41 protein-coding genes are annotated in these 57,671 nt (G+C 37.3%); 23 read left to right on the top strand and 18 right to left on the bottom strand.

Annotation, left to right across the window (positions count from 1 at the left end; genetic code table 11):
- Positions 1 to 213 precede the first annotated feature (213 nt).
- On the top strand, positions 214 to 1,164 hold the full coding sequence (speB, locus tag H4J39_RS12935; RefSeq protein ID WP_259368836.1) for an agmatinase: 951 nt from the start codon (positions 214 to 216) through the stop codon (positions 1,162 to 1,164).
- Positions 1,165 to 1,238: 74 nt separating this feature from the next.
- Here the strand turns inward: speB and nhaD are convergent, their stop codons facing one another.
- Positions 1,239 to 2,660, bottom strand: coding sequence for a sodium:proton antiporter NhaD (nhaD, locus tag H4J39_RS12930; protein WP_310649754.1), 1,422 nt, complete (start codon positions 2,658 to 2,660; stop codon positions 1,239 to 1,241).
- 867 nt (positions 2,661 to 3,527) lie between these two features.
- On the opposite strand from nhaD, the gene H4J39_RS12925 reads away from it, so the two are divergent.
- Positions 3,528 to 4,994 carry a methyl-accepting chemotaxis protein gene (locus tag H4J39_RS12925; protein ID WP_182228839.1) on the top strand — a complete coding sequence of 489 codons (1,467 nt, stop codon included), beginning with the start codon at positions 3,528 to 3,530 and terminating at the stop codon, positions 4,992 to 4,994.
- A 4-nt stretch (positions 4,995 to 4,998) separates the two neighbouring features.
- Positions 4,999 to 5,505, top strand: a complete 507-nt coding sequence (locus tag H4J39_RS12920) for a DUF6436 domain-containing protein (RefSeq protein WP_182228838.1) — start codon at positions 4,999 to 5,001, stop codon at positions 5,503 to 5,505.
- Between the two features lie 292 nt (positions 5,506 to 5,797).
- Here H4J39_RS12920 and H4J39_RS12915 read toward each other — a convergent pair whose 3' ends face one another.
- The 3 genes from H4J39_RS12915 to H4J39_RS12905 form a co-directional block, all read right to left on the bottom strand.
- Positions 5,798 to 8,935: an efflux RND transporter permease subunit gene (locus H4J39_RS12915; protein WP_182228837.1), complete on the bottom strand. Its 3,138-nt coding sequence runs from the start codon at positions 8,933 to 8,935 to the stop codon at positions 5,798 to 5,800.
- Positions 8,936 to 8,944: 9 nt separating this feature from the next.
- Positions 8,945 to 10,357 (bottom strand): efflux RND transporter periplasmic adaptor subunit, encoded by a 1,413-nt coding sequence (locus H4J39_RS12910; protein WP_182228836.1) that lies wholly within the window; start codon positions 10,355 to 10,357, stop codon positions 8,945 to 8,947.
- 248 nt (positions 10,358 to 10,605) lie between these two features.
- Positions 10,606 to 11,457: a DUF6279 family lipoprotein gene (locus tag H4J39_RS12905; RefSeq protein ID WP_182228835.1), complete on the bottom strand. Its 852-nt coding sequence runs from the start codon at positions 11,455 to 11,457 to the stop codon at positions 10,606 to 10,608.
- Positions 11,458 to 11,892: 435 nt separating this feature from the next.
- Between H4J39_RS12905 and H4J39_RS12900 the strand changes: the two genes are divergently transcribed.
- From H4J39_RS12900 to H4J39_RS12890, 3 genes are read left to right on the top strand one after another with little or no spacing between them, the layout of a single operon-like run.
- A complete protein-coding gene (locus tag H4J39_RS12900; protein ID WP_182228834.1) occupies positions 11,893 to 12,768 on the top strand; it encodes a PEP-CTERM sorting domain-containing protein in 876 nt (291 codons plus the stop codon).
- A gap of 29 nt (positions 12,769 to 12,797) precedes the next feature.
- On the top strand, positions 12,798 to 13,505 hold the full coding sequence (locus H4J39_RS12895) for a phage tail protein (RefSeq protein WP_220462193.1): 708 nt from the start codon (positions 12,798 to 12,800) through the stop codon (positions 13,503 to 13,505).
- Between the two features lies 1 nt (position 13,506).
- The gene (locus H4J39_RS12890) at positions 13,507 to 14,496 is read left to right on the top strand and encodes a tetratricopeptide repeat protein (RefSeq protein ID WP_182228833.1); all 990 of its coding nucleotides are present in this window, start codon (positions 13,507 to 13,509) and stop codon (positions 14,494 to 14,496) included.
- 187 nt (positions 14,497 to 14,683) lie between these two features.
- Here H4J39_RS12890 and H4J39_RS12885 read toward each other — a convergent pair whose 3' ends face one another.
- The 3 genes from H4J39_RS12885 to H4J39_RS12875 all read right to left on the bottom strand — a co-directional run bounded on the left by H4J39_RS12885 (position 14,684) and on the right by H4J39_RS12875 (position 16,690).
- Entirely contained in the window at positions 14,684 to 15,226 is a 543-nt protein-coding gene (locus H4J39_RS12885) for a TetR/AcrR family transcriptional regulator (protein WP_182228832.1), read from the bottom strand.
- Positions 15,227 to 15,313: 87 nt separating this feature from the next.
- Positions 15,314 to 15,565 (bottom strand): glutathione S-transferase N-terminal domain-containing protein, encoded by a 252-nt coding sequence (locus tag H4J39_RS12880; protein WP_182228831.1) that lies wholly within the window; start codon positions 15,563 to 15,565, stop codon positions 15,314 to 15,316.
- 12 nt (positions 15,566 to 15,577) lie between these two features.
- Positions 15,578 to 16,690, bottom strand: coding sequence for an FAD-dependent oxidoreductase (locus H4J39_RS12875; RefSeq protein ID WP_182228830.1), 1,113 nt, complete (start codon positions 16,688 to 16,690; stop codon positions 15,578 to 15,580).
- A gap of 178 nt (positions 16,691 to 16,868) precedes the next feature.
- Here H4J39_RS12875 and H4J39_RS12870 point away from each other — a divergent pair, with 178 nt between their 5' ends.
- Both H4J39_RS12870 and H4J39_RS12865 read left to right on the top strand, forming a co-directional pair.
- On the top strand, positions 16,869 to 17,486 hold the full coding sequence (locus H4J39_RS12870; protein WP_182228829.1) for a glutathione S-transferase family protein: 618 nt from the start codon (positions 16,869 to 16,871) through the stop codon (positions 17,484 to 17,486).
- A gap of 87 nt (positions 17,487 to 17,573) precedes the next feature.
- A complete protein-coding gene (locus H4J39_RS12865; RefSeq protein WP_182228828.1) occupies positions 17,574 to 18,278 on the top strand; it encodes a cupin domain-containing protein in 705 nt (234 codons plus the stop codon).
- 19 nt (positions 18,279 to 18,297) lie between these two features.
- On the opposite strand, the gene H4J39_RS12860 is transcribed toward H4J39_RS12865, so the two are convergent.
- Positions 18,298 to 19,236 (bottom strand): LysR family transcriptional regulator, encoded by a 939-nt coding sequence (locus H4J39_RS12860; protein WP_182228827.1) that lies wholly within the window; start codon positions 19,234 to 19,236, stop codon positions 18,298 to 18,300.
- Between the two features lie 119 nt (positions 19,237 to 19,355).
- Here H4J39_RS12860 and H4J39_RS12855 point away from each other — a divergent pair, with 119 nt between their 5' ends.
- The 8 genes from H4J39_RS12855 (at position 19,356) to H4J39_RS12820 (ending at position 31,887) form a co-directional block, all read left to right on the top strand.
- A complete protein-coding gene (locus H4J39_RS12855; RefSeq protein WP_182228826.1) occupies positions 19,356 to 20,537 on the top strand; it encodes an efflux RND transporter periplasmic adaptor subunit in 1,182 nt (393 codons plus the stop codon).
- Between the two features lie 9 nt (positions 20,538 to 20,546).
- Positions 20,547 to 23,690, top strand: coding sequence for an efflux RND transporter permease subunit (locus H4J39_RS12850; protein ID WP_182228825.1), 3,144 nt, complete (start codon positions 20,547 to 20,549; stop codon positions 23,688 to 23,690).
- A 3-nt stretch (positions 23,691 to 23,693) separates the two neighbouring features.
- Positions 23,694 to 25,115: a TolC family protein gene (locus H4J39_RS12845; protein WP_182228824.1), complete on the top strand. Its 1,422-nt coding sequence runs from the start codon at positions 23,694 to 23,696 to the stop codon at positions 25,113 to 25,115.
- A gap of 14 nt (positions 25,116 to 25,129) precedes the next feature.
- Positions 25,130 to 26,167, top strand: coding sequence for a zinc-binding dehydrogenase (locus tag H4J39_RS12840; RefSeq protein WP_182228823.1), 1,038 nt, complete (start codon positions 25,130 to 25,132; stop codon positions 26,165 to 26,167).
- Between the two features lie 304 nt (positions 26,168 to 26,471).
- Complete coding sequence (locus tag H4J39_RS12835; protein ID WP_182228822.1) at positions 26,472 to 29,360, top strand: EAL domain-containing protein; 2,889 nt, start codon at positions 26,472 to 26,474, stop codon at positions 29,358 to 29,360.
- A gap of 455 nt (positions 29,361 to 29,815) precedes the next feature.
- Positions 29,816 to 30,691, top strand: coding sequence for a LytTR family DNA-binding domain-containing protein (locus H4J39_RS12830; protein ID WP_182228821.1), 876 nt, complete (start codon positions 29,816 to 29,818; stop codon positions 30,689 to 30,691).
- A 118-nt stretch (positions 30,692 to 30,809) separates the two neighbouring features.
- Positions 30,810 to 31,628 (top strand): CPBP family intramembrane glutamic endopeptidase, encoded by an 819-nt coding sequence (locus H4J39_RS12825; protein ID WP_182228820.1) that lies wholly within the window; start codon positions 30,810 to 30,812, stop codon positions 31,626 to 31,628.
- A gap of 10 nt (positions 31,629 to 31,638) precedes the next feature.
- Positions 31,639 to 31,887: a hypothetical protein gene (locus H4J39_RS12820; protein ID WP_182228819.1), complete on the top strand. Its 249-nt coding sequence runs from the start codon at positions 31,639 to 31,641 to the stop codon at positions 31,885 to 31,887.
- A 324-nt stretch (positions 31,888 to 32,211) separates the two neighbouring features.
- On the opposite strand, the gene rimO is transcribed toward H4J39_RS12820, so the two are convergent.
- Complete coding sequence (gene rimO / locus H4J39_RS12815) at positions 32,212 to 33,666, bottom strand: 30S ribosomal protein S12 methylthiotransferase RimO (protein ID WP_182228818.1); 1,455 nt, start codon at positions 33,664 to 33,666, stop codon at positions 32,212 to 32,214.
- 530 nt (positions 33,667 to 34,196) lie between these two features.
- Here rimO and H4J39_RS12810 point away from each other — a divergent pair.
- Both H4J39_RS12810 and H4J39_RS12805 read left to right on the top strand, forming a co-directional pair.
- Positions 34,197 to 35,918, top strand: a complete 1,722-nt coding sequence (locus H4J39_RS12810) for a hypothetical protein (protein WP_182228817.1) — start codon at positions 34,197 to 34,199, stop codon at positions 35,916 to 35,918.
- A 668-nt stretch (positions 35,919 to 36,586) separates the two neighbouring features.
- The gene (locus tag H4J39_RS12805) at positions 36,587 to 38,548 is read left to right on the top strand and encodes a methyl-accepting chemotaxis protein (protein WP_182228816.1); all 1,962 of its coding nucleotides are present in this window, start codon (positions 36,587 to 36,589) and stop codon (positions 38,546 to 38,548) included.
- 741 nt (positions 38,549 to 39,289) lie between these two features.
- Here the strand turns inward: H4J39_RS12805 and H4J39_RS12800 are convergent.
- Entirely contained in the window at positions 39,290 to 39,988 is a 699-nt protein-coding gene (locus tag H4J39_RS12800) for a hypothetical protein (protein ID WP_182228815.1), read from the bottom strand.
- A gap of 745 nt (positions 39,989 to 40,733) precedes the next feature.
- Here H4J39_RS12800 and H4J39_RS12795 point away from each other — a divergent pair.
- Together H4J39_RS12795 and H4J39_RS12790 are read left to right on the top strand one after the other, a co-directional pair.
- Positions 40,734 to 41,255 carry a gamma carbonic anhydrase family protein gene (locus H4J39_RS12795; protein WP_182228814.1) on the top strand — a complete coding sequence of 174 codons (522 nt, stop codon included), beginning with the start codon at positions 40,734 to 40,736 and terminating at the stop codon, positions 41,253 to 41,255.
- A 94-nt stretch (positions 41,256 to 41,349) separates the two neighbouring features.
- Positions 41,350 to 43,125: a tetratricopeptide repeat-containing diguanylate cyclase gene (locus H4J39_RS12790; RefSeq protein ID WP_182228813.1), complete on the top strand. Its 1,776-nt coding sequence runs from the start codon at positions 41,350 to 41,352 to the stop codon at positions 43,123 to 43,125.
- Between the two features lie 86 nt (positions 43,126 to 43,211).
- Here H4J39_RS12790 and H4J39_RS12785 read toward each other — a convergent pair whose 3' ends face one another.
- Positions 43,212 to 46,943: a translocation/assembly module TamB domain-containing protein gene (locus tag H4J39_RS12785; RefSeq protein WP_182228812.1), complete on the bottom strand. Its 3,732-nt coding sequence runs from the start codon at positions 46,941 to 46,943 to the stop codon at positions 43,212 to 43,214.
- The gene (locus H4J39_RS12780) at positions 46,940 to 48,736 is read right to left on the bottom strand and encodes an autotransporter assembly complex family protein (RefSeq protein WP_182228811.1); all 1,797 of its coding nucleotides are present in this window, start codon (positions 48,734 to 48,736) and stop codon (positions 46,940 to 46,942) included. The genes H4J39_RS12785 and H4J39_RS12780 overlap by 4 nt, the downstream gene beginning before the upstream one ends.
- 158 nt (positions 48,737 to 48,894) lie before the next feature.
- On the opposite strand from H4J39_RS12780, the gene H4J39_RS12775 reads away from it, so the two are divergent.
- Positions 48,895 to 49,749 (top strand): universal stress protein, encoded by an 855-nt coding sequence (locus H4J39_RS12775; RefSeq protein ID WP_182228810.1) that lies wholly within the window; start codon positions 48,895 to 48,897, stop codon positions 49,747 to 49,749.
- A 67-nt stretch (positions 49,750 to 49,816) separates the two neighbouring features.
- Here the strand turns inward: H4J39_RS12775 and H4J39_RS12770 are convergent, their stop codons facing one another.
- The 4 genes from H4J39_RS12770 to H4J39_RS12755 are packed head-to-tail and all read right to left on the bottom strand — an operon-like array spanning position 49,817 to position 52,992.
- Complete coding sequence (locus H4J39_RS12770) at positions 49,817 to 50,686, bottom strand: mechanosensitive ion channel family protein (protein ID WP_182228809.1); 870 nt, start codon at positions 50,684 to 50,686, stop codon at positions 49,817 to 49,819.
- A 37-nt stretch (positions 50,687 to 50,723) separates the two neighbouring features.
- Positions 50,724 to 51,512, bottom strand: a complete 789-nt coding sequence (locus tag H4J39_RS12765; protein ID WP_182228808.1) for a hypothetical protein — start codon at positions 51,510 to 51,512, stop codon at positions 50,724 to 50,726.
- A 24-nt stretch (positions 51,513 to 51,536) separates the two neighbouring features.
- Positions 51,537 to 52,001 carry a hypothetical protein gene (locus H4J39_RS12760; RefSeq protein ID WP_182228807.1) on the bottom strand — a complete coding sequence of 155 codons (465 nt, stop codon included), beginning with the start codon at positions 51,999 to 52,001 and terminating at the stop codon, positions 51,537 to 51,539.
- Positions 52,002 to 52,020: 19 nt separating this feature from the next.
- Positions 52,021 to 52,992: a magnesium transporter CorA family protein gene (locus tag H4J39_RS12755; protein ID WP_182228806.1), complete on the bottom strand. Its 972-nt coding sequence runs from the start codon at positions 52,990 to 52,992 to the stop codon at positions 52,021 to 52,023.
- A 213-nt stretch (positions 52,993 to 53,205) separates the two neighbouring features.
- On the opposite strand from H4J39_RS12755, the gene H4J39_RS12750 reads away from it, so the two are divergent.
- Complete coding sequence (locus H4J39_RS12750; protein ID WP_182228805.1) at positions 53,206 to 54,234, top strand: DUF21 domain-containing protein; 1,029 nt, start codon at positions 53,206 to 53,208, stop codon at positions 54,232 to 54,234.
- A gap of 35 nt (positions 54,235 to 54,269) precedes the next feature.
- A complete protein-coding gene (locus tag H4J39_RS12745) occupies positions 54,270 to 55,103 on the top strand; it encodes a mechanosensitive ion channel family protein (protein ID WP_182228804.1) in 834 nt (277 codons plus the stop codon).
- A 147-nt stretch (positions 55,104 to 55,250) separates the two neighbouring features.
- Here H4J39_RS12745 and H4J39_RS12740 read toward each other — a convergent pair whose 3' ends face one another.
- A complete protein-coding gene (locus H4J39_RS12740) occupies positions 55,251 to 57,080 on the bottom strand; it encodes an SLC13 family permease (RefSeq protein ID WP_182228803.1) in 1,830 nt (609 codons plus the stop codon).
- Between the two features lie 476 nt (positions 57,081 to 57,556).
- Positions 57,557 to 57,671 (bottom strand): RimK/LysX family protein (locus H4J39_RS12735; RefSeq protein ID WP_182228802.1); only part of this gene is annotated, 115 nt, incomplete at its 5' end.

Genomic DNA, 57,671 nt, shown 5'->3' with positions numbered 1-57,671 from the left:
CCCCTCAGTAAAAAAATAGTGCGCCATTTTACAAATTTTATAATTTTTATCAATAAAATAATGGTGCTAACATTGATATAATAAACAATAAAGCTATGAACAATAGCGTGATTTGGTTTGGAAGACTTTCTTTTATAAAAAAATAACTATACTTTTAGCTGTTTTTTTGGATAATCATTCAAAATAATTGTCATTAGGTCTCGCTGCTAAATAATGAAAATGGTTAAAGAAATTAATGTTGATTTAATGCCTGCCCTGATACCTTTTGAAGGGGCTGAAAATAAGCAAGGTATATTTCAAAACACAACACACATTCTCGGTTTTGAGTTCGATGGTACCGCCTGTTTTAGAAAAGGAACAAAAGCCGGACCTAACGCACTTCGCTATGTTTCTGATGGCATTGAATCGTATTCTCCCTATTTAGACGCCGATGTCGACGATATTTCATTTGTTGACCTAGGCAACTTACCCATTGACTTATCAATCGATGAACAAAGTGCAAAGGCTGATATTGAAAGTGCTTATAATAAAACGAATAAGGCATTCACGACGTTATTTGATGATGTTGCCTTAAAAGAAAATAACATTCGCCTGTTAACGTTAGGCGGTGAGCATTCAATTTCGTACGCGCCAATCAAGAAGTATTTATCCGAATTTCCTAATTTAGTGATTTTACATCTCGATGCACATGCTGATTTGCGTGATGGTTACTTAGGGTATCATTATTCGCATGCTTCGATAATTCGTCGTATTACCGACCATTTTGGTGAGCAGAATCAATTGATACAATATGGTATTCGCTCCGGTACTCGCGAAGAATATCAATGGATGAACACCCATAATACCCTTAAAAAAAATCGAGCTGAATTTTTCGCCAGTGTTGAAGCGATACCGAAAGACATTCCTATTTATTTAACTCTAGATTTAGACTATTTTGATCCCAGCTTTTTCCCTGGTACAGGTACTCCTGAGCCAGGAGGGGAAGATTTTCATTCATTTATTAGTTTATGTAAAATATTACGCACTAAATATTTTGTCGGTTGCGACGTAGTAGAGTTATCACCGGCTATTGACAGCACAGGAAATAGTGATGTTTTTGCTGCTAAGGTGGTGCGTGAATTGCTGCTTTGTTTAGAGAAAAGCTTTCTACCTGTTGTTCCATAATCAAACAGACCTTAAGTTAACACCTTTAATATAACGTCAATAAATTAAAGGTGTTTTTAAGTATGTTGAGCCGATTAACCATTTATTAAAAAATGAACGTAAATACTAGCACCGTACCCTAACGCGATCGCCCAACTCCATTTTAAATGTCCTACAAATGAATATTTACCTTTAGTTTGTCCCATTAGAGCGACACCTGCCGCTGAACCAACAGAAAGTAAACTTCCCCCTACCCCAGCGGTCATTGTGACTAATAACCATTGTTGAAGATCCATAACGGGGTTCATGCTCAATACTGCAAAAACAACCGGAATATTATCAATAATGGCTGAAAGTACGCCGACGGCAATATTGGCATAAGTAGGATCCCAGTTGGTATACAATAACTCTGAAACTAAACCTAAATAGCCCATAAAGCCAAGCCCACCAACACACATAACTACGCCATAAAAGAACAGTAAAGTGTCCCATTCGGCACGGGCTATTTTTTCAAAAATGTCAAAAGGAACTATATTGCCTAGACGCTTTAACGCTTTTTCATCATGACTTATGGTTGCCAACGTTCGTTTTTTATTCAATGAGCGAGGTAAGCTTCTGCGTAAATAAAACCCTAAGAATTTTAAATAGCCTAAACCCATCATCATCCCCAATACCGGTGGCATGTTAACCACACTGTGAGTAGCAACCGCAGTAGCAATAGTAAGTATAAATAAAAATATAATTCGCTTAGCACCACGCTTTAATATGAAATCATCATCAGTTATTGGTGTTGATTTTTCATTAGAGATAAAGAAACTCATAATAACAGCAGGTATTAAAAAGTTTACCAGTGACGGTATAAAGAGGACAAAAAACTGTTCAAACTTAACTAATTCTGCCTGCCATATCATTAACGTCGTTATATCACCAAACGGACTAAAAACCCCGCCTGCGTTAGACGCTACTACAATATTGATACAGGCAATATTAATGAACTTAATATCTTTAGGGGCCACTTTAAGTACGATGGCACACATTAACATTGCGGTGGTTAAATTATTCGCAAATGAAGAGATAGCAAATGCCATTAAGCCTGTTACCCAAAATAAGCTGCGTAAACTTAAGCCCTTAGAAATCATCCAAATACGTAAGCTATCAAAAACACCTCGCTCTTCCATCGCATTGATATAAGTCATCGCGACTAATAAAAAGAGTAGTAATTGAGCATATTCAAGTAAATTATGATTAAAAGCCTCTTCGGCTGCTTCTGGAATACCATGTTGTGTATAGATCCAACCAATAATTAACCAAATAATACCTGCCGCAACTAATACCGGTTTTGACTTTCTAAGATGTATAAATTCTTCACCGATCACCAGTAAGTAAGCAATGATAAAAATGGTTAATGCAGTCAAACCTGCTATTGAATTCGTTAGATCTATTTCACCTGCTCCAGCAGCAAAAGCAGGCGTTGCAAGTAGAAATAGTAAGACAGTCGTTATAAGTTTTTTCACAATATTTCTCTGAGGGTTAATTTAAAATTTGTTACAAAAACGTTTTATCTCTCGTGTAAAACTGCATGACTACTTCTTTAAAAATGACAAAATAAGAGTATACAAAGCAAAATTTACCGTTAAAAATAAGCTTAGCGCTAACGTTTAAAAGGCAGACACTTATAAATTAAGGTCTGCCAAAAATAAAGTGTGGGGATTTTACTTGCGTGAACGACCAGCTAAAAAATAATTCAATAACGTATTATTTATTTTAGCCGTGCGCTAACCTTGTAATCACATCAAAGTATTAGCCTAAGTAAAGTATGTGTTTTTGAATATTCATCAATAAATACACACATTTATGCTTAATCGTTATACAGCCCCCAACGAGATGACAATTATATTCCAATTAAAAGACAATACAATTCTAATTAAATGATAATCAAAATAACATGTCGCTATAGAAACATTAAAAATGGAAAAAACAACCGTCATACGTGCCGTATTAATTAGCCCAGAAAAGGAGATTTTTTGAGAAACTGGATGCGTTAGATATTGTTAATGCTTCGCAAAACGTTCGACAAACGTTCGACAAATGTTCAGCAGATATATTGGCGATAAACTAGGAGATGATTGGCAAGATGGTGTATTTAAGTCATAAATTAAATGACAGGTAACCTTCTATAAATAACCGTTCTTTAACTATTAACAATATCGGTTTATTGATTTGTTTAGGCTACTCAACTAATGTTATATAAAATACGTTACTTTAAGTAATGACTTACAAGCACTTACAAAGTTAATTTTTGTAAACCCCCTATTAAAGTTCATATATCAATGTTGAGTTTGTATAAAAAACCGATAATAATTACACTTAAAAATGGATAAAAAATGAATAAAAACAATAAATTATTTACATATCTTTTTAGCGTATTGTTTGCTGAAAGTTTACTGTTAGGTTTTATCTATGATTCATACTTATCTGCATTTGTCATAGGTTTACCTGCTTTACTTGTGCCGATATATTTTTATAAGACCGCGGCAAATAAAGCTATTGCTGGCCATATATCAGCACTTTCAGCAATGATATTTGCTGCTTTGCACATTCATCAGGCAAACGGTTTAATTGAAGTTCATTTTGAAATTTTCATTTTATTGGCTTTTTTAATCATTTTTCAGGATTGGCGAGTATTTATTACCGCTATCCTTGTGGTCGCAATACATCATGTTTCTTTTTACTTCCTTCAGGTAAATGATACAGGGGTATTTATATTTGATGAGGAAAGGCTTTTATTTACAACGGTAATCATTCATGCGGTGTACGCAATTGCTGAGTCGATTATTGCCGGTTACATAGCACATTCTATGAAAGTAGAGAGTGAAGCCGGTAAAGAATTATCTTTAGTTGCCACCACATTAACTGCGGATGTGAACGCAATTGACTTAAACATCAAAACAACAGCAAATAATAATAGCACTTTACTGTCATTTAATGAGTTGCTGGGGCTATTAGCAAGCGTAATTCAGGGTGTAAAAGAGCAAGTTATCGAATTAAATACTAATTCATTAAACTTAAATAAGACGAAAACAGAACTCGAAAGTTCTACAGCACAGCGTCAACAGGAAACTGAAGTTATTGCTGCCTCTGCAGAAGAAATGGCGGTAACCGTTGCATCCATAGCGGAAGAAACTAACCAGTTAAGTGATCAGATGCAAGAAGCAACCAATTACACTAAATCGTCTAACGAAGAAATAATGAGTATTAATGAGCAAAACAAAAACTTAACATCTGCATTAGAAAAAACCAGTGAACAGGTAAACGACCTAGCAAACTCTACTGAAGCGATCTCAAAAGTATTATCTGAGATTAGTGGAATTGCAGAGCAAACAAATTTATTAGCATTAAATGCTGCAATAGAAGCTGCTCGAGCAGGAGAACAAGGCAGAGGTTTTGCTGTTGTCGCCGATGAAGTACGAGCATTAGCCACTCGAACAAAAGAAAGTACAGACAAAATAGGTCAAACACTGTCTCTTTTGAAAAATTATTCTAAGTTAACTACAGACTCTATGACTCATAGTATAGCCATTGTGCAATCCGTGATTGAAAGTGCTGATAATGCCCAAAAACAAATATCTCAAGCATCAATACTCGTTGAACATGCCAGTGCTATATCAATGAATGTAGCGGCTGCGATTGAACAACAATCGGTAACCACAGCAGATATAGCAAAAAGTGCAGAAACCTTGAGGGACACAGCTTTAATAGATAGAGAACGAGTTGAAGCATTGGCTCAAGAAGCGAATAGTGTTACTAATACATCGAGTGCTATGGCGCTTAATATTGCTCGTTTTAAATAACTTTATGACAAAGTTCCAAATTGGAGTACTCACCGTGTGGATAGTTTTTACGCTATCTGCATTTGGTTACTTTACCAAAGGTAGGCTTGTTGATTTTGATGAGAGTAATAAGTTAGCAGGTATTGAATATCAAGAGCTTTCTGGTTACTTTACCCGCTATACTCATCAAGAAAATAAAATAGGTCGCAATACCATATTACATTTCTCTACACCCAGTTGTGATTGTCAAAACTTCAGTGAAAAACATATTCAAGATCTCAATAAATTAGCTGACGTTAATAATTTCATTGTTAAAAATGTTGTCGTTAAGCAGCACAATGTAATCCCTTCCACTCCATCTGTTGCACTGATAGATGAGTCAGGAAAAGTTGTCTATTTCGGTCCTTATGGGCAGGGTTTGGCTTGCTCAAAAACTACAGGTTATGCTCAAACCATGTTGAATAACTACCTAAAAGGATATAACGCAAATATTGTGGTTAAAGAAGCGAAAGGCTGTTATTGCAATGTTTAAAAATCAGTCTACTAATGACTGTGACCCAGAAAAAAAATCATTATTAGATAAAATATTTATCCCTACATCTATCCGCTAGTAACCGCTCACAATTGTTAGTAAAAAGTTCAATACGCAATTTAAGCTCAACCCGTACATTTAAAAAATACTGAGTTTATCTATTCAACTATTCAAATAAGTTTAATTATCTATTAAAGACAAAAATAAAGGCAAAAAAATTACCAATCCCATTAAGCGATTGGTAATTTAAACATCTCATAAACCTAAAACCCTAACGACTTAACGTTAAGTATTACGACGGTTTAATTTTATTAACACCTTTACGTAGTAACCAAGCCATGTCATTTTTATAACGAATGCTGTAGCGCTTAATGTCTTCCATAATTAGGTAGTTAATTGGCACTAAAAATAGCGTAATTATCGTTGCAAACAAAATGCCAAAGCCCAAGCTTACTGCCATTGGAATCAAGAATTGTGCTTGCGTGCTTTTTTCAAATAAAAGTGGCATTAAACCGGCAAATGTTGTCAGCGACGTAAGTAATACTGGCCTAAAGCGTCGACCGCCAGCCGCATAAACAGCATCGAATACTGCGACACCTTCTGAACGCTTTTTATTGATATAGTCAACAAGCACCAAGGAATCGTTAACGACAACACCTGATAAAGCTAATACTCCCATCAAACTTAGTAGGGTTAAATCCATCCCCATTATCCAGTGACCTATTACGGCGCCAACCATACCAAATGGGATTACCATCATGACAACTAATGGCTGAGAATAACTTTTAAAAGGAATGGCGAGTAAAATATATATCACCAATAACAAACCATACATGCCAAACTTTAATTCTTGAGAAGACTCTTTTTGATCTCTCGCCTCTCCCGCCATTTCATAGCTAAGACCGGGGTAGCCGCTAATAGCTTGCTGCAAAAACTCGCTTAACTCTTCTTGTACAGCCGATAAGTTACCTTGCTCTTTATTAAAATCAGCCGTTACAGAAAGCGTGCGTTGGCGATCAATACGTAAAATACTTGAAGGGCTTAACCCTGGCACAATGTCAGCAATTTGCCATAGAGGCACTTCTTGACGCTCCCCTACTCTTATCATCATCTGTTCTAATGTTTCAATCGACTGCCTGGCTGCAATAGGGTATCGCACCATCACTCGAACTTCTTCTCGCCCACGCTGAATACGCTGAACTTCGAAGCCATATACGGCCTGGCGCACTTGCCTAGCAACCATATTCAAGTTAAGTCCAAGCAAAGTCGCCTCTGGCTTGAGTTTTAATTGTAATTCTTCTTTACCATCAGACATTGAATCTTCAACATCAGAAACCGCAGAAAACTCGCTTAATTTACCTTTGAACTCTTCACCTAACGCAGCTAAATCGTCGGCATTTTTCCCTCGCAATTCAATATTAATTGCTGGCCTGCTCCAACCTATTTCAGCACGATAATTTAATTGCTCAGCACCCGCAACTTGTCCAACCATTTTTCGCCACTCAGCAACCAGCTGTTGTGTACCAATTTCTAAACTGCGGTCTTCTGGCGGAATAGTTTCTACGCGGACCCGACCGGTACTTGAGTTACGTCCACCACTGATAGAATAAATATTCTTAATAATCGATTCACCCAATTCAGGGTCAATATATTTAGCTTGTAATAATTGCGCTTGTTTTGTCATGTGAGCCACAATACGGTCAGTACTTTCAAAAGCAGTACCTGCTGGCATTGTCAGCGTTGCTGTTGCAACTTCACTTTGTACTCGAGGGAAAAATACAAACTTAGTTTGACCACTAGCAAGCGCGCCAATAATAATAAATAATGACGACAGCATAATAGCGAGCGTCGCGTAACGCCAACGTAGCGCTAATGCCAGTAAGGGTTGGTAAAAATTGGCGATAAAAGTCTCTAACGATTTTGATATCGCCATTTGAATACGGGTTAACCGAGATGGCGCGCCTGTGCGTGGTTTAATATGTTTAAGATGCGCAGGTAACACTAATTTAGATTCTATCAATGAAAAAAGTAAAACAGGCACAATGACATAAGGAATGCTTTGATACCAACTGCCCCGACCTTCTAATAAAGCAAGCGGAATAAAAGCAGCAACGGTGGTTAAAATACCAAAAGTCACTGGTACAGCAACTTCTTGCGTACCTTTAATAGCAGCAGTAAGAGGATCTGTGCCCCGCTGCATATGTTCATAAACATTCTCACCGGTAACAATCGCATCGTCAACTACGATCCCCAGCACTAAAATAAAAGCAAACAAACTCATTAGGTTAAGTGATATACCAAAGACAGGCATCAAAATAAACGCCCCCATAAAAGACATAGGAATGCCAATACACACCCACAAGGCAACGGCAGGTCTTAAAAATAAAGCTAACAATAAAATAACTAATAGTGCGCCTTGCCATGCACTTTTAGTGAGTGTCGCCAATCGTGCTTTTATCGACTTACTGCGATCTCGCCAGTAGGTCATCGTTAAACCTTCAGGTAACGCTTCTTGCTTACTTAAAATATAATTTTTAACCGCATCAGTTACATCAATAATGCTTTGGTCACCGACACGAAACACTTCTACTTCTATCGCAGGTATACCGTTAAATCTTGTTCTTAAAGAGGTTTCTTCAAACTCATCACGTAGCACGGCAATATCACCTAAGCGAATTAACGTACCATCTTTATCGGTTAAAATAGGTAATTGGCTAAAATCACTTGCTCTGTAAGCTTGACCAATACTGCGAATAAAAATATCCCCGCCTGCTGTTTTTAAATTACCTGCAGAAACATCTGTAGAATTGCGCCTTAAGGCATCAGCAACTTGTTCTAATGTCAGATCGTATTTTCTTAAAGACCACTCGGGTATTTCAATCGATATTTCAAAACGCAGTGAATTGTCAACACTAACTTGTGACACTTCAGGCAACGCAGCTAGTTCGTCTCGAACATCTTCAGCCAAACGACGTAACGTTAAACTGTCATAATCACCATACATCACAACACCAATGGCATCGCGTTTTCGCTGTGGCATTGTAACAAGTGGTCGCTCAGCTTCGACAGGAAAGTTATTGATTGCGTCAACTCGACTTTTCATCTCATCAAGCATTTCTCTTACGTCGAAACCGTCTTCAACTTCAACCGTGACACTTGAACTTCCTTCATTAGAACGTGAAGTCATTACACGAATGCCAGGGATATCTTGAATAGCTTCCTCAATCTTTATTGTTAACCCTTCTTCCACTTCTTGTGGCGAAGCTCCCGGCAATACTGTACTAACTTGCACGGTATTAATTTCAAATTCAGGAAACAGGTCGACAGGAATTTTATTTGATAAGCTATAAAGTCCAGCAACCACAATAACTAACATTAAAAGGTTAGCTGCAACATCGTTGCGAGCAAACCAAGCGATTAATCCATGCATAATAAGCTCCTAGTTTTGCGTCGGTGTGGATGAGTTAGCGGCCGCTTTATTTACTGCGGGTAAAGTTACTGGGCTATTATCGCTTGGCTTGGTATCTTTTTTAACGGGAAATATTAAAGACTTATTGGTGGCTAACTGTTCGTTAACGTTCACATCATTCAATGACTTTACACGTGTACCAGCAGCCAAATTGGCGGTTGGCGTTAAAATAAGTTGGTCAGTGGAATTAATCAGTTTGTCATAATTGTTAATGGTATCTGCTTGTGGCGACGCAGAAATAACTACCGAATCTTTATCTGTCCACAAAGGAGTAATTAGTCGCTTTTGTAATACTCCCTCTTCAGCGACCGCAACCATATTACTCTGACTTACCGCTCGTCTTGGAATCGCATAAACATTCATCAATTGTGTGCCTTCAATTTTCGCTCTTAAAAATTGCCCTACGCGTAATGCTGGCAATTGCTCTGAGCTAACAAATGGATTGTCGAGCTTGGCAACGACATAAAGCATTCGAGTAGATGAATCAAATGCGCCTTCGCTGCGAACTAATTTACCTTCCCAAGTATAAGTTTTACCGCCTAGTTCCCCTTCAAAAAGCACAATAGGTAAGTTTGCTTGGTTATTTATAGGAGTGTTTCCTGGGGTATGATAATCATCTGGTAATTGAATATGTGCTAAGTCTTGTGCTTTTACCGGCAGCCTGACTTCAATAAAATCGGTTGAGTATATTTCAGCAATTGTTTGAGAAGGGTTAACCACTTGTCCTAAATCAACCATTTGCTTTAAAATCTTCCCATCAAATGGTGCTTTTACTTGTGTCCTTTCGAGATTCAGTTTAGCTTTCGCTAAACGTGCTTTTGATGCATCAAAAGACGCTAACGCTGCAGCAACTTGTGGTTTTCTAAGTGCTAAATCACGTCCTGCATCACTACCTGGCTGTATATTCCAGTCTTGTTCCGCGACATCAGCTTGCGCCAACTCTTCTTTATATTTAACCCATGCATCAGCAACCGTTGATTTAGCAACATCGACTTCTATTTGGTAATCACGGGGATCTATAGAGAGTAAAACATCACCGGCCTTAAAAGATGCACCCGCACGAATATTATTAGCTACTTCGATAACACGACCATTTACCTCTGCAACTAGTTGTGTTTGCGTTAATGGCTCAGCAGAGCCATAAGACTCAATCCAAACAGGATAATTAGACGCTGTTAATTTTACTGTTTCTACACCAACTGAAGCCGGTGGTCCTCCACCCCACTTTTTCACACTAGGTTTACTGGCAAACATTGCGGCAATGATTGAGAAAGCAATAATAAATATAATAATGGTCACAATTAAGTGAACCCCCCAAACGACAGGCTTTTTACTGACTTCCAAGGCTTCCACCGATTTTTTGGGTGAATTTATATCGCTCATCTAACACTCTCTCAAATTTTTTATAGGATAATTACATGTAAATAGCGCCTTGTATTAACGGCACGTTTAAATTTTAATAACTATACGGAATAAGTCATGCTTTAGTTTACTTTATGTTTTAAAAATTGTAATTACCTTAATAGGCATTAAAAGAAATTATAATCATAAATTAAAACGATATCGGTGAGTTACAAAAAAACTGACTTAATGTCATTTATTAAATCGTATATTCCGAACCGTTTTTTTCGCTAAAAATCCATTTCAAGCGTTGTTAAATCTTCAATGAAATCATCTAATTTATCATTGAATTTTTTACGTTGTTTATCAGTTAAATGATTCATCAAGTAATGGAATACTCTTACGGATGTTTCCATATTATTTTTAGACAGCATTCTATATTCTTCAGACTTTAACGTGTCAGGGTTTGAGATAAGTTCCGTGAACATAACTTCATATTGTTGCTTATTTAAATCAATTGATAACACTTGTTTTAAACCTGAATGCCACTTTGTTCGGTAGTCCATTCTATGATTAAATGTGGGTAAGAACGCTTGCATAAGCTTACACACTTCTGACTTTTGAGCAGGTGTTAACTTCCCTACCCACTTTTTAAGCTGTTCTTGTTGCTCTTTACATTGTTCTTTAAACCACTGCTCTTTGGTGAGTTGTTCTTGGTCATCATCACGCTCTTTATTTTTACTGGCAATTTCATCAATAACTTGTTTTCTTTGAATACTATCTAAAGTGGAAACTAATTCTATAAGTTTAGGCTTTGCTTTTTCTCGTACCGTGATCCAATGATTTTTAACATGCACTAAATGCTCACTGACCTCAATATCGGTAATACCTCGGTTAACTTGTTCTTTAAGCGTTATAAGTTGAAGTGTGTACTCTCTGAGTTGTGTTTGTCTGTGCCAAAAATGAAGTTCGTTAAATGCAGTATCAAATAACTGTTGCTGCTCTTGGTTTAGTGTAACGTAATCATCAAGGTACCAATTACTCCACCAATCCAAGTGGTTATAAATAAAACTAAAGCTACATGCAGTTAAAAAAAATGAACTAAAAATCACCAAAAAACCATTTTTAATTATTCGTGGCATACATAAACCCCATTTGTTTTATTTAGCTTTAAAAAACTATTAATGTTCACAGCTGTTATTCCTGAGTGCTTTTAGCCCATTCCATATCGAGTCGTCAGGCTAAAATATTGGTTCAACATTACGATAAAGCGATACTTTCTCAACTCTCAGCCAAAAGTTAAGTACACAACATTATGGACTTTTTATCATAGAAAAATGTCATTAAATACGTTTGAAATTCAAAGAAGGTTCAGAAGATACTTATTCTATTGGTTAATATTTTCAAAGAGAATTTAGAAATAATAAATATGTCAGTATAAATAATGTCAGTAATTTTTACATTTTATCTTTTTGTCATTTCACTACACATTACAAACTGTTGTTTTTATAACCAATTAATAAAAGGGTTTAAACCTTGCATATGACTCATCAACCACTTTAAAAAGGATTACACGGATGCGTAAAGTTCTCAGGTTTTGTTCTATTCTATGTGCTTTTACTTTAATTGCACCAACAGTTACTGCGGGGTTAATTCCGCTAGATATCTCTATTACCGGTAACGCTGAACTCGATACCACTAATTCAGCTTCTCCCACAGGTAACGCCAGTCAAAATGCCGATATGTCACTTGTTATTGGTGGCGGCACGACACTTACCTCTATTGCTAATCTCACGCCAACAGGTGCAAACCCTTTAACAGGGACATTGACTGATTTTGGAGATGGCGTTGGCGTTAGTGCTATTGGCTCTTCGACTTCGGGTGCAATAAGTAAAGTTCCTGATTTTTTCTTTGATATCGATTTTTCATTACTCAATAGCTCGGCAACAGATACTTATCAAATATTTTTTGAATTAGCCTATTCAGTCTCTGCCCATGCACAGGGTAATGGTACTTTTATTGATAACGGCTCTGATGCTTTTGTTAATGCAGAAGTTAATCTCTTTGATGGCCCACTCGTTGACTCACCCGATGAAATATTCGCTTCTGATTTAACCTCAGATCGTCGTTTTGGTGATGAAATAGGTGATGTACTAGGTAGCACATTTCCCGGCACCAATGGAGCTTCGTTATCAGATAGTGGTACCTTTCTTTTTGATATTACGTTGGCGGCAGGAGCTTCAAATAACTTCTCAGCGTTGGTAAGAATGGATGGAGGGGCATTTAGCAATGATGCTTTTTTTAATGGGCGCAGTAGCGCGTTTATCAGTATTTTATCTGCTGATAATTTAACTGCGGTACAGCCACCATCACAAGTGCCAGAGCCTAGTACATTTATACTGTTTTTTATTGCGATGGCACTATTACAAGTAAAGCGCAAAATAAATAATTAATGGTTTTTTACAAATTAAGGATAATAGAAATGAATATTGTAAAAGTAATAAAATTAAGCTGCATTTTAGGATTTAGTATCACGGCTATCACGATGCCGATGAAAGCATCGGCCTGCTCTTCTCAACCATATTTAGGGGGAATGTGCGCTTTTGGTGGTAATTTTACTATTCGAAGTTGGGCAAAAGCTGAAGGGCAATTACTGGCTATTTCAAGTAATACCGCGTTATTTTCCATTCTTGGCACAACCTTTGGGGGCGATGGTCGTTCAACTTTTGGCTTACCCGATTTACGTGGCCGCTCTCCTATTGGTCAGGGACAAGGACCCGGACTTGGTAATTACCGTTTAGGACAAAGAGGTGGGTCAGAAACCCATACCTTAAATGTTTTACAAATGCCAGCTCATAATCATACTGCAACAACCACAACGAGCAATGTTGTCGACACCAGTGCTACCACAATAGCGTTACGTGCATTAGCATCAAGTAGTACAACTAATTCACCTACGAATGCGGTTTTAGCCAATAGCCCGAATCGGGAAAATATTTATAGTAGTGGTGCTCCTAATGTCGATATGAGAGCTGATGCGATTGCATTAAGTTTAGGTGTTGAGGTAAGTTCCACATCCAATACCGTGGTTAATAATAATGGGAGTAGTCAAGCCTTTAATATTCGCGGCCCTTACCTTTCGCTCACTTGGTTAATTGCCTTACAAGGTATTTTCCCGTCGCGTAATTAATATGACTAAATCATGTAAAGGTCAAATAATTCAAGGTCGATTAACTACCGGCCTTGTTGTTTTTATTCTACTAATACTCTTGAAACCACCTGTTTTTGCCAACAATATTGATGATTGGGCAGGCCCATTAAGTAATGCTCAAGCATTACTGGCAAAGCAGCAATATAAAGCCGCATTAATAGCCTTTAAAGAACAAGCCAATTTAGAAAATGGTCTTGCGCAATTTACTGTCGCGTTATTTTACGATCTAGGCTGGGGGATCATCCCCAACCGTTCAACCGCCTGTCAGTGGTATCAAAAAGCAGCAAAAAATAATATGCCAGGCGCTATGCAATCATTGGGGCAATGCTTTTTTGAAGGACAAGGAGTTAAGCAAAACAAAAAATTGGCTTACCATTGGTTTATAAAAGCGTTTGAACAAGGAATACCGTCAGGAGCATGTCAGGCTGGCGAATTATTACTTTCCGGTGATGGCTTTAAAGTTGATTTAATGGCTGGGCAACGGCTTTGCCTTGATGCCGCTCAGCAAGGCTCGATTAGTGCACAAAACAAGCTTGCTCAGTGGTATTTTTATGGTCAATATTTCCCGCAAGATTATCAACAAGCTTTTAACTGGCTACAGCATGTTGCGAGTGAAAAATCGCCCAGTTCAGCTTATCTTTTAGCACAATTTTATGATCAAGGAATTGGCATGAATGTCGACGAAAAAGAGGCTTTGCACTGGTATGAAATCGCGGCATTAGGAAAATACAAAAAAGCTTATATGCCAACCGCTTTATTGTATTGGCAAGTGTTTACCAAAGCACAAATCAATAAAGATAGGCTTTTAGCAAAAAGCTATTTATGGGCAACAATATTGTCACACTCATCAGAGCAATTAGAAGATAAAGCAGTGGCTAAGCAATTATTAGTGCGAATTATGGAGAAAATGCCAGAAACGTGGCAAGAAAGTTTAGATGAAAAGAGTGTTAATCATTTGGCAGTCCCTTAGCCGTTGTTACCACGATAAAAAGAGTGTTGTAAGAATGTCTCTATATTTAATGGCATTTTTTATATTTTTAAGGACCTCCTTAACTATGCTCTACTACTTAGCCTCACTATTTTTCTGCACTTTGAAGTAAAGAAATGATCAGCTAAATATGATGAGTGGCAAGTAACACTATCATCAATAGACTCGATTAAATGTCCTCATTGATATAATCATTAAGGCTGTCAAAAGCCGTTGTATCGTCTAACACTTTTGCTAAGATCATCATACCTTCTAAAGTGGCTAATAACTGAATAGCTTTAGTTTTAGCAATGTCTACTGCTAAACCTTTTTCGTCTATATACACTGTTTGTAACCAGTATATATTTAATTCAAAAAAGCGTTTTATTTCTATTTTGACTTGCTCTGGCAGTGCATCAGATTGTGCGCCTAACAAGCCACATAAACACATTTGATTGTCTTTTTCTAATGCCGCTTTAAAAGCATTAATATAGAGATTAATCGCACTACGGCCCTTTAACTTTGCTTTTTCAGCATTTAATAACGCTAAAAACTCATCTACGTACTGGTGTGCTAGTGCGGCACCTAAATCAGCTTTTGTACGAAAATAGTAATGAACACTTGAGCTTTTAATGCCAATTTCATCAGCCAGTTCCCTAAAGCTAAAGTTACCATAGCCACCAGATCTTACTTTATTTTCAGCTAATTTGAGTATTTGAGATTTTTTATTCATAAATAAATGCTATTCGAAGGGTTACGTAAATAATATAGTTTTTTACTGCTATTACGACTAATCAGTAGTTTCATCTATTATCAATGACTACGTTATTTTATTCAAATACTTAATAATATCTCCAGACTCATACAGCCAAGATTCTTGCCCATTTTCAATGATTTTTAAACAAGGTACCTGTTTCTTTCCCCCTTTTTGAATTAATTCCTTGTTAAAGGCAACCACTTTGTCCGTGTCACGTAATTCAATATTTATATTTTTAGCTTTCATTGACGCTATGACTTGCTGGCAATATGGACAATGAACCTTGTAATATAAAGCATAAGAACTTTCACTCATTTTATTTTCTCTCTAGTTAATATAATCAAATTCTTTTTTTAGTGAGCCTATCGCTATATCGGCAGCACAAATAGCCCCTTCAAGGTAGCCTGCGTCTTGCTGAGCAAATTCACTACCTGCTAGATATAAATTCAATGATGATAGCTCATCAGAAAAACCCAATATGTTAAAGTCAGGATGTGCAGGAGGATCTGTTCTATCTTGCTCTATAGCAACGTAATCATCATTGCCCCAACTTTTTAAATAACACTGATCGTATTGTTGTGCTTCGTCGCCAAACAATAGCCTGAGTTGCTCAATACAAAGGGCTTTTAACTGCTCTGTTGATATACTTTTGATAGCTTGAGGTGAAAGTCCAATAAAACCAAATAAAGCAAACCCCTGTTGATTTTTTGCTGATGCGTCATGAATTTCAACCATCGGTCCAGTTCGACTAAAGGCCTGCCCTGCTAACCCCTTATTTCGCCAAAAAGGTTTTTGATAAGTCGCTACAAATTTGGCTTGACCTGCCATCCAGGTTGGTACGGAAACTAATGCCTGGGTAAGCCTTTTACTCGCCCAATTTTCAGGTGTTAAGTATCGGCAAATAATTCTAGGTGGTAGCGCTAAGATTAAGTGGTCTGCTTGGTGCACGACGGTTGAAGTATCTTTTCTATTTTTTACTGTTACCTGCCAAATACCATTTATTTTTTCTACGTTATTAACAGAGCTACCAAGTTGATAGTTGTATATTGATAACTTGGCTTGTAGCGCTAAAATAAGCTTGTATAAGCCCCCAGTTAAACGATGTAATAATTGTCCTTGGCCATTTTCAATAATTTGTGGTTGAGTATTTACATTTTCCTGATAAACAACCGCTCCTTCAATGTGCTGCTGAAAAAGTTGCTGGTCTAAATTTGCCACTAATGTTTTCATACGGTGGTGATGAGGAAATATCCATGTTGGACCAAGATCATACCATAGCGTTTTATCGTCATTCACTTCAGGTTGTTCACTGTATATTCGACCACCAAAAATATCTTTCGCTTCAATGAGCAGATAAGGAATATTCAATTGTTCCAATTGAAAGGCTGTATATAAACCAGCCAACCCGCCACCAACAATAATTACACGTTTATTATTCATATACTCAAAAAAATCTACCTACCGATAGATAAATGATAACCAGCAATATATTTTAAAGCAACTTAAATCTTCAGTAAAAACTCATCATAAATAAAATTTGACAATATAAATAAAACCCACCAAACTACCTACCAGTAGATAGCCAAATAATACAAAACAAATTAATTAGAGATAAAATATGAAAATATATGATGTTGAAGGTTTTCCCAATCCATTGCGTGTACGTATCGCATTAGCAGAAAAAAATGCAGTTGATAAAGTTGATTTTATTGCTATTGATGTTATGAACGGTGAACACAGAGGTGACCCTTTTATTGCTAAAAACCCAGCAGCAAGCGTACCGGTATTAGAACTTGATGATGGCACCTGTATAGCTGAATGTTCTGCTATTATTGAATATATCGATCACACGTTTGATGGCATATCGTTAACAGGAAGATCAGCAAAAGAGCGTGCGGTTATCAGTATGATGCAACGCAGAGCTGAATCGATGGTACTTGATGCTGTCGCCACTTATTTCCACCATGCCACAGAAGGCTTAGGACCAGATTTAGAAACATATCAAAATAAAGAGTGGGGAAATAAACAAGGCGAAAAAGCCCTTGCCGGTTTTAAATATTTCAATGATATTTTAAGTACTAACGCTTATGTCGCAGGGGAAACGTTTACCGTGGCTGACATTACCTTGTTTGCTGGTCTTGGTTTTGCTGATTTTGCAAAAATAGCCATACCCAATGAATATACACATTTAATCACGTGGCGCGCTAAAGTGGCTGACCGCCCTAGCGTAAAGTAAAAGTAACGACGGTTATATTAAGTGATGTATCTAGCATCACTTAATAGTGATTAACTTCATATATCATGGTTTTAAATAGGATTAATTATGGAAATTCTAGCTGATTTTGAGAAAAGAGCTATCGTTCACAGCACGGCATTAGCATGGCTAACTTCGCCTATGCCAGGCGTAGACAGAAGACCATTAGACCGAGTGGGCGGTGAAGTAGCAAGAGCAACTTCAATTGTGCGATACGCAAAAGGGAGTAAATTCTCTCCTCATGTTCATACCGGTGGTGAAGAATTTATTGTGCTTGATGGGGTATTTCAAGATGAGCATGATGATTATCCTGCTGGTTCTTATGTTCGAAATCCTCCGCAATCGAGTCATACTCCCCGATCCGACCAAGGTTGTATTATCTTTGTTAAACTGTGGCAATTTCAACCTGAAGATAGAACACAGGTAAGTCTTATGATGGATAATATACCCACGATTCCTTCTCAAGCAGCGGGTGTATCTATTACCCCTTTATACAAAGACGAAATAGAAGAAGTGTCAGTTTTTAATTTTGAATCGAATGCAAAAATGAATTTTTTAGCACCCGATGGAGCAGAATTTCTTGTACTAAACGGTGAAATACAAGCAGGAGATGACTTATTACAACAGCATAGTTGGATGCGTTTACCTTTAGGTGATTCATTAATAGTCACAGCAAAAAGTCATGGTGCAAAAGTTTGGATTAAAACAGGAAACTTAGCTGATGTAAGTAATCAAATAAAACGAGTTCAAGCAGCTAGCCCCTCTAAGAAATAGCAACATAAAATATAAACGACTAATATAATTGCTCAAAATTGGGAATGGCACGTTCCCAAATAGGGATATCTTTTCCTAAATATTCGCGCACAGCATCAAAAAAGAGTCGCGTTCTAACAGGAAGGTCACGATGAGGATATACTGCATAAATAGCACCGTATTCCATTAATTTAACATCGGTTAATAACGGAACTAAACGGCCATCTTTGACTTCATTATCGAGAACAAAAGCAGGTGCGACAAAAAATGCGGTATCTGACAGTATTTTCATTAACAAAACTTCTGCATCGTTTGCTCTGTAGATACTGTTCAGCTTCTGCTCCTTAGCTTCACCATTTTGATCATAGTAACGTACCCCTTCCACCTTAAAAGATGTACTCGCATAACTCGCTGCAGGTAATTGAGTTAAATCTTCAATAGTTTTAGGCATACCATAATTTTCGACAAACGCCGGTGTAGCCAAAATTAACAAGCGGTTGCGGGCAATTTTTCGCGCGATTAATGATGAATCTTTTGGCTCTCCGATACGAAACGCTAAATCAAAGCCTTCTGAAACTATATCGATAACACGATCATCTAAGCGCAGCTCAACTTCAACTTGAGGAAAACGCATTTGAAAGTCGTTAATCACCGGCTGCAAGTAGCGTTTACCAAATAAGGTTGAAGAGGTTATTTTAAGGACACCTTGCGGCTCTAAATGATAATTTTCAGCCATACGGACTGTTTCGCCCAGTAACTCTCTTAGCTCAGCTGCTTTTTTAACCATCTCTGCGCCAGCCGCTGTTAAAGAGAATGACCGAGTTGTGCGGTTAAGCAGCCTAACCCCTAATTGTTCTTCTAGGCGACTCAGTTGTTTAGAAATAACGGAACGGTCGATATTGCGAACTTCTGCTGCTTTAATAAAAGAGCCCTGTTCAACAACTTCAAGTAACATTAATAACCGACTGGTTGTATCCATATTTCTTCAACTTAATATTTTTATTGGTGCCATTTTGGCACTAATTAAATGCAAAATCTATGGTTTTTATCAACAGGTTTATTCCGTAAAATTGCGACCAAATTAAAAGAGGTCTCATCATGAATAAACATTTAATCGCAGTAGCTATTACTCTGGCCAGCTTAACCTTATTAGGTTGCTCAGAAGAGCCTAGTCAAAATACACAGCAACAACAACTGCAGTCAATTGATGTAGCAGAAGTTCTGGTGAAGTCTGTACAAAATTGGCATACCTATACCACACGCTTAGAAGCGCCACAGCAAGTCGCATTAAAACCTCGTGTTTCTGGCGTAATTGATCATATTGCCTTTAATGAAGGTGAGCAGATAAAAACGGGTGATCTTCTTTTTAAACTAGATGACCGTCCATTTCTAGCAATAGTCGCGAGTTTGGCTGCACAAATTAACAGTGCAAAAGCAGCATTAGATCAAGCGCAGAGTGAAGAAAAACGTGCTATTCGGTTAACTGAGCGAAAAGCAATATCAACTGAACAGGCGGAATCACGCACCTCTACATTACGTCAACGCGAGGCACAGCTTGCTGCTTTACAGGCACAATTAACAGCGGCACAACTAGATTTAGAGTTTACCTCTATCCGTTCACCTATCGACGGCATAATCTCTCGCGCCAATATTACTAAAGGTAATAACATTCTAGCAGGACAAAGTGTGCTAACCACGATTGTTTCTAACCAAGCGATGTTTGCATATTTTGACATTGATGAACGCACGTGGAATAGCGATTTTGCCAATATTAGTGCTACTGACCAACAACAAGTTGTTATGCAAAAAGTAGGACAAAGTGAATTTGCTTATAAAGGTTACATTGATTTTATTGACAACCAAATAAACTCGTCTACTGGCACATTGCGCGTTAGGGCCGTATTTAATGAAGACAAAAACCAATTGCGCGCAGGTTCTTTTGCACGTATTAAGTTAGCGGCGAATGCCGTCACCGAAAAAATTATCGTACCTGCTCGTGCAATTGGTACCGACTTAAAAAATAATTTTGTCTTAACCGTCGGTGAAAACAATATTTTGCAATATAAGCTTGTTCAGTTAGGTGAGCGTTACGGTAGCTTGCAGGCGATTACTTCTGGGTTACAAGCCACCGATATTATCGCGGTTAATGGTCCGGCCCGAGTTGGACCTGGCATGCCTATCGCACCTAATAACGTAAAAATTGATAGTGCAGGTATTGCCTTTACTTTGTCACCCGATGCTGATGCCAGTTTAACGGCAAAACTAACGTCAAAAGAATAAGAGTTAATCATGAAATTTTCCCACTTTTTTATACAGCGACCTATATTTGCCGCGGTCTTGTCATTGATAATTTTACTAGCTGGCGGGCTTTCACTTTTTCAACTACCCGTCAGTGAATACCCAGAAGTCGTTCCGCCAACAGTCGTTGTTACGGCAAATTACCCCGGCGCAAACCCTTCAGTTATCGCACAGACGGTGGCAACGCCACTTGAACAAGAAATAAACGGTACTGAAAACATGTTATATATGTTTTCTCAAGCCACTGGCGATGGTCGCATGACCTTGACCGTTACTTTTGCTTTAGGCACCGATCTAGACCGTGCACAAGTGCAAGTACAAAATAGCGTTAACAGTGCATTATCTCGCTTACCCGAAGAAGTACAACGCCTAGGTGTGGTCGCAGAGAAGTCATCTCCTGACTTGGCGATGGTTGTACATTTATACTCACCAGAAGAAACTCACGACACTGCATACCTATCAAACTATGCGGATCTCTATGTTAAAGATCAAATTACCCGCTTAGCTGGTGTTGGTGACGTAAAATTATTTGGTGGTGGCCAATACTCAATGCGCGTGTGGCTTAATCCAGATGCATTAGCTGCGCGTGATCTCACCGCGACTGATGTTATTCAAGCACTACGAGCGCAAAACCAGCAAGTTGCCGCTGGTAGTTTAGGGTCTCAACCTGCTGCTAACGATAGCCAATTTCAAGTCTTACTTAATGTTAAAGGTCGACTTGATAACATTGAAGAATTTGAACAAGTTATTATTAAAGTTGGCGAGCAAGGCCAACTGACTCGATTAAAAGATGTCGCGCGTGTTGACTTAGGGCAAAATACTTATGCATTGCGTGCTATGTTAGACGGCCAGCCCGCACTCGCTATGCCTATTTTTCAACGCCCTGGCTCTAATGCTATTGAATTATCAGATCAAGTACGTGCAACTATGGCCGTATTATCTGAAGATTTTCCTGCTGGTGTTGAGTATGACATTGTTTACGACCCTACTATTTTCGTACGTGATTCCATTGACGCAGTAATAACCACCTTAATTGAAGCAATTGTTTTGGTCGTTATCGTTGTAGTGCTATTTTTACAAACGTGGCGCGCTTCAATCATTCCTTTAATTGCTGTGCCAATTTCATTAATTGGTACCTTTGCCGTAATGCAATTACTTGGCGTATCAATTAATACCTTATCTTTATTTGGCTTAGTGCTCGCCATAGGTATTGTCGTTGATGACGCTATTGTGGTGGTTGAAAATGTCGAACGTAACATTGAAAAAGGCTTAACACCTTTAGAAGCGACAAAAGTTGCGATGACCGAAGTAACAGGGCCTATTATCGCTATTGCATTAGTCTTAAGTGCTGTGTTTATTCCTACGGCATTTATCAGTGGTGTATCAGGTCAATTTTATAAACAATTTGCCTTAACCATTACCATATCAACCATCATTTCAGCCTTTAACTCATTAACGTTGTCGCCAGCATTAGCAGCATTATTATTAAAATCACACGACAGTAAGCCAGACCGATTAACACGTCTACTTAATAAGCTTTTTGGCCGTTGGTTATTCGCCCCTTTTAACCGAGTTTTTGACCGTGGCAGTAATGGTTACCAAAAGTTAGTTAAAAAATTAATGCGTATGAGTGTGGTCGTTATTGTTGCTTATATTGCGCTACTGGGCGGAACAGTTCAGCTATTTAATACAGTCCCTGGTGGCTTCATTCCTGCACAAGACAAGCAATACCTTATTGCGATAGCACAATTACCTGATGCAGCAAGCCTTGACCGCACGCACGCCGTTGTCAGAGATATGGAAAAGATAGCACTGCAAATACCCGGCGTTGCTCATACCGTATCTTTCCCTGGATTGTCAGTGAATGGCTTTACTAATAGCCCGAACAGCGGCATTGTCTTTGTTCCACTCGATGCCTTTGCGCTTCGTACTGATCCTAGCCGTTCAGCGATGGCAATTGCAGCACAATTAAACCAGCGTTTTACTGCTATCGATGAAGCCTTTGTGGCTGTTTTTCCACCACCACCGATCCAAGGTTTAGGCACTACAGGTGGCTTTAAATTACAAATTGAAGACCGTGGTAATAAAGGTTTTGAAACATTATTTAATAGCCTACAAGCCGTTATTAACAAAGCAAGAAAAGACCCCGCATTGGTCGGGCTTTTTTCAAGTTTTAGAATTCAAGTACCCCAAATGGATATAGACATTGACCGTGAACAAGCGCTCATCCAAGGGATCCCTCTTGATGAAGTTTTTAATGCTTTGCAAGTATATTTAGGCTCGGTATATGTTAATGACTTCAATATGTTTGGCCGTACCTACCAAGTCAAAGCTCAGGCAGAAGCTGAGTTTCGCCAAGACCCTGATCAAATATTAAACCTCAAAGTACGTAATCGCCAAGGCAACATGGTGCCGTTAGGTTCTGTTTTAACCGTAACGCCAACAACAGGGCCTGATAGAGTGATGCATTACAATGGCTACCCTAGTGCTGAGCTCAATGGCAGCCCGGCTCCTGGATATAGTTCAGACCAAGCACAGACTGCGATAGAAAATATTTTGGCTGATACGCTACCCAAAGGTATTACTTACGAATGGACCGAGGTGACTTACCAGCAAATATTGGCAGGAAATACCATGGTTTATGTTTTTCCGTTAGTCGTACTATTAGTCTTTATGGTGTTAGCCGCGCAATATGAAAGTTTGCGGTTACCCTTAGCCATTATCCTTATTGTACCTATGACTATATTTTCCGCGCTGTTAGGTGTTTGGTTTGTTGGCTCAGACAACAATATTTTCACCCAGATTGCGTTAATTGTACTCGTCGCCCTGGCCTCGAAAAATGCCATATTAATGGTGGAGTTTGCTAAAGATCAAAACCAGAATGGCTTGTCTCATTTTGACGCCATTATTGAGTCGTGTAAGCTGCGTTTACGTCCGATACTCATGACTTCAATTGCATTTACAGCAGGTGTGCTACCGTTAGTTTTTGCTACGGGTGCAGGAGCTGAAATGCGCCATGCCATGGGCAATGCCGTATTTTCAGGCATGATAGGTGTTACTGTGTTTGGCCTATTATTTACGCCAGTATTTTATATATTAGTGACCAAGACTCAACCAAAAAATAATGAGGAATAGCAGATGATTAACTTACTTATCAAGCGATTTAAAGACAAGCAGCTAAAAACAAAGTTAACCATTAGCGCCGTTTTAGTGGCGACCTTCTTGTCAGGTTGTGCTAATAAAATTGATGAAAAACAGCATCAACAACTAATGCAAAAATTTATTGCGGACGCAGAAATAGCCACGCAATTGACAGGTAAAGACGAAATAAACTGGTGGCAACAACTTAGCTCAACGCAATTGAATCAATTGGTCAAAGATGCGCTGGCTAACAATTACAACTTACAAACGAGTCAGCTCGAATTACAGAGTGCACTTGCCCGATTAAGCGCACAAGAAGCCGATTTTTTACCCCAAGGTGGGCTAGAAATTGGTGCGCAGCGAACAAGTGTAGCAGACAACATCAGTCGTCAATCCAATGCTAATTTGGCAATGAATTGGCAACTCGATTTGTTTGGGCGCATTAGTGCGTTAGTCGATGCGGCCAACGCATCCGCCATGAGTCAAGCCGAGCAATTACGTGCTTTACAAACTCAAGTGGTTGCATCGGTCGTTAAAGGCTACATTAGCTATCAGGGCAATAAGCAAAAACAGCATATTGTGAACATGCAAATTACCGCGCTTGAACAAAGCATCGAAGTACTTGAGGCACGTGTTCAAGAAGGTATTGCTAATGAACTGGACTTAAACCGCACTCGTGCACAGCTAAGCCGCCAGCAAGCATTACTTCCTGAAACCATTTATGCTCAATACCGCGACTTATCAACACTTGCATTACTCAGTGGTCGTTTAAGTGGTGATTTAGTGCTAAAAGATGAACAAGGGGTATTTGACTTACCTTTTGAGGTAGCTTTAGCTCAACCGAATGAGTCAATAGCCTTACGTCCTGACATTAGCCAAGCCTTATATGAGTTTAGCCAAGCAAATTCTCTAAGCATCGCAGCAAGTAAAGCCTTACTGCCTGACATTAGTTTACATGCTTTTGCAGGTGTATTAAGTCTAGGTAATAATCAACTCAATAATACGCAACAACAATGGCAAGTTGCTCCACAAATAAAATGGTCTCTGTTAAGTTATCCTGCGTTATTAGCACAACGTGATGCTCAGCAATATTTGAGTGAAGCGGCTTATAGTCAGTATCAGCAGGTCGTGCTTAGTGCCATCAATGAAAGTGAGCTTTCATTGCGGTTGCTAACAAAACAACTTGAACAAAAAGGGTTTGCAGATAAACGTTTTACCTATGCTAATAAAGCTTTTATTCAGGCCAATGCTATGTACCAAGAGGGGCAGATCCCTTACTTAGAGTTGTTAGATGCGCGGCAGGATGTTTTAATAGCCCAAGAAAATGCAGTTAACGCGACAATTTCATCATCGTTAGCCAAAGTAACCGCTTATCAAGCGTTTAACGGCCGATGGAGTTATGGTTTAATCACCTTGTAAAATTTGAGTTTTTTATGCTAGATATTGACATATTACCCAACATTGACTTACCTCAATCGATGCGAGCCATTGAGCTAGCAGAGCCAGGCGAACAGATTAGTTTATCTGACGTGCGCTTGCCTGTGCCTGAATGTAGCGAACACGAACTGTTAGTCAAGGTTGAATATGTTGGCCTCAATCCTATTGATGCTCACTTTGCTAAATCTGGATTTTCTAAATGGCAATATCCACATATACTCGGTTTAGATGCAGTTGGCACGGTAGTTCAAGCTAAAAAAGGCTTATTTCCAAATATAGGTGACCGTGTAATGTGGCATGCCAATATTGGAGAGCAAGGTGTACTTAGTGATTATGCCAAAGTGCCAAATTTTGCCGTTTCTGTTGTGCCTGAAAATGTCACAGCAAGTGAAGCGGCAACATTACCTTGTGCCGGAATGACCGCTTTAATCGCATTAGAGAAATTACAAATAGTACAAGGAGATACTATTTTAATTGAGGCTGGCGCGGGAGCCGTTGGGCAATTTGCTATTCAATTTGCAAAACAGCGCGGTGCTGATGTATTTACAACCGCTTCTAAGCATAATCACAAGTTAGTGAAAAAACTTGGAGCGGATGCCATATTTGATTACCACGACAAAAAACTCTGTGAGAAAATTCGCCGAGAATTAGGGCCTCAAGGTTTTGATGCGGTACTTGACTCTATTGGTGGTGATTCAACAATACGTAATATTGAACTGATGCGTTTCTGTGGTCGTATTGCCTGCTTAAGACCCTTACCTAATTTTGAGCAAGAACTGATGTTTAGAAAAGCGCCAAATATTGGCATTGTTTCTTTAGCAGGAGCTTGGTTAGCTAATAGCTTGTGTGCGCAACAAAAAATGAGTTTTATGAGTAATCAATTACTTGAAGGTCTGTCAAAAGGTACGCTTAGTGTGCCTAATGTGACCCTGATTGAATTTACTGCTCAGGATGTTTCTCGTGCTTTACATACACAGATAAAAGGTACTTTTACAGGAAAACAAGTCGTAAAAATAAGTGAACCTACACGTTAAAGCGTTAATATTACAACACGCCACCTTACTAAAATTAACGTTATCAGTCGCTCCTTACTATTAATAACTATGTACAAACTTACCCATCGCTAAAAATGAGACTTAACGTAAATTGTTAAGTCTTTTTTACGTAAATCAATCGACTTCTCAGTAGCTATATCACACGTCAAATCCTTCTTCGGCCCTTGCGATGAAACTAACAATAAATATCGAAAAAACAACTCATTCTGAAGATATCATGGTTAAATAAACATTCCCCAATGTAGATTTTGTGTATAAGAGCACATTAGGCTATATTCGTTAAATGATAAAAATACATTCAAATTACCAAAAACAAATAAAGCGCGCTATAAAGACGATATTGTTCTTTGTTATTATTTTTGTCCTAAGCTTATTTTCTTCCATATTCTATGAAATGAAAGGCATTGTTGGTTATCTCCCCCTTCATACACTTTTTGAATTTTTATCAATCATTATATCGGCAATGATTTTTGGCACCGCTTGGGTTCATATTGCTGACAATAAAAACCTGCGTAATTATATTATCCTTGCCTGTTCTTTTCTTGGTGTAGCGATACTTGATTTCTTTCATGTGTTCTCTTTTCCTAATATGCCTGCGTTAATTACGCCAAGTGGTCCAGAGAAAACCATTAATTTTTGGCTAATGGCTCGCTACTTTTCAGCCTTCAGCTTATTACTTGTTTCGTTACTTTCATGGCGAAATATTGCAACAAGGTTAATGCATTGGTCGATATTAGGTTGTACTTTATCGCTAGTCGTCATCCTCGTGATTGTTGGGTTATTTTTTCCATCATTAATTCCCAGCACCTATATTGAAGGACAAGGACTTACCCCCTTCAAAGTCATGAGTGAATATACTATTTTCGGACTTTATTTAACGGTTGGTCTCCGCCTTTTGTATTTAATGCGAACTAACCAGCCTTATGATGTTGTTAATTTATTTACCGCCGTGTGTTTAATGGCAATGAGTGAGCTCTTTTTCACACTTTATACTGACGTGACTGATGTATTTAATTTTTTAGGGCATAATTATAAAATTGTTGCTTACTTTTATATCTACAAAAGTATCTTTATCGCAAGTATTGTAAGGCCTTATGAGGAATTGTCGAAGTCGCGAAATTTATTAAGTACTATTATTGAAGCTATCCCAACAAGAATTTTTTGGAAAGATAAAAACTCTCGTTATCTCGGCTGTAATACAAAATTCGCACGCGATGCCGGAATGAATACCCCCGATGAAATAATTAATAAATCTGATGATGAGCTTGCTTGGCGTGACCTCGCGGCAAAATATCAATCGGACGACCAACATGTGATTGATACCGGTAAAGCAAAACTGAACTACGAAGAGAATCAATTAACGCCTAGTGGTGATTATATCTGGCTACGCACCTCTAAAACACCGATACATGGCGAAGACAACTGTATTATTGGCATGGTTGGTATCTATGACGACATTACTGATTGGCATCATTATCAAGAAAAAATTCAACTCGCCGCAAGCGTATTTACACACGCCCGAGAGAACATCATTATTACCGATACGGCGGGATTTATTGTTGATGTAAATGATACCTTTACGACAACAACAGGCTATAGCCATGAAGAGGCCATTGGACAAAATCCTCGCATGCTTAAATCAGGCCGGCAATCGCCCGAGTTTTATAGCAACATGTGGCAAGCGCTGATCGAAGACGGTCATTGGTACGGCGAGCTGTGGAACCGTCGTAAAAGTGGCGAAGTCTATGCTGAAATGAAAACCATTAGTGCGGTATACGACGAACAAGGTGTCACAACGCATTATGTTTCTTTAGGCAGCGATATTACTCCAATGAAAAAATATCAAAATCAAATAGAACATATTGCGCATTATGATTTACTCACTGATTTACCTAATCGCGCATTGTTAGCTGACCGGTTATCTCAAGCCATGTTGCAGTGTAAACGACATGCGCAGTCCCTCGCGGTTGTTTTTCTAGATTTAGACGGATTTAAACGTGTTAATGATCTTTATGGTCATGACATAGGTGATGAACTTTTGATTGCGCTTTCTGTTCTTATGAAAGAGGCATTACGAGAAGGTGACAGCTTAGCACGCATTGGTGGCGATGAATTTGTAGCCGTATTAGCAGACTTATCAGTCGTTGAAGATTGTGAACCTATATTAGAGCGTTTACTATTAGCAGCATCAGAGCCGGTAAAAGTTAGCGATCTTATATTAACGGTGTCAGCGAGTATTGGCGTAACACTTTACCCACAAGACAATGTTGATGCCGACTTACTTATGCGCCATGCCGACCAAGCTATGTATATGGCTAAAGAATTAGGTAAAAATCGTTATCATTTATTTGATACCGCTCAAGATGACGCGGTTAAAGTACAACGCGAAAACCTAGAGGCTATTCGTAGCGCATTAGACAATCAACAATTTGTACTCTTTTATCAACCCAAGGTTAATATGCGTACAGGTAAAGTCACTGGCGCTGAAGCCTTAATTCGCTGGCAGCATCCGATTCGAGGTTTATTAAGTCCGATAGATTTTTTACCTTTCATTGAAAATAACCCGATGATGATAGAAATGGGTGAATGGGTTATCGACACCGCACTAACACAAATCAGTCAGTGGCAAAAAATGGGACTGAGTCTTACGGTCAGTACCAGCGTAAACATTGCTGCAGTGCAATTACAGCAACCGAACTTTACTAAAAGACTAACCGCTTTGTTAGCAGCACATCCTGATGTAGATCCGCACTTTTTAGAACTAGAGGTTTTAGAAACAAGTGCCTTAGATGATGTAAGTCATGTTTCAGCGGTCATGAATGACTGCATAGCAATGGGTGTAAGCTTTGCCTTAGATGATTTTGGTACTGGCTATTCATCCCTCACTTACCTTAGACGTTTACCCGCCAATTTGATTAAAATAGATCAAACCTTTGTACGAGACATGTTGATTGATGATGATGATTTAGCAATTGTTGGAGGCGTAATAGCGTTAGCGAAGTCATTCAATCGAGAAGTAATTGCTGAAGGTGTAGAAACAATTGAACACGGTACTGCTCTGTTAAAAATAGGATGTGAATTGGCGCAAGGTTATGGCATTGCCAAACCGATGCCTGCCAGTGATATTCCTAAGTGGATTAAAGGTTGGAAGCCTGATGTCAGTTGGCAGTAATAAATAACCCGGTGAAATAAAGATAAGTAATGCAATAATCTTAGTTTTAGCCTTAATCTTATAATTATTGCATTATATTGATAGAGAAAACGTCACCTAAATAATTAACTTAACCCGTCTACATGTAGATATGGGTAAACAGAATGAAGACGTATCCAAACGCCCTCTTCGCTAATTCTTCACCTAATAAATCGCCAAGAGAACGTTTGATGAAGTAATGATTAATAAATTATTTTTACAGAAAATAAACCAAAACCCTCAATCATTATCAACATTATTTACCATAATAATTAGCGCTGATTGATGACTTCTAAGACTGCCTACTTAGCTTCGCATTACCATGAAGATAAACTTTACTCATGATTTTAATCATATAAGTTTCTAAAAACACCTGCATAAAGTCGTTAATATATGCTATTTTCCTTATCCGTTTTATTTCAAAAGACTTTTAAATAATGAATCTGTGGCTGAAGGATGATTTAACATCTAGAAAAATAATGATCCAGCGTGCGGTACTTTTTTCCACAGTTACCCTGTTCGTCTTATTTGTGTTTCAACCTTTTGGCACTAATAATCATGCTATTCCCTATAAATTTCTTAGACTCTCTGGATATGGTTTGGTTACATTTTGTGCTCTGTTGTTATCTGGGGCATTAGAAATAGTTTCAACTCGCCTGAAGATCAACAATAAATTCCGCTTGATAGTTATTCCTTGTATTTATATTGGCACTGTATCCGTGTTTAATCATAGCTATTTTGTCGTTGCAATCTTTGGAAATTGGTATTGGCAAAATCAATTTCTATTTGTTTTATATACATTAGCAATAGGGATTTTTCCCATAATTTTTATTTACCTTATTAATCACCATGCAAGAAAAACAACTTTGGTGCCCCAAGTTATTGAAGTCGAAAACACAATAAATAATAACAAAGAAACTTTAGCTAATATTGAGCCTAAACCATCTCAGCTATTAACCTTAACTGGCGAAAATAAAGGCGACAAAATACAAGTAGCGTTATCTCAGATTTTATATATAAAATCAGCTGATAATTATTGTGAGCTTGCTGTTTTTAATGACAAAATCATCAGTCATCAATTATTACGTAGCTCACTCACAAGTATATTAAAACAACTACCAAAAAAATCACTGGTGCTCCGCTGTCATCGTTCTTATGCGGTAAACTTGGCATTAGTCGAAACTAGTTCTGGCAATGCTGGTGGTTTGAAATTAGTAATGAATACTGTTGGTGTTACTGTCAATGTTCCTGTATCTCGAACGTATGTCGGCACTATAAAACAAGCCTTGTTGTTAGTCCCAAAAGCTTGTTAATCCTCCCTACATCTTGTTATTAATACCTTTGCTTGGAATTTATCCCTAACTAATCGCTATTAAATTGAGTGTTCGTCATGCTTAACTTGAAATTTAAACTTTAGTTAAGAAGGCATATATGAATAACAATATTAAAGCACTGATAATGATAGCCACCTTTATATTCTGTCACTATGTGATGCGATATTTTTGGGGCGATGGTTGGAGTGAAGCTTTATTAGCAATGGATCAGCAATCTTATCTTCTATTTACGCCAGCAAAGTATCTATTTATATACGGTCCCTTAGTGTTGGTTGCAGCGTTGTTATTTAAACAGATTGAATTAGCAGAAATTTTAGGATTAAAGGTTGAAGGTTTTAAAAATTACTTTTTAGCCGCTGTATTGTGCTGCTTACCAATGACCGTAGGTTACGCTTATTTAAGTAGTGAGCTAAACCTTGCTCTGTCGGGAATAATAGTAGGTTCGGTATACGCAGGAGTATTCGAAGAAATTCTTTTCAGAGCTGTATTATTTGGGGTTTTATTTCGGTATTGCGGTTTGGGATTTATTCCCGCAGCTTTAGTGAGTTCAGTCATATTTGGTATGGGGCATATATATCAAGGGCATGACGCACTTTCTGCCTTTGCGTCTTTCGCTGTGACTTCTGTTGCAGGTACTTGGTTTGCATGGTTGTTTTGTGAATCAGGTTATCGGATTTGGTTTCCTTTATGGATGCATATTTTTATGAATGCAGCTTATGGAATATTCGGCATGTCAGGCGGTGCGGCCGGAGATCTAGAGGGCAATATATTTAAAGCCAGCTCAATAATTTTAAGTTTGGTTTACATCCACCTGCTTGTTCGCCGAGGCAAGAAGCGCGAAATAACTCGTGCGTCATTATGGAAAAATAAATCAGTTGAAGGTTCACAATATTCACTAACTACTCGATGTACCTAGGAGATTAACTATGTTTGAATTATTTTTAGTTATGATGGCACTAACATCGCCGATTTTAATCACTATATTTGTTCGTAATTACTTTAATTATAAATCGGAGATCAATCAAAAGTTGTTAGCTTTACAAAAGGAAAGTGATAGTAATACTGCCTTATCAACGAAGAAGACTGTAGATATATTGATTGATAGAGTGATCGTACTTGAAAAAATTGTTACTAATAGCAATATCGACTTGAGTCGAGAAATAAATAAATTATGATTATTTCAATAACTATTACGATAAATATCGGGGCTATTTAGTCATAAAGTGTCCTTGAACCATACACCATTGTTAGTACTACATGATAGTTGATTAAAATATTATAACCTTATGAATGGTTTGTCGATTTGCGGAAAAAGTTCCAGCTTTTAAAACAGACAAAGCATTGAAAGACGCTATTAACGTTTAATTTCCACCAAACGCTTTCAAATACAAAAAAGCCCAGCTTAATTAAAGTTGGGCTTTTTTTATATGGGATAAAACATAACTAAGGTTAAATTACATCAAGCTTACTAAAGCAAAGTAAAAGCTTAGTGAATAAAATTAATCTTCAGCTTCGTCGTCAACTCTAACACCCCAAACATCATGTTCATCGGCATGAATTATTTGAACCCACATTAGATCGCCAGGCTTAGCGTCATAATCATCAGACAAATACACTTTACCATCAACTTCTGGGGCGTCCATGTAAGAGCGTCCAACAATACCAAGGGCACTCACTTCATCAACAAGAATTAAATATTCTTGGCCAATACGTGCTTGTAGTTTTTCCGCGCTTATTCTCGCTTGTACTGCCATAAAACGCTGTAAACGTTCTTCCATAACTTCAGGAGAAATATGGTCAGGTAAGGCATTAGCCGTAGCACCTTCAACCGGTGAGTATTTAAAACAGCCTACACGGTCTAATTGAGCTTCTTCTAAGAATTCTAATAATTCCTCAAACTCTTCTTCTGTTTCACCCGGGAAACCAACAATGAAGGTTGAACGAATAACTAACTCTGGACAAATCTCACGCCATTTAGCAATACGCTCTAATACACGGTCTGAACTACCAGGACGTTTCATTAATTTTAGAATACGTTTATTCGCATGCTGAAAAGGAATATCTAAGTAAGGCAGTATTTTACCTTCCGCCATTAATGGAATTATTTTATCTACATGTGGATACGGATAAACATAATGAAGACGGATCCAAACGCCCCGCTTGGCTAATTCTTCACATAACTGCTGCATGTGTGTTTTAACCGGCATACCATCCCAAAAATCAGTTTTGTGCTTAACATCAACGCCGTAAGCAGACGTATCTTGTGAAATGACTAACAATTCTTTAACGCCAGCATCAACTAAACGCTTTGCTTCACCTAATACATCGCCAATAGGACGAGAGTCTAAGTCGCCACGCATTGAAGGAATAATACAGAACGTACAACGGTGGTTACACCCTTCAGATATTTTTAAATACGCATAATGCTTAGGCGTAAGTTTAACGCCTTGTGGCGGTACTAAATCAATAAATGGGTTATGAACAGGTTTTGCAACGTGCTTGTGCACTTGCGTTAATACTTCATCATAAGCATGAGGCCCTGTAACACCTAAAACATTGGGATGTAATTCGATGATTTCGTCTTTCTTAACGCCTAAACAGCCAGTAACCAATACTTTACCGTTGGCAGCAAGTGCTTCACCAATAGTATCAAGTGATTCTTGTACTGCGCTGTCAATGAAACCACAAGTATTTACAATCACAAGTTCAGCATCATCATAGCTATTTGTTACATCATAACCTTCAGTACGAAGTTGAGTTAAAATGCGTTCGCTATCGACAAGATTTTTTGGGCAACCCAATGAAACGAAACCAATTTTAGCCGCTTTAGAGGGCTGTTGACTATTCACTTGCTGTTCAATCATCTTAGACGGAATGTCTAACGTGGTTGTTTGGCTCTCGGCTGAATTACTGCTTTTTTTAGTTGCTTGTGGGTCGAATTGTTCTACGGTCATACTGTGCCTCAACTTGCTCTTTATTTTATTACGGTCGTGCTACTGGTGCTTTTACTCATATTTTATTAAAGATAAAGAGCAGCGTTATAAATAGTGATTTTACGGCCTTTAGTGCAAATTCAGGTTTTTACTCTAAAGGCTGTTGTTTAACAGCGCGAGATTATACAGGAAAGATGTTTCAAGTGGAAAGTATTGACAATCATATACAAACTATTCGCCATACATCGCATGCTTGATAATAAGTTAAGTTACTTTTATTTATAACTCATTAACATAGTGACCTAATAAAACAAATACCAATGAATTTAATCATTATTCGAATGAAAATTAATGGCTAAATTAACTGTTCATCACGCATTAGTACCAAATCACCGGGTTAGTTTTGATATTTTATTTTTGTGTCGATTTACATTATACGTAGATGTGAACGCCCCTTGAAACATAAAAAACACACCTATGCAACATTACAGTAGCATCTTAGAAAAAAATAGTTTAAAATTTTCTAACAAGTTAATTAATAGGGATATTTTATGCTTAAATTTTTTATTGTACTAACCACACTAGCGCTTACAGCCTGTGGAGGAAGTAGCGAAAGTTCGTCTTCCGCCGCTGCTCAACCACCTGTTGCTCAACCACCTGTTGCTCAACCACCAAAAATCAGCTTAACATCGCTGACTAAAGCATTTAAAAGCAGTGAAACTGTTTCGATTAAGGGTAGTGCCACATCTCCATCAGGTGAAGCCCTAACCATTTTATGGGCGCAAACATCAGGACAATCTGTTGAACTTATAACCCCTAATAGCATAGATGTTTCATTTATTGTGCCTGAAAAGATAGATAACAACCTTGTCACGCTTGAAATGTTAGTCACCGACGCATTGGGTTTAACAGATAGAAAGTCGATTGATGTTGAAATATATTCTGATCTTGTCGTAGAGCAGCCTGAAAATGTGCGTTTCAATGATATTGATTTTTCTTTAACTGTTGAAGGTGGTAGTAACATAGCAACCTCATTTACAAGTACCGATGACAGTATTATAAGTGTAGATACCAACGGCTTAGTTTCGGTCATGTATGTTGGCGAAGCAACCATAGCGATTGAGCAAGCTCAAAATGGCTTGATACCCGCATTATCAAAAAACATTAATGTTGTTGTTAATAAAGAACAATTAGTACCAATAACGGTGACTAACTTAAACCTCTATTATGGTGATATTGAGGCAGTGATTGACATTGCTAACGAAAACCCAGCAGAGTATAAAATAGAGACAGCCAATCCCTATATTGTTAGAAAACCTACCTCGAATAATGTAATGAATAATTCCTCCTCCCTATCGGTTAGTATTCAAGGTGAAGGCGATACAACTGTTCAACTTACCAAGCTTGAAACGGAAACCGCCGAAGAAAGTATCACCAATGTAGAGGTAATGGTTAACTTTGCGGATTTTAATGAACCGCGAAACACCGCCCCCATTTCAACACATGATGTTAATGGGCTACAAATGAGATATGAACAAGGTGACACTATTGAGTATAAATATTCAGCACGTTTGATTAACACCACCACAGATAGAGAGCAGTGTGGTACTTATTGGAATGACGTCATTGAGCTTGATAGCTTAAATAGGCCCTATAGCTTCGAAGATAAAGAATATTGTGTGCAACCTGGAGAGCAAATAGATTTACCCAGTGGCACTTTTACAATCACTCAAAAAAATGAGAGTAATTCTGACATTAGTTGGGAGAAAACACCCGTACAGAATTTACCATTTTCACAGGCTTTTATTAATACCAGGTGGGCTACTTGTCAGTGGTCAAATAGTCGAGAAACTTATATAGCCTATTTAAATAACCTTGCTTTTTACAGTGGCAATTTTACTTGTGGTTTTATGTACCATAATGAACCTTTAATGTTCCGTGCACAATCTGAAGATAACAGCTCATATAGCTTAATAACGTCAACATTTAGTGACTTGCTTCCTGTAAGTTACCTTGAATCAAATGATGATGGTGAAGAAGTAAATGTACGAGCTAAAAGAACAACACTTAGCTCTCACAGAATAAATTATAATACGGCCACTGATGAAGTTCGCTCTGAATCTAAAGACTCTTGTGAAGTGTGGCATAACCCAGAAATAGGCCCCGTAAAAATCATTTGTAATGACTCTGATAAAGGTTCATACATTGATGAACGTCGTGGGCACCCAATTATTGAATTAAGAATCGATATTGTTGGCGTAACAGCAAATTAATTAATCAGTACTTGTCAGCTTCGTTATGCGTCGCTGACAAACTCTCTTTTTTACGGCTCTGTTTTATTCAATTAATAGCCCCTATATTATTTAACACGACTTACTGATGTCTCGTCATTTCCGAGAAAACATTTAATTTATTGTTATGATTCGAATATACCCTTGCATTTATTACCGTTCCCCTTACATCAATATTCGCCAAAATAGCTGTTTATAACAGCGTCTAAATACGTTTTATAATGCCAAGAACTTATATAACCTATTTTTGCGCCATGATTTGATTCTTATCTTAGAGCTATTTATTTATTCATATTGTGAATAGACATCACTTGTGAGATTTCGATACATGGAATGAGATTGAGATGTTTTATGCAATATTCACTATTACCACATTGCTGACATAAGCATCAGTTAACTAGAATTGAGTTCAGATTATATTTTTTATCGATAACGCCGTTTTAAACGGCGAATAATTATTGGCTAAAATGCGAAGCAACTTGGAACCCAGCCAACAGTTATGAGTCCGACTGGAAAACTGAAGTGGTCAAGTAAAATCGGTCACAGTTTTGTAGTTTAGCCAATACTTTCACTCTGACTCATTTGGGCTTGGTCTCAGTATCATTCTCAGTTATATTATGGTTACATTTACGATTATTTAATGAATTTTTATGAATATTCGCTCTAAACTAACGTTGAGCTTTGCTGCTACAGTTATTTTACCAATTATTGCTATTGCAATTGTCAGTATATCAATGACGATTTCTAAATCTTCAACAAGCTTTGTGGAACGCACTCAGGATGAGTTAAGACAAGTAGACAACGGCTTTCAACTGTTCTTCCAACAAATCAAAGCTAACGTAAAATTTTTAGCTCAAAATAAATTAACAACCCAACTTCCTGATAATACTCATACTTATATTGATTCTGATCATATGATGGAGCCAAAAAATGATTCTGTCGAAGAATTAAATTTATATAAGCTATATGAAGATTTTGGTTCATCACACCCTGATTTACTATACGTATACACAGGCACCAAAGAAGGTGGCTTTGTTCAATATCCATTAGAAGTGCTTGGAGGTTATGATCCAAGACAACGTCCTTGGTACAAACAGGCACTAGCCTCTCCAAACGCTCCAATTATTACTGAAGCATATCAAGATGTCATAGGAAAACCTGTAGTAACTTCTGCATTAGTGGTCAAAAATAAGCAAGGCGACATCATAGGTGTACAAGGTCTAGATGTTACCCTTTCAACATTAACGGATATATTAAGTAATACAAAACTAGGTGAAAGCGGCTATCTCATTCTTATTGATGAGTCAGGAACCGTATTAGCTGATGCCAAAACACCAGAGAATAACTTCAAAAATATTAAAGATCTTTCATCATCATCATTATTTTCCATATTACAAAAAAGTCCGAATCAAGATCATTTTTCTACCGAGCATTTAGGTGAAGATGTTGATGTTGCCAGTTATTATTCAAAAGAACTAAAGTGGCGTTTTGTTGGCGTTATCCATAGCGATGAAATTTTAGCGCCTGCATATAGTATGAGTCAGACCATTACCGTGATTGCCTTTATCATGGTTACATTATTTATTGTCATGGGATTTTGGTTAGCCAATCGTATTGTTCAACCCATTAACCGTGTGGCTGAAGGTTTACGTGATATTGCACAAGGTGATGGAAATTTAACTAAGCGACTAGAGATTGTTGGTCAAGATGAAGTCAGTGAATTGGCTCAATGGTTTAATCAATTTTTAGACTCGATTTATCAGCTTGTTGTTGATATTAAAACCTGTGCATCAACATTAAATGTGGTGGCTAATCAATCGGGTATACAAATTGCTGATGTAAAAGCAGTAAGCCATAAACAAGAACAATCAATAAATAATGTAAATAACCTTATTGCAAAGATGACAGATATCGCACATCAAACATCAAACGACTGCCAAGAAAGTTCAACGACTATTATGAAAACTGAAGAGTACTCAAAAAAGGGTATTTCGTTAATTTCTGTCACGGTAAGTGAAGTGAGTTCGTTAAATCAATCGTTAAGTGAATCATCTCAATCGATGAAGTCACTTGAACTAGAAAGTGAGAATATTACTAAAATATTAGATGTTATCAGAAGCATTGCTGAACAAACCAATCTGTTAGCACTTAATGCGGCTATTGAGGCGGCAAGAGCTGGTGAGCAAGGGCGAGGCTTTGCTGTGGTCGCAGATGAAGTGAGAACATTAGCGCAACGCTCGCGAGGCGCTACCGAAGAAATTGATGCTGTCTTAATGAACTTGCTCGATAAAACACGTGTTGTTTCTCAACAAATGGCCGTGAATGTCGAACAATCGAAACAGACTATCGAAAAAATTGAACAAGCGAATCAATCATTTAACGAAATCAGTTCTTTGGTTGGACAAATGAAGGAAAATATCTCACGTATTACTCAAGCCGCAGATCAACAGCGCAGTTCATCGGACTTGATCAATGACGATATTAGTGGCATTAATCAATCGGCAAAAGGTATTGTTAATACTGCTGATACATTGGCCGATGGTTCGAAAGACTTGCTTGTTTTATCCAAAGATTTAACAAATTTAGTCGGTCGCTTTAAAGTCAGTAATTAACACGTAATATTAGTATTAAGTAACGAAGCAGTATATTTTAACTATTTATACGACCCTGTAATAGATTTTTTTACAGGCTCTAGCCAACTTTTTTGCCCTACTTAAACGCCTTATTGTTGCTTAGTAAAGATTATAAGTAATGCGCCACATATACCAAAATATCGGTGAGTGCATTTCATATACTTTCCTTAGTAACCTAACACCTTATTAGTATGCGTTTCGATTTAAACCGTCGACATATCGAGCTGATTAATTCACTGACATTTTATATAATAGATTTAGTAAGTTACCAGCAAGCTTCTCTGTATTGAGCTTTTTTTATGAATAAAAATAACGAGCTATAAGTTATTCGATCCCAAAAATGGCACATTATGCATATATTTCAATCAGTAAAACACATAAAAAAACAAATTTTTGAGGGTTTAATTGAGATAAGCGCGTCTAAATTCCTGTATTACATAAACGTGCCAAATTTATCATTCAGTTATTAATTTAGTAGCAAAATGACTCATTATAAAATATATGAAAAAAATTCTATGTTAATTTCCACAAAGTGCACGCAAAAGACGTTAACACACAGTCGTTTTATAATGTGTTTTTAATGATTGTTAAGGTTAACTAATGCCACAAACACGACATTAGCACTTACTGGCTTGAATGGAGTTTAGATTAGTTTTTGTATTGAAAAGAAAAATCGTTAATTGTTATATTTGTCGCACTTCAAAGTTGATACCTGCCCCTTCATCGCGCACTGAACTTATTGAAAACTGTCTTTATAAATTGCCTAAAGTGGATAGGGATTATGACAAACAACGCTACCCCATTGTTAAAATCAGGGTTTAAACTACGGTAATACTGAATTTCTAGTTTGTCACTAGACTTAAAACCCTCAAGTTCACTTTCTGAGTAATTGCTTGCTCTACCCACGTGAATTAAGCAACGTAGACCGACCTTACTACTAACTTCACCGTTTGAGTTGAACTTTTGAAAGATATTGTCGGGCACTGGATGGTTTGGATGTGGCCAAATTATTCCAATGTTTTTTGCAATAGCTCGATACATAGCAGGGCTTAACATTGAGTCCGCATAGTAGATTTTTCGCCATGGGCGTCGTAACCAACACTTAAAGCTCTCTGATATTGAAAACTTGAAAGTATTACCACCTTTTCGATGTTCGGGGAAGAAACCAGCTGAAGCACGAATTACGATGGTGCGAGATTCATGACTAAACGTGAGCAAGCAATAACCGACTAATTTGACACCATCAAAATAAAGCCTTAACTTACGTTGAAAAGTACCCGTACCATCAAAGTACTTAGCTAAGTATGCATCTGGTGAAATATTTGAGAAGCTCAATTTAATAATTTCAGATATAGCTGCACGCTCAGAGTCCGATAACCATTGTCTACTTTGAGTTAAATCCTTTATCTGTAATTCCATAATAAAATACTCTATCTAGCTCTGGCATTACAGCATTATTAAGAGGAAAATTTCCTTATATTCAAAGGAAAAAGTGTGTTTAAAATTAAATTTTTATCATATCAGATTACTTTGTACCTATTAAAGAATCAACATCTTAAAAAATCCTTTGTATAAATATATATGTAAAAAGCAAGATGAGTTCCTCTTTTCTGGTGGAAAACAATCAAAATTACAATATTAGAACATAAATCTTTTTATCTATTCATTAAAAAACATAAAGCAAACTTCATATAGCTTCAGTCCGGTAAGCGCACAAAGTGAACATTAATATCTTTCTGTATCGACAACTTAAGAGCGAGTTTCAACCCGATGACTAAAAATCGATTTAGTTCGAAAACATCATCTCCTGAAGGTATTGATTTAAAGGGTTCTGCTTATTGATATAATCTTATTTGTAATATCTATTCACATATTGCCCTTAGCAGTAACCTCTTTTTAACCTATAAAGCCATTTGATTAATCTATGGGGTTACACCTTAATGTGCGCAGAAGATAAAAAATAAGTTTCAGGTATTTATACTCAACAAAATTGAGTTCCCTATTATCTTTAATCATCAAGGTAAAGTGTGGAGTATATTCCCTTAAATTAGTTAATTAACGTGATACCAACAACAATACACAGATTATTAAGCGACAAAGTTAATGAATGTTAATGTCTAATTCGTTATATTCAATGTATATATTAATATTGAGGTTTCAAGATATGATCTACCAGTTAGGTGAACTTTCCCCCAAGATTCCTAAAAGCTGCTTTATAGCACCCAACGCTTCTGTAATAGGCAATGTAGACTTAAGCGAAAATGTCAGTATTTGGTTTAATGTCGTGATCAGAGCCGATTTAGCACAAGTAAAGATAGCGAAAAACTCTAATATTCAAGACGGGTCTATTCTACATGTTGATAAAGGTTTCCCTATTAACATTGCTGAAAATGTAACTATTGGTCATAAAGTGATGTTACATGGTTGCACCATAGGTGAAGGGAGTTTAATTGGTATCAATGCTGTGGTGTTAAATGGCGCTATAGTTGGCAAAAATTGCTTAGTGGGTGCTAATGCTTTAGTGACCGAAAACATGGTCATTCCTGATGGGAGTTTGGTATTAGGCTCACCTGCAAAAGTGGTTAAACAGCTCGATGAAAAAACCAAAATAATGATCGCAGCAGGCGCAGCTCATTATGTGCAGAACAATCATCACTACAAAAAAGAGCTAAAGCAAATAGATTAGAGCATCGTCTGTGTTATTTAATTTTTATTGTTTTATCTATTGATTAAAATATGAGATGGTTATCATAGGATTACAAGGAAGCAGCAGGTTCACAATGACTAAATGGTTACTAATACTTATAATGTCCTTAGCAATAACCTCTCCTGTTTTATCTAATGAAGTGAATGTTGATTCATTAAAAGCAACATTAACAGAACTTTCCCTCGATGATGCAGCGCGAATACAACCATTAGTTGCGTTGGCAAATTTTTATATTTATATCGACCCCGTCAAAACAGCAAGCTATGCCACACAAGCATTAGCCATTTCTAGCATTGATGATGATCATTTCAATAAAGCTAAATTATTACGCTTACTCGGGCAGGCACAGATGTATCAAGGCTTAAATCAAGAAGCTTTCACACATTTAAATCAAGCCATAAACAGTTCAAACAATAGCAAAGACGTTCATTTAATCTCTGTTGCAAATAGAGCAATGGGCGTATTTTACGAGCTTATTATTGATCATGACAATGCTGTAAAATATTATATTGAAGCATTAAAGTTTGCCAAGTTAAGTGATCAAAAAGAAGATTTAGCCATGGTTTATAATAATTTAGGCAATGTACTCAATTCTCAAAATGACTATGCCAATGCAGCTAAATATTTTGAAAAATCAATCATAATTAACACTGAGCTCAATGATATTGCAATGAAAATGAATGCTTCTGTTGGTTTAAGTGTCTCTTTCCTAAAATCAGGTTCTCCCCTTAAAGCTCAAGAGTTACTGGAAAATGTACTCAGTAATCGTTCTTATATTAGTGATTTTAGCTTTAGTGAAGCATCGGTCAATTTAGCCCATGTTTATAAATCATTAAAAGAATTTTCTGCTGCGAAATCTCTATATAACTTTGTTATTAATGATAAAAAAGGTAGTGCTTACCCACCTGCTGTAGCCTCAGCATACTTAGGCCTTGCTGACGTTTTAATTCAGACAAACCAAATAAAAGCAGCCATTGATTTATATCAACAAGGTATTATTAAGGTAAAGAATAAAATATCAGTAGAAAGTGAAATGGCATTGTATGAAAACTTAGCTAAATTAGAATTAAGCCAAGAGAACTTTGAAGCGGCGTCGGCCGTTCAAACAGAATACATTAAGCGAAGAAATCAAATACAACCTTTAATACAAAAAGGTCTCGTTCAGAAGTTGGAAAACCAATTACAAATGGAACGAGATTATATAAAATTGCAAGATGAATTACTTATTAGCGAACGAGACTCTCGACACGCTTCAATGTACTTATTTGCGGTGATTATTATTTCTTTAATCACTCTCGTGTTATTTCTGATATTAATGATAAGAAAACAGGTGATCTCTCGTTTAGAAGCGACCAATAAAACATTAAAGAAAGCGGCTGAAACCGACCATTTAACTGGTATTGGTAATCGCCGATTTCTTGATCATAAAATCAGTACCTTTAAAGGGCAAGACATACAAATGGCCTTTTTACTCATCGATGTTGACCACTTTAAAGATATCAATGACACTTTTGGTCACGATGCTGGTGATAAAGTACTGGTTGCCATTGCCGAAAATATCAATAGGTTGTGTCGAAAAGATGACTTGTTTGCCCGTATAGGTGGAGAAGAGTTTGTTATTTTAACTATGAATAGCGATGAAAAATCAGCCTGTTATTTTGCTGAGAGAGTGAGAAGTAGCATTGAAGTTATGGCCAGACCCTTTGAATCAAAAGTAACAGCAAGTATTGGTGTTGCTTTTGGCAATATGAACAATGCTAATTACGATGAACTATATAAAAAAGCGGATATAGCCCTTTACTCTGCTAAAGACAAAGGACGTAATAAGGTGCTCTTGTTTACGCAGTAAAGGGCTTAATGATATTCATTCGCGGTGCTAACGGGCATTAACCCGTAAAGCTGATTACGACTAGGTTATTATGACTAATCGTTTATTTACTTTATGTCAAAAGAATAGTAAATGTCGGCAGAGTTTTCTAAGCCCGACACTGTTTCAACCCACAACCGACTTAATAAATAGAACCTCACCGTTAATTCATTAATAGGCTCCATAATACCCACACCATATTTAATATAAACTTGGTCACCTAAATAACCGGCTATGGAAGCTTGTTCGTCGTCACCATCAATTTCAATTCTATTGATCAGTGGCAACTTTTCTATTTGGGTGAGTACCCCCGAAAAATTTGTTAACGCTGACCCTAAAGCCACACCAATTGCCGTATTACTGTCACTCGTTTCTGCATCTAACCCTCGACCTCTGACTAAGTATGACAAGGTTTCAGATTGTTGCATTGTGGGTTTTGAAAATAATTTAATATTTAAACTATTAGCTAAACCTGTCGCATCAATACCCACGATAATATTCTCTTTCTCAATACTACGTGTTGCTTGCATCGTTACATAAGGGTTATTTGCTGTGCCATTAAAAGAAATAATGCCTTTTGTTATCGATAAATCCTGTCCATAAGCGCGATAACGACCTTGGGGGATTTTTAAACTACCAAAGAGTTGCAAGGGCTGGTTAGCTTGCTGGCTCACTTGTAGTTCACCGCCTAAACGCCCAACAAACCCTTGGCCTTCAACGTTGAAAGCGTCAGCAATAACCACACGAACATTGGTATAGAGTTCAAATGGCTTTTCATTAGCCACTTGTTCGCCTGTATCATCAACAATAATCACGTCTTTACTTAAGCTAACACTTCCTTGGGGTAATTTATTAACCAATAATTTGCCATCAAGTACCTCAATGCGGCCTGATACTTTAAGCTCTGACGCTTTTATTTGTGCATTGAGGTGGGGAGAAACGGTTAATGTAAGATCAGGAGGAATCGAAAAATGTAGTGATTCACCGTCAAAATCAAAATTACCTTTCAATTCATCTTGCCAGTCAGCGTCACCTTTAACCGTGGCTGCTGCATTATTAATATTAAGACCTCCAGAAATAACCGCTTGTTGCCCTTTAAAGTCAAAAGCCATGTTAATATCCTCTAAGGTATTAATATTGCCTAAAATTTTAGCTTTTCCTTGGGTTAGTTTTATTCCACCATTTATGGTCGGTTTATCTAAATCTCCAACAATGGTGAGCGAAGTATTTAAGAGACCTTCCAATGACGTGAGCTCGGGTAAGAAAACCTGCAATGGTGAAAGGTTAAGGTCATTAATAATAAGTTGACTATCTATAGTTCGATTATCGGCAAATAAGACAACACTACTGAGATTGACTATTTCAGTAGTGGCTTGAGAAAGCAAAGCAATATTTGCTGTAACACTTTCATTATTCAGTTGTAAATTCAATTGGCCTTTTTGCCACGCAAGTAATTTATGTAAGCTACCTTCTTTTTTTACTGCTAATTGTCCGTCACTAATGACTAATTTAGCGTTAACTGATGGCACTTCATCTTGTTGCCAACCTATAGCAACATTCCCTGCAAACGTACTCTGAAAAATAATGTTTTCAGGAATAAAAGGGCTTAAAAGATCACTACCTAATTTAATGGCTAACGTTAATTCACCTTCCGTAAGCTTTACAGTCGTATCATCAATGAGGCAAAGCTGTGAAGTTGTTCCAAGCCAACAGTGTTTATTCAAGGCAAGGGTATTATTGGCATTATCATATAGTAGTTTAAGTGGCTGAGTAGATTTGAAAACATGTTCATCTAAAGAAAAGGTAACCTTATCTGTTTCCACTTTCCATTGGTCGTTCTGCGCAAAATAGTTGCTGTTAATCGATAAATCAATCGAAGAATCGCCAAGCCAAGCAACGTTTACCTTTTGCTGACTTAAATCACCTCGGCTTGCTAAGTTCACGCTATTAAGACGGTGATCCTTTAAGTTCAGTTCCTTACTCGTAAAGGACACTTGATGTTGATGATTATCCAATGGGCGATATTTCAGGTCAAAATTAACCGCATCACTGGAAACACCAGCCATTAATAAATCGGTTAACTCGCCTTGTAAATTAATTTCTGGCTGCTGAGTTGGGCCTGATATTGAAATATTCGAACGCAGATCACTTTCTATATCTTTAAACCATAAAGCCGTATTAACAATATTAACTGAGCCATCGACATGCCAGTTTTCATCGCTATACCCTTCGAGCTTAACCGCGATACCACCATAATTGAGGTTTATATTGCTAGCCGCTAGTTTACCCTTGTGGTTGATATCAATATTAGCTATTGCAGTAAGCGCAACATTATTAATTTCACCTTTAACGCTCGAATCATCAAGCGTAAACGCCCATTCGTTATCAAGGAGAAAACCTTTACTGCTGATCTGCCCCTGCACTCTGCCTGATAATTCTTTGTTGATATTAGGTAGGTTAATACCCGATGACTCTACCTTAATATCCCATAACAGGCGGCTGCCTAACTGTAATTCGCCTTTAATATCGAGCATGTTATTTGCGTGCGATTCTTCAAAATGTAAGGTGCTTATTTTAAAAATTTGCTCATCATAAGTTGCACTTAAAACAAGTGATGCGTCTTGATAACCAAAGCCACTGATATTACTTTTCAAATCGATCAGGTGTTGGTTAATATCGCCTTCGCTTTGTAATAAGAGTGTTGAGGGGGTAATAACCTTGGCAATATTATCAGGCAAGGTAAATTGGCTTACATCAGCCTTCAATTTATAAGGTAAGTTTGCATCAGTGACATTTACTGACATTTGCGCACTTAATTCTATTTCCCCCTCACTGCTTATATTGGTGACTAAATCAGATAAATTACCCTGCAAGGATACGACTTGTTTTGTGTCGTTTAGCTGTGGTAGTAATTCGAAATCTTTGATTGAACTCTTTAAAATTAAGTCAACAACATAGGGAGGCACAAAATCGACCTTTCCCTTCAAAGATAACGCGCCAACACCTTCAACTGTTGATGATAATTCATCGATTAACAGTTTCGTTTTAAACCATGATATTTTTGCAGCAGCATCAGTTGTCGCTAATAGTGTATTTTCATTACCCCTACTGTCGACTTCATTCACAGTCAATTTTTTAACAACTAACGACCTCACCGCTAACTTAACCGGTGAATAAAGCTTAGGCAGTGTTGCCAGCGGCCAAGCCATTTCAATAGGTTTTACTGATGGACTCTGCTTATCATATAACTTAATGTTGGCGTTAACCAAGCGCGCATTTTCTAGGTTTATAGATAAATGATTAACAATATTTTTATTGATAGATAAAGCACTAGAAAAGTCGATTAAGTTAACCTTTAATTCGGGACTTTTAATTTGCGCTCTCGCTAAAGAGAACTTTTTCAATTTTAGGGTGAAGGGTAACGTGAAGCTTGAAGAGTTAATCGCTTCTTCGACAAGTTCATTAGATGATGTTGCCTGCCCTTCTTTCATGTTCACTTGCAGTGATGCAATACTCAATTCATCAATACAAAGTTGGCTTTTCCACAGGCACCGTAAATGTAACTTAATACCAATATTTTTTGCATCAATAATCGTTTTATCATTTTCGATTGTTAATTGACCTAGCACTAAATCATTTAAAAGTGCGCCACTTTTGTACTCAACTTGGACAGAGGAAGTCGCGCTAACGGCATAAAGTGATAGCTTTGCTCCCCAAGGCGTTGAAAGTAATATCGCGAGAAAACAGAGTAAGCCCGTTATCACCCCTATTATTGTGAAACTTGCCCGTTTATAAGTCATAGCTCTGCACCAATACTAAAATGAAGACGCCATGAAGGGTTTTCTTCACTCAATGAATACCCTAAAGCAAACCTGATGGGTCCGATAGGAGAAATATAATGAAGGCCGGGTCCAATAGAATAAACAGGGTCTAACTTATCATTGTCATTAACACTACCTGCATCAACAAAGAGTGCCCCTCGCCAAGTCTTTGAAAAATAATACTGATACTCTAGGCTAGCAACGACCATATTAGTCCCACCAATAACGATTTCTTCCCCTTGATTAAGACCATCTGAAAGCGTGACTTTAGGACCAATTGATTGATAATCAAAGCCTCGAATACTTTGATCGCCCCCCGCATAAAAGCGTAATGAAGGAGATAACGCTTCTTCAAAGTTTTTGTCAACAATCACATAGCCCAACTCTACACGTGCTACCACGCGATGTTTAGGCGCTAACAATGAAATATATTTCCAACGCGCATTGAAACGTAAAAAGGAGGTTTCCGACGATAAACCTTCATAACTTCCTTCTAGGTTATAATATTGTCGAAACCCTTGAGTTGGGTCGAGTAAAGGGCCATCGCGGTCAATATTAGACCAAGTAAACCCTGGGATAAAATAATCGGCATCATCATAAACACCATCAGTGTCCCACTCCTCACTGAGATGTCTTAAATAAGGTTGGCGCAACACATCATCTTTAAGATAAACACGACCGACTTGAAAAGAAAAAAACTTACTCGTTAAATCGCCATAGTCATTTTTTTCTAATTCAGTCTGCAACTGCAAGACATCGTTGTTGGCATGCGATAATGGAATACTATAAATAAAATAGCCCGTTGGGTTAATCGCTGAATACGACAACCGTGTTTCTTGGCGATGTCCGTAACGGTTAACTAATGGTGTTTTCCACCCAAAAGAAAACCTTTCTTTTGTATCCGTTGCATAACCTAGCCCTAAATTAAATTGATGGCGCTTTGCTTTTTCTAATGACACATCAATAGGCAGTATGTTGTTGGTCGTACTCTCCGTTTCAGGTCGAACAACAACATTGCTAAAATACTGCGTTTCATCAAGTTCATTCTGCAAATTTTGCAACGATGTTTGTTGATAAAAATCGCCTTGTTTAAAAGAGATTAAAGGTCTTAAAACATCATTATTTATAGCAAAGTCAGTAAACTTTATTTCACCGAATTGATAACGGGGTCCGCTATCAAAGTGAACAATTATTTCTGCTGTTTCTAGGCTTTTATGTATCGCAATCGTAGATTTTATAAACTTACTATCAAAGTATCCGCGCTCTAAGCCAAGAGAAACAAGGTCTGTTTTAAACTGTTCATAAACACCGTGGTGTAATATATCACCTGAAACAATTGGAATTTTTCTGATGACTTCAGAAAAAACGCTATCACCTAGGGCGTCACCACTTATATTAATACCTACTTTTATTACGCGCGTTGGTTTATTTAACGTTACACCAAGCGAAAGCGTCCAAATATTTTTATCTACGTTTTTTTCAGTCGAACTGGTTACCACCGCACGATAATAACCCAGTGCTTTTAATGCATTTAATGCCTGTTTTTTTGCTGTAAAAACAAATGCCGCCCGTTCAGTGTCATCCTCTGGTAACGTGCCTAGGTAGGCATGAATATTTTGTGTTACTTCACGGGGTAAGTCATCGGTGATATGAACTAAAAGTGTGCTCGATGATGCAAGAGGTGAAAATAAAAAAAACAATATAAATAAGAAAAAACGACTATGCATTATGGTAAATTGCCAATGAACTTTAAAGCGATTAAATAAAATCATAGCATAACAGCATATCAGGTTTTGCTGATAGAAATGTTTTAAGGTAAAAAAGACTATCTATACATTCTTCCTTACTATAACTTTAACCATATTTGACGTGTTAACTAAGTTATATGAACGTATTAACCCAAAGGCATTATTCTACATGAGGAAAAGAAATGATAACTGAGCAACTAATTTGGTTTATAGATGGGCGTTATTTTTATAAAAATGTCACTTTAGATAAAATAATTCAGCTTGCCAATGCTCATCAAATGCGAATTAAGATAATAATAGATGCTCAAGTAAAGTCTACTCAGCGGTGGTATTGGCATTCAATGGTTGAGAATTCATCAACGGTTAATGAGGACTTAGCGGCTATCAATAAGAAAAAGCAAACGTTACTTAATGCGTTAGAAATGAGTGCGATTAAAGCCGAAATAATCATTACCGATACATCTAATCACATTAAAACCATTAATACTGAATTAGCAAAAAATAATAATGGCCTATTAGTTTTAGAAGATACGCCTCCAAAACAAAGGCACCCTATTTTCCAAACGCTAACAGAAATAAACGCCCCCGTATTATTACTCAGCAATAACGTCTGGAAAAAACCACTCAATGTTATTGGCGCAGTTGACCCATTGCACGAAAATGATCGCCCGGCTAAAATTGATGAACATATCGTTAAGCATTTAAAAAACTGGGAGGGATCATTAGCGATAAAATGGAAAGTTGTACATTGTTGTTATATATCCTCCGTTTTAACCCAATACAAAAGCAAAGTACTTTCGATGCACCGAGATGGGTTAAAAGAGTTTTCACGTCAGTTTAAGGTTCTGCAAGATCAATACACGTTAATCGAAGGTTTACCTGAAGACGCCTTAAAGACATATATTAACAAAAACCATATAGACATTTTATTTATTGGTTTGGTTAATAGAAGTATGCTCGATAAATTTTGGGTGGGCAGTACAACATCAAACTTTTTATACGAGCCACCGTGCGATCTATTACTGATTAAACAGTAAATTAATTACAGTGCGTTAACGATTAAGCATTCAACTATAAGATTAATGCTTAATCGTTGTTTAACCTTTACTCCTTCGACGTGCCATCTTCGGTAATTTTGGAATCAGCATTTAAAGCAACATCAAAAGGTTTACTTTGACTACCTGAATATAGGCTTATATGTGGAAATGGAATTTCAATACCTTGTTCATCAAAAGCTTTTTTAATATTCTGATACATCTCATTTTTAAGGGTAAGGAAGTTTTCTCTTTTTGACCAAACTGAAAATTGTATATCTACAGATGATGATCCGAATCCGGTTAAAATAAACAAGGGTGCTGGCTCTTCCAAACAAATAACATTTTTCTCCGCTATTTTTAATAGAACATCTCTTACATTTTCAATATCTTCTTTATAAGCGATACCTAATTTTAAGTCGGCTCTTCTGATCGGGTATTTTGTCATGGTGGTTACCGCACTTTTGATCATACTTTCATTGGGTATACGGACGAATAAATTATCAAAGGTTCTTAACTTAACAGACAGTAAATCAATAGAAATAACTTCACCTAAAATTTCATTAACTTTGATCACATCGCCAATTGAAAACGGCCTTTCTACCATCAGAAATAGGCCGCTAATTAAGTTTGATGCTGAGGTTTGTGAAGCAAAACCAATAGCAACAGTAAAAATACCGGCTGCGCCAAGCAATATCGTTAAATCTATACCTACATGCTTTAAAGCTGACAATGAAAATAGTGCCAACAACGTATAAAACACCGTTCTTTTTAATAAAAAGACGCCGTGTGTCGTCATTTTTTTTTCGACAATCTTTTCAATACCGCTACTTATCGTTTTAGCAATAAAGTAACCGACTATAAATAAAATAAGTGCCTGTGTTAATGTATACAAATGAGATACTTTGAGCGTATTAAAAAACTCATTAATGACTTCCATACAATATTTACCTAACCCTTGTTTGCTGAACTAATATTTACCCAAATAAATTACTAATTCTGCGTATTAATTTCCCATGCTCTGAAGACTCACGCGGAGCACTGATAGATTTGAGCGGAGACAACTCAGCCGAAATACTTTTCTCAACAATTAACTCAACATCAGCTGATTCATTTTCTATTTCGATAGTGATGCCAGATGTCCACAATTGATTTTTGTCATCGCCGTATAAGTGTAAGTAATTTACCGGAACATTAATTCTATTGATAATTAATGCTTTATCATGACTATTAATGACCATTATAGCTGTTGTTGCCCGATGAGGGTGTAAGTCTAATTCTTCAAGTTTAGTTTTTGCAGACGTATATTTCGCATAGCAGAGCTGACCATCAATGGTTGAACTGCCAAACCATGAATCAGAGGGGCGCCAAAAAGGTAAATCAACCAAACATTTGCCACTTGGAAATGTTTCAGCGTAAAACCAAATAGGTGTACTGATAAATAACTGTACTTTTTCACCGGCAAGAATGGTTAAAGGTGATGATGGACGCGCAATAACAGGACGGTCGGCCAATTTTGGGAAGACTTTTATTTTATCTGAACTGGCTTTCTCTAAAAATCGACCAATAACAGCATTGTTTTCTACGTTAAAGTTTTCGCCGTCAGAAAGCAAAATTTCGTGGTCTTCTTCTTGATTTTCAATGTTCCAAATATTCCACTCTGTGGCTTTACGCTTTATTAATATGGCTCGCTCGCCTACGCTCCAACACTTTTTCTCTTGTTGTTCATCAAATGTAAACTCGCCCCACCAAATATTGTTACTCATCGTTCACTCTTTAAGAATTATTTTTTAAAGACTTATTTTAAATACTAAGTCGCCAAAACCCCAAATAAAGGTACCTGTCATCAATAAAGAAACCTCTAAAATACCCAACTGATACCTAACATTGTCTTTAACAACGTCAATTTTATCGTCAAAGTTATCTTCAATCGTTTTAATTTCTTTTTCAATGTACTCTGCAGGCGCATTAATTTTTCTGAGCTTCATTTTTGCTCGTGATAAAACAACCCGATGTTGGATATTCAATTTACTTATTAACACTCTTTCAGCGATGATAGCGCCAATGCTTGACCACACACCAAGCAACACAATTAAGCACCCGCTTCGCGAGAGCCACTCTATTCCTAAGAACTGAGTTTTTGACAAATAATACCCCATAGAGATCAGAGTTAAAGAGAGTAACCAAGCCATTATTGGTTGCCGCTTTTTTATATTAATGACTTTATTTTCATAAAGTGTTTTTGAATCGCTCAATATTTTTCTTCTTTTTAAATTACAACCAACGTTTTTTCTTAAACCAGGCAATAAGCCCAACAGAAATAACTGACATCACTCCAAGTAGAGTAAAATAACCGTGTTCAAATTTAAGCTCAGGTATGTATTCGAAGTTCATCCCATAAATTCCTGCGAGGAAGGTCAAAGGTACAAACAAGGCAGTAATAACCGTTAACACACGCATGGTTGCATTTAGCTGATGTGAGGTAACAGACATGTAACCATTAATTAAGTCTCCACAAATATCATAATACATTTGAGAAAGACTCAGTAGTCGGTCAAGGCGCTCTCTTAAATCATTAACTGCATGTATTTCTTTGTCGGTAATAAGTGATGTTTCATCATCTTCAAGGTAACTGTTTAGGGTATTGCCCACAGTTACATGGTAATTAAACGTTCTTCTGATTTTAACTAACCGAGAACGATGTGCCGTAATTTCTCGCATGGTTGCATCGTTACCACTAACTTGAAACTGATCTTCGATTTTTTCTAAGTGTGCTTCAAAACTAAATAACTGCTGTAAATAATTACCACAGCTACTGTGAAATATTTTCAACGCTAAATGTATTGGGCTTCGGGCTAAATACTTTTCGCTGCTCGCGTTAAATAACGTATTTATCGCAACAGAGCTTTCAGGGTGACCGGTAATTAATACGCGTTGACCGATGAACATACTAATTTGTACGTGCTCAAACGTTAAATTGTCTTCTTTAGCAACAAAACCGCGGTAAAGCAGAAAAATAAAATCACTAAACAGTTCAACTTTAGGAGGATGTCTTTCTCTTTGCGCATCTAAAATAGCTAATGGATGACAACCAAATTGAGTTAATATTTCTTTTTCTTGAGATTTTTCAACCTTATCAAGATCAATCCATAGCGTAGTACTTTCATCTTGTTGCCATTGAGAGACTAACTCTTGACCACCGATTATTATCGGTGAAGAAGGTGAAATCAACATACATTTAATCATGAAAAATCCTTTGCTGGAATTAAAAAATAGCGCTGAAGTAAGCATTACACATCATAAGTGTTCTAAAATTTTATAAATGACACATTAATTTATAAACGATGCCATTATAAGCAATATTTTAGAATAAAGGTCAAATAATTAGTTGTGATCTCAGTGAGTAAAGTTAATAATTCACCCAATTAACGCTATTAACAGCCCTATTAGGATTATTACATGTCAACTGACATTATTACTTGGTGCGCTATCGCCTTTTGTATTACACAATCAGCGATTTTTTCAGGATTAAACCTCGCGTTTTTTTCCATCAGTAGACTTCATTTAGAAGTGGAAGCGAAAAAAGGCAACAAAGCCGCACAAACCATTTTACGTCTTAGAGACGATTCGAATTTCTTATTAACGACCATATTATGGGGTAATGTCGGCATTAATGTGCTGCTAACCATGCTGTCTGATTCAGTGCTTACCGGTGTCAGCGCTTTTTTATTCTCGACAATTGCGATAACCATTATTGGTGAAATTACACCTCAAGCTTACTTTTCGAGAAATGCTTTAAAAATGGGCAGCATGCTAGCACCTATTATTCGTTTTTATCAGATCCTGTTTTACCCTGTTGCTAAACCAACAGCACTTATCTTGGATGCATGGCTTGGGAAAGAAGGTATTACCTACCTTGAAGAAAGCGAACTTAGAAGTATTATCCGCCAACATATAACAGCTGAAGAAGCAGACCTTAATCATGTAGAAGGTATCGGTGCGTTAAACTTTTTTGCCTTGGATGAAATACAAGTGACTGAAGAAGGTGAAATAATTGATCCTAAATCAATCATTTCCTTACCAACAAAGTTAGATTTACCTATCATTCCCGTGACACAACAAAGTCCCGATGACCCATTTTTAATGCAAGTGAATGAAACCAATCATAGCTGGGTAATACTCACTAATGAGGCTGGCTATCCATTACTTGTGCTTGATGCTGATGGCTATTCACGTGCAGCTTTATACCAACCTACCGATTTTGACCCTTACAATTACTGTCATCGCCCGGTAGTGATCACTGATGAAACAACCCCCTTAAATGAAGCTATGCTAAAAATGAAAGTTAACACTTCTATAGATAAAAACTTTGATGGAGTGATAGAGCACGATGTATTGCTAATTTGGGGAGAGACCAAGCGTATTATCACTGGAGCCGATATCTTTGGTTTATTGCTTAAAGGCATGCTACCCAGTATAAGTAAGTAGGTTAATAAATATTTATCATGGAATGGACCAATAAAATGTACAGCTTCACTGAATTTACTGAGTTACTGTTTGAGTATAAGTTTATTGTTACCTTTTTAGTGCTTATGGCTTCTTTTTTGGTTAAAAATTTAATCATAAAAATAATAAAACTAAAGGCTAAACAAACTAAAAGATTAAAAATCAATATGGTAAGTAATATTTTTACCCTAATGATGATTATAGTGCTTTTTAACCTTTGGTCTGAAGAAATTCAAAAGTTTGCATTTTCAATTGCCGCATTTATTGTTGCAATAGTACTAGCAACCCGAGAATTTATTCAGTGTTTTATTGGTTTTATCTATATATTATCAAGTAGACCCTTTCGTATTGGCGACTGGATACAAGTAGGTAACTATGTCGGTGAAGTGCATTCTACTGATTGGGCAAAGCTGACCTTATTAGAAGTAAATAAAGATGATTATGAATATACCGGTAAAACGTTGTATTTACCGAATAGCCAACTGATAACATCAGTTATTAAGAATCTTAACTTCCTTAAACGATATGCTGTGCATCATTTTACCATTGTGCGTAATGACTGTGTTAACCCTTTTGATTTCATCGAAACGTTATATGAAAAAGCGAACTTCTATTGCCATGACTTTAAAGATGTCGCTATTCGCTACAACCATCTTATTGAAAACCGTTTAGATATAAAAATTGCAGGTCCTGAGCCTCATATTCAAGTTGCTACATCAGAACTTGGCGACACTCAGATATTTTTTACTATTTTTTGTCCAACCGAAAGTGCCATGGAAATAGAACAAAAATTAACTTCTGATTTCATGAACTTATGGTTTGAACACAAAGCCTTAAAAGTCAGCCTTTAATAGGTCACTTCAAAACCCCTCATTATTTTTATGTGTTAAATTGTATCGCCTCATCATTGATGAGGCTTTCATTTACCGATAATAGATTATGGTGAATCTGTGATTAGGCGCTTAAGGCAAACTAGGCGAATAGATTGCCCACTTCCTTTATAAATATAGCCAATTTAACAGTAATGACAGTGTTACCCACATGAGAATAATCAATGGAATACCAACACGCATAAAGTCAGAAAAGCGATAACCACCGGCATTCATTACCAATAAATTAGTTTTATAAGCCATAGGTGTTGCATAACTCAAGTTGGCGCCAAACAGTACAGCCAAAATAAAAGGCTCTGCTGGCAAGTTCAGTTGACTCGCTACAGAAATAGCAATTGGCGTTCCGATAACAGCCGCTGCGTTGTTAGAGACGATATTGGTGAGTATCGCGAGTAACAGCATTAAAGCCGACAAAACACCCCCTGGCGGTAGGCCGAACGATAAGGCAACAAAAACTTGGGCGATATATTCAGCTCCCCCTGTTGTCATCATCGCAGCGCCCAATGCTAAAGACGCAGCAACAATTAAAATAACCTGAGTACTGAGCGCCGATGACGCTTCTTGCCAATTTAAACACTTTGTTACTAACAAAATCAGCACACCACATATCGCACTAATTTCAATCGGTAAAATACCGAGCGCTGATGATACAACCACTGCCAACAAGGTGCCTAACGCAATGGGGGCTTTACTTGTTTGGGGTAACGACTCCGCGCCATCGATAATGAGTAGCCCTTGTTTAGCTTTCAATAAATCAATTTGTTCTTGCTCTCCTTGTACGAGAAGTACATCTCCGATTTTCAATCGGGTATTGCCGATACTGCTGCGACCAATTTCCATAGCTTTACCCGCTCGATGCAATGCGACCACTGATATACTGTGTTTTTGAATGAAATTGACTTGTTGTAAGGTCCGTCCTTCAACGCCCGAGCCCGCAATAATAACAATCTCGGCCAAGGTTTGTTTGTCAGCTTTTAACGGATGTTCGTCATCAACTTTATTTAGCCCTGAGAATAAGGTTGCCCCTAATACCGTTTCATATTCTTTTAAACGGTCGGGGTAATCATGAACTTTTAAACGGTCTCCCACCGTCAGTATTGTATCGGGCAAAGGCATAATATTACGATAATTTGCCCCGCGCTGAATACTTTCTATTTTTAACTGGCCATCAGTCAAAGCAATTATTTCAGTAATTGTTTTCTCGTTAGCTACACTTTCTTCGTTGATATTAAGATAAGCGCTAAATAAACGTGGCGATGTATCAGGCATAGAAGGTGTTCTACTGGGTAAAAGTTTTGGCGCAATTAGCCATAAATAAAGTACCGCAACAACAGAAGCAATAAGTGCAGGTTGAATAAAATCAAAGAGTCCAAATTCAACAGCGCCCATATTTTTTGCAATACTAACCACTAATAAGTTTGTAGATGTACCTATAGTCGTTGCCATTCCCCCAACCAATGTTGCTAACCCCATGGGTAACAACATCGGCGAAGAGTCTGTTTTAGTGCGTAATGAAACACTGATCAAGATAGGTAGCAATAACACAACAACGGGGGTGTTATTAATGAAAGCACTTAAACCTCCAGCCAAAATAAGCGTTAACAGCAACGACAGTGCAGGACTTATTTTCCATAACTTGGCCAAATATCGTCCAATGGGCTCTAAGGCACCTGTACGCACGATACCGTGACCAATAATCATTAATGAACAAACCGTCACTAAAGCTTCATGACCAAAGCCAAAAAACAATGAACTGGGTTCGAAATGGACGCCATCTACGTAAAAGGGAAAGAATGCAAACGCCAAACACAATACCGCGATAACAGACAAAGAAGAGGTTTCTAGGGGAATATCGTCTCGACGAAAAAGATATAAAGCAAATACGGTAATGAGTAATACCGCTAAAGCATGGTTATTAGGTAAGTCTGGAATATTCAAAAATTGATACCACGTTAATTTAATTATTTAGCAGCTAAAGCCACTGTTTATAAAGCTGATTCTAAATGGATATAACAAATGGTTACAAGTTAATCGCACCTATTGTAATTTTTTTAATAACTATAATACGTGTTTTCAATTAAGTACATACTCGCTAATCAATAGATATTTTTACCATGAGCTCGCTAAAGATTAGAATATATCAGCTAATAATGGCTTCAACAGCAATTAAGCTACTTTGAACAACATATATTCTAAACAGCGAGGAATTAACTGACGGGCAATAATAAGGAACTTGTAGTGACTAAAAACAACGGCAATATGATCTGCATATTGTTAGGTTATGTGATGCGAGTTAACCCGCTATTTTAGATATTAGGTGTCAGTGAACGATTCACCTTCTATGGTAATGTTCACAGAAGATGGATCGCTTGTAATGTATAAAGTTTATAGAGGAAATTTAACGTAGCTAACTTTTATTTTGACCCTAAAAACACTTTAGAAGGGTCAACAAGAAACCGCTTGCCAAGTGCTTCACGCCCTAACAACATTAAGTAACTCATGTCAGAGCGATCGGTTAAGGTTATTTCA

The organism is Colwellia sp. Bg11-12 (assembly GCF_014076955.1).
GTDB lineage: Bacteria > Pseudomonadota > Gammaproteobacteria > Enterobacterales > Alteromonadaceae > Colwellia_A.
This window is presented reverse-complemented; position numbering and strand designations above follow the sequence as displayed.

Excerpts from the sequence above, each read along its gene's own strand:
- speB (WP_259368836.1), top strand. The coding sequence starts at position 214 with ATGAAAATGGTTAAAGAAATTAATGTTGATTTAATGCCTGCCCTGATA.
- H4J39_RS12925 (WP_182228839.1), top strand. The coding sequence starts at position 3,528 with ATGAATAAAAACAATAAATTATTTACATATCTTTTTAGCGTATTGTTT.
- H4J39_RS12920 (WP_182228838.1), top strand. The coding sequence starts at position 4,999 with ATGACAAAGTTCCAAATTGGAGTACTCACCGTGTGGATAGTTTTTACG.
- H4J39_RS12915 (WP_182228837.1), bottom strand. The coding sequence starts at position 8,935 with ATGCATGGATTAATCGCTTGGTTTGCTCGCAACGATGTTGCAGCTAAC.
- H4J39_RS12910 (WP_182228836.1), bottom strand. The coding sequence starts at position 10,357 with ATGAGCGATATAAATTCACCCAAAAAATCGGTGGAAGCCTTGGAAGTC.
- H4J39_RS12905 (WP_182228835.1), bottom strand. The coding sequence starts at position 11,457 with ATGCCACGAATAATTAAAAATGGTTTTTTGGTGATTTTTAGTTCATTT.
- H4J39_RS12900 (WP_182228834.1), top strand. The coding sequence starts at position 11,893 with ATGCGTAAAGTTCTCAGGTTTTGTTCTATTCTATGTGCTTTTACTTTA.
- H4J39_RS12895 (WP_220462193.1), top strand. The coding sequence starts at position 12,798 with ATGAATATTGTAAAAGTAATAAAATTAAGCTGCATTTTAGGATTTAGT.
- H4J39_RS12890 (WP_182228833.1), top strand. The coding sequence starts at position 13,507 with ATGACTAAATCATGTAAAGGTCAAATAATTCAAGGTCGATTAACTACC.
- H4J39_RS12885 (WP_182228832.1), bottom strand. The coding sequence starts at position 15,226 with ATGAATAAAAAATCTCAAATACTCAAATTAGCTGAAAATAAAGTAAGA.
- H4J39_RS12880 (WP_182228831.1), bottom strand. The coding sequence starts at position 15,565 with ATGAGTGAAAGTTCTTATGCTTTATATTACAAGGTTCATTGTCCATAT.
- H4J39_RS12875 (WP_182228830.1), bottom strand. The coding sequence starts at position 16,690 with ATGAATAATAAACGTGTAATTATTGTTGGTGGCGGGTTGGCTGGTTTA.
- H4J39_RS12870 (WP_182228829.1), top strand. The coding sequence starts at position 16,869 with ATGAAAATATATGATGTTGAAGGTTTTCCCAATCCATTGCGTGTACGT.
- H4J39_RS12865 (WP_182228828.1), top strand. The coding sequence starts at position 17,574 with ATGGAAATTCTAGCTGATTTTGAGAAAAGAGCTATCGTTCACAGCACG.
- H4J39_RS12860 (WP_182228827.1), bottom strand. The coding sequence starts at position 19,236 with ATGGATACAACCAGTCGGTTATTAATGTTACTTGAAGTTGTTGAACAG.
- H4J39_RS12855 (WP_182228826.1), top strand. The coding sequence starts at position 19,356 with ATGAATAAACATTTAATCGCAGTAGCTATTACTCTGGCCAGCTTAACC.
- H4J39_RS12850 (WP_182228825.1), top strand. The coding sequence starts at position 20,547 with ATGAAATTTTCCCACTTTTTTATACAGCGACCTATATTTGCCGCGGTC.
- H4J39_RS12845 (WP_182228824.1), top strand. The coding sequence starts at position 23,694 with ATGATTAACTTACTTATCAAGCGATTTAAAGACAAGCAGCTAAAAACA.
- H4J39_RS12840 (WP_182228823.1), top strand. The coding sequence starts at position 25,130 with ATGCTAGATATTGACATATTACCCAACATTGACTTACCTCAATCGATG.
- H4J39_RS12835 (WP_182228822.1), top strand. The coding sequence starts at position 26,472 with ATGATAAAAATACATTCAAATTACCAAAAACAAATAAAGCGCGCTATA.
- H4J39_RS12830 (WP_182228821.1), top strand. The coding sequence starts at position 29,816 with ATGAATCTGTGGCTGAAGGATGATTTAACATCTAGAAAAATAATGATC.
- H4J39_RS12825 (WP_182228820.1), top strand. The coding sequence starts at position 30,810 with ATGAATAACAATATTAAAGCACTGATAATGATAGCCACCTTTATATTC.
- H4J39_RS12820 (WP_182228819.1), top strand. The coding sequence starts at position 31,639 with ATGTTTGAATTATTTTTAGTTATGATGGCACTAACATCGCCGATTTTA.
- rimO (WP_182228818.1), bottom strand. The coding sequence starts at position 33,666 with ATGACCGTAGAACAATTCGACCCACAAGCAACTAAAAAAAGCAGTAAT.
- H4J39_RS12810 (WP_182228817.1), top strand. The coding sequence starts at position 34,197 with ATGCTTAAATTTTTTATTGTACTAACCACACTAGCGCTTACAGCCTGT.
- H4J39_RS12805 (WP_182228816.1), top strand. The coding sequence starts at position 36,587 with ATGAATATTCGCTCTAAACTAACGTTGAGCTTTGCTGCTACAGTTATT.
- H4J39_RS12800 (WP_182228815.1), bottom strand. The coding sequence starts at position 39,988 with ATGGAATTACAGATAAAGGATTTAACTCAAAGTAGACAATGGTTATCG.
- H4J39_RS12795 (WP_182228814.1), top strand. The coding sequence starts at position 40,734 with ATGATCTACCAGTTAGGTGAACTTTCCCCCAAGATTCCTAAAAGCTGC.
- H4J39_RS12790 (WP_182228813.1), top strand. The coding sequence starts at position 41,350 with ATGACTAAATGGTTACTAATACTTATAATGTCCTTAGCAATAACCTCT.
- H4J39_RS12785 (WP_182228812.1), bottom strand. The coding sequence starts at position 46,943 with ATGACTTATAAACGGGCAAGTTTCACAATAATAGGGGTGATAACGGGC.
- H4J39_RS12780 (WP_182228811.1), bottom strand. The coding sequence starts at position 48,736 with ATGATTTTATTTAATCGCTTTAAAGTTCATTGGCAATTTACCATAATG.
- H4J39_RS12775 (WP_182228810.1), top strand. The coding sequence starts at position 48,895 with ATGATAACTGAGCAACTAATTTGGTTTATAGATGGGCGTTATTTTTAT.
- H4J39_RS12770 (WP_182228809.1), bottom strand. The coding sequence starts at position 50,686 with ATGGAAGTCATTAATGAGTTTTTTAATACGCTCAAAGTATCTCATTTG.
- H4J39_RS12765 (WP_182228808.1), bottom strand. The coding sequence starts at position 51,512 with ATGAGTAACAATATTTGGTGGGGCGAGTTTACATTTGATGAACAACAA.
- H4J39_RS12755 (WP_182228806.1), bottom strand. The coding sequence starts at position 52,992 with ATGATTAAATGTATGTTGATTTCACCTTCTTCACCGATAATAATCGGT.
- H4J39_RS12750 (WP_182228805.1), top strand. The coding sequence starts at position 53,206 with ATGTCAACTGACATTATTACTTGGTGCGCTATCGCCTTTTGTATTACA.
- H4J39_RS12745 (WP_182228804.1), top strand. The coding sequence starts at position 54,270 with ATGTACAGCTTCACTGAATTTACTGAGTTACTGTTTGAGTATAAGTTT.